The sequence below is a fragment of the Ramlibacter sp. AN1133 genome (genome assembly GCF_037890035.1).
Classification (GTDB): domain Bacteria; phylum Pseudomonadota; class Gammaproteobacteria; order Burkholderiales; family Burkholderiaceae_C; genus Ramlibacter.
Genome location: NZ_JBBKTQ010000003.1, coordinates 283,014 through 337,934, shown reverse-complemented (window position 1 = coordinate 337,934; position 54,921 = coordinate 283,014). Strand labels below are relative to the sequence as shown.

Sequence of the window (54,921 nt, the reverse complement as noted above, 5' to 3'; positions counted from 1 at the left end):
GACTTCCTGATGTTCTCGCCGCAGGTGTACTGGCGGCTGGTGGCGCGCCACAACGCCGCCTGGTGGCCGGCGCAGGGGCCGGCGCTCGCCGTCGTGCTGGCCCTGCCGCTGCTGCTGCGCGCCGGCAGCGACGCACGCCGCATCACCCTGGTCATCGTCGCGATGGGGTGGGCGTGGGTGGGCTGGGCCTTCCACTGGCGCCTCTATTCCGAGATCTTCCTGGCGGCGCCATGGGTCGCGCTCGCCTGCGCGCTGGAGGCCCTGCTGCTGCTGGGCGCGGCGGGCATCCCGCTGCGCTCCGGCGCTGCGCCGGCGCCGGGCGTGCCGTGCTGGCTGCTGCTCGCCGCCGCCCTGCTCTATCCGCTGCTGGCGCCGCTCACGGGCCATCCCTGGGCCGAGGCGGAAGTGGCCGGCTTCATGCCGGAGCCGACGGCGCTGGCCACGCTGGGCGTGCTGGCCGGCCTGCGCGGCTGGCCGAAGTGGAGCCGCTGGCTGCCCGCCGTGCCGGCGCTCGCGTCGCTGCTGCTCGGGGCGGCGACCCGCTGGCTGGTCGCGCAGTGAGCGCGCTCAGTACTGCACGCTGTAGCGGTAGCCGCGGAACTTGAGCACCGCGGACTTGGCGCGGATCTGCTCCACGACCACGCCGGGCGCCGCCTCGGCGCCTTCGGCGATCACCTGGCCGCCGACGACGAGCATGCGCTGCGCCGGGTTGTCCGAATACACGCCGCCGGAGACCTGCAGCTTGGGCAGTTCGCGCTGCACGTCGGGGGGAAGCTCGGAAGTGGCCAGCACGCGGTCGGCCGGGGCGGGGGCGGCAGGGGCCGTGATCGCCGGGGCCGCCGCTGCCGCGGGGGCAGGCGCAGCCGCCGGGACTGGCGGCGCGGCAGGGGCCCGCACCGGCGCCGGCGCAGCAGCGGCGTTCGCCATGGGCGTGCCCGGCGCGCTTCGGGCCGTCGGTGCGGGGGCCTTCACGACCGGCCGCTCGGGGGCCCGCTCGGGCACGGGCAGCAGGGGCGGCGGCGCGGGCGGGCTCACCTCGGCGGCCGCGGGCGGCAGTTGCGGCGGCGGGGACAACGCCACGGTCTTGGGCACCGGTGCGTTCGGCGGCGGCATGCCGAGATCCAGCGAGACGCGGGGCGACGGGCGCAGCAGCAGCGCCACCGCCACCACCACGACCAGCGCGGCCACGGCCGCCACGACCCACAGCGGCATGCGGCGCGCCGTCTCCGCCGGCAGGGGCACGGGGTGGGCATGGATGCCGCGGCCGGGGTCGCGCTCGCGTTCGGCGTCGGCACGGCGCAGGGCATCGAGGATGTACGACATGCGCTCGGTTCTTCCTCAGGGTTCGGTGCGCAGGCGGGGTTCGTCCACGCCGCTCGCCCGGTTCAGTTGCATGTAGGTCAGCGGGCCGGGCCGGCCGTCCGCCGGCAGGCCCTGCGCGAGCTGGAAGGAGCGCACGTCTGCCTTGAAAGCGGCGTCCATCACCGCGGGCCGCGTCGGCGCGGACGCTCCGCGCGCCGCCGCGAGGCGGCTGGCGACCCAGTCGATGGGCGTTCCGCCCTGGCCCTCGCGCAGCCGCTCGCCGTAGCCGGCGGGCGTGCGCCACAAGGTGCCGAACTCGCCGTGCCAGCGCTGCGCCAGCGCGGCGAGGGTCACCGTCTGTTCGGTGCCCGCGGCGCGCAAGGTGGCGGTGCGGTCCGTGAGGCCGGCGAGGATCGCATAGGAGGGCTGGCCGCTGTCGCTGTCCAGCGTGACGATGCCGGGACGACCGAGCTGGCGGATCAGCGCCAGGCTCATCGTGCGGGCGAAGCACTGCACCCCGCGGCGCGCCAGTGCGGCGCAGGCGTCGGCCTCCTCCACCGGCAGCTGCCAGGCCTGCGCCAGCTCGCGCCAAGCCTGCTGCTCGTCGCGCAGCAGCGTCGGGGGCACCGTCGTCGCGGGCGTGGGCGCCGCGACCGGTGCGGGCGCGGGCATCGCAACCGGTGCGGTCGTCGCCACCCACACCGGCTGCGCCGGGGGATTCGACAGCGGCGCGGGTTCCTGGACCGCGGCGGGCGCGCTCGTGAGCGTGGCCGGCTTCACCGGCCCCGCCGGCTCCTCGGTGACGCGCGTGACCGCGGCCAGCAGCCCGGCACCCGCGGCGAGCCCCAGCACGCCGGCCAGCGCCGCGCGGGGCCAGGCGCGCACCGGCGCTGCGGTGCGCGGGAACACTTCCGCCGCGGCTTCGCCCACGATGCGGCGCGTGACCTGGCCCTGCCCGTTGGCATAGGCGCCCAGCAGGGCGCGGTCGCACAGCAGGTTGATGCGGCGCGGCACGCCGCCCGTGGCGCGATGCACGCTGCGCAGCGCCGACGGGTCGAAGGGCAGCGGGCGCTGCAGGCCGCACATCTCGAGCCGATGCCGCACGTACTGGGCGCTTTCCGGCTCGCTCAGCGCGCGCAGGTGGTAGCGCGCGATCACGCGCTGCGCGAGCTGTTCCAGCTCCGGCCGCGCCAGCATCTCGCGCAGCTCCGGCTGGCCGATCAGGATGATCTGCAGCAGCTTGCGCTCGCTGGTCTCCAGGTTGGTCAGCAGCCGCAGCTGCTCCAGCACCTCGGGCGCGAGGTTCTGCGCCTCGTCGATGACCAGCACGTTGTTGCGGCCGCCGGCGTGGGCCTGCAGCAGGAAGGCGTTGAGCGGATCGAGGTAGTCCTTGACGGTGGCGGCGCGCTGCGCCGGCGGCGTGACCGCCACGCCGAACTCGTGGCAGACCGTCTCCAGCAGTTCGATGACGGTCAGCTTGGGGTTGAAGATGTAGGCGAGGTTGACGTGCGGCGGCACCTGCTCCAGGAAGGAGCGGCACACCGTGGTCTTGCCGGTGCCGATCTCGCCCGTCAGCAGCACGAAGCCGCCGCCGCCCTGCACGCCATACAGCAGGTGCGCCAGGGCTTCCCGGTGCTGTTCGCTCATGAACAGCAGGCGCGGATCCGGCGCGATGGAGAACGGCTCCTGCTTCAGCCCGAAATACGCCGCATACATGTGCCTAGGATAACTCGGCCATGTAACAGCGTCGCCCGGGGCAACCCCCGGCGACTGATGTGGATCAGGCGGCGAGCGCCACCGCGCCCCGGCGCACGCGCCGCACGCTGACGGCGCTGGCGATCATCAGCACCTGCAGCAGGGCGAGCACCAGCCAGACGCTCACGAAGGCCCGGCGGTCGATCAGCGACGCGAACACCAGCGGCGCGATGGCCTGGCCGACGTCGAGCCCGGAGTAGACGATGCCGAACACCCGGCCGCTGGCGTTCTCGGGCGTGGAGCGCTTGACCAGCAGGTCGCGCGAGGGGCCCGAGATGCCGGTGGCGAAGCCCATGGCGCCGAACAGCACCGGCACCGCCGCGGCCGGCACGGCGAGCGTTCCGACCGCCAGCGCGACCAGGGCCGCCGCGCCGCAACCGGCGGCCACCACGCGCTCGCAGCGGGCCGGATCGGAGGCGAGGAAGCCGCCGAGGAACACGCCGCCCGCGCTGCACACCATGTAGGTCGTCACGCAAGCGGCCGCGAGCGCCAGCGGGATGTCGTGCAGGTGGCGCGCCGCTTCCGGCGCGTAAGCCTGCACGCCCGTCAGCACGCCGGCGTAGACGAAGAAGAAGCTGAAGCACATCCAGACCGCCGGGATGCGCAGGAAGCCGAAGCTGCCCTCCGCCCTGGCGCCCGCGGCAGGCCGCGGCGCGGGCGGCAGCTCCAGCACCTCGCGGTTGAGCCACAGCACCAGCAGCACGCCCAGCGCCACGCAAGCGCCGGCGGCCAGCGCCACGCGCCAGTGGAAGGCCATCGCCAGCGGCACGACGACCGCGGGCGCGAGTGCCCAGCCCAGGCTGCCGGTGATGCCGTGCACGCTGTACGCATGCCCGAGCCGCGGCGGGCTCACCCGGCGATTGATCAGGGTGTAGTCGGCCGGGTGGAACACGCCGTTGCCCATGCCGGCCAGCACCACGCAGGCGGCCATGCAGGCGTAGTTGGGCGAGGCCGCGAAGCCGAAGGCGCCGAGCGCCACCAGCCCCAGGCCGCCGAACAGGATGGGCCGCGGCCCGTAGCGGTCGACCAGGAAACCGGAGGCCGCCTGCACGCCGCAGGAGACGCAGAAGAAGATCGTCATCAGGAAGGCGAGCTCGGTGTAGCTGACCGCGAACGCATCCTTGAGCCACGGGAACAGCGGCGGCAGCAGCAGTTGGCTGAAGTGGCTCACCATGTGCGCCAGGCCCACCAGGCCGATCACGCCGGCGTCGCGGGACAGGGGACGTGCGGGTGCGGCGGGCGCGGCGGACGTGCTCATGCCGCGAATGGTAGCGGTTGTCGTCCGGTTGACACTCGCGCGCGGCGCGGCGCATCATTTCCAGCCCCTGTGGAGGAACGACCATGTCACTGCGCATCAACGACATCGCCCCCGATTTCCGCGCCGAGACGACGCAAGGGCCCATCCAGTTCCACCAGTGGATCGGCGACAGCTGGGCGATCCTGTTCTCGCATCCGAAGGACTTCACCCCCGTGTGCACGACCGAGCTGGGATACCTGGCCCGCATCGAGCCCGAATTCCGCAAGAGGAACGTGAAGCTGGTCGGCCTGAGCGTCGACCCGGTGGACAGCCACAGCCGCTGGCTGGGCGACATCGAGGAGACGCAGGGCGCCAAGGTGAACTACCCGATCATCGGCGACGCCGACCTGCAGGTCTCCAAGCTGTACAACATGCTGCCCGCGGAGGAGCCCGGCACGTCCGAGGGCCGCACCGCGGCGACCAACCAGACGGTGCGTTCCGTCTTCGTCATCGGCCCGGACAAGAAGGTCAAGCTGATGATGACCTACCCCATGACGACGGGCCGCAACTTCGACGAGATCCTGCGCGCCATCGACTCGATGCAGCTCACCTCGAAGTTCCGCGTGGCCACGCCCGCCAACTGGAAGCAGGGCGAGGACGTGATCATCGCCGGCTCGGTGAGCGACGAGGAGGCGAAGAAGCTGTACCCGCAGGGGTGGAAGGCGATCAGGCCCTACCTGCGCGTCGTGCCGCAGCCGAAGTAGGCACGCCGGGCCCGTCAGCCCAGCCCCTGTTCCGCCATGGCGGCGGTCCAGGCCGTGCCATCGGCAAAGCCGATCAGCTCGATCTTGTTGAACGGCGTGCCGTCGAACCAGTCCTGCACGGTCACCTGGGGCGCCTCGGAGCCTTCCTGCACCGACAGCACGAGGTCGTTGCCCACCCGCAGGCGCAGCACCATGTCGGGCGTGATGCCCTCGCCGAAGAACAGCTTGTCCTGGAAGGTCTCGTCGGTGGGGTTGAACAGGAAGTAGTCGGTCGTGCCGGGCTGCGTGCGGACGTCGTCGACGATCCGGTCGTTGCCTTCGGCGAGGTTGTAGTAGTAGGTGTCGCCGCGATAGCTGCCCACCAGCGTGTCGTTGCCGGCCCCGCCGGCAAGGTGCACGTCCCAGACGCCGCCGTCGTTGCGGGCCTCCAGCCTGTCCCACCCGGCCCCGCCTTCCAGACGCGCGCCTGCCGCTGTGGCGACCAACGTGTCGTTATATTGCGAGCCCGTCACCGTCCCCGAGCCGGTGGCGAAGATGCCGTTGCTCCATTGCTCCGCCTGGAAGTCCATGTCCGAGGCGAGCCAGGCGCTGCCGTCGGCGAACTCGAAGCGCTCGATCTTGCGCAGGAAGGTGTCGTCGGCGAACCAGTTCCGGATCCGGATCGAGCCGTCCTCGACGCCCTCGTTGCGCGCGTTGGCGATGTACAGGACCATGTCCGAGCCCTCGCGCCAGGGACGGACGTCGAAGCGGGAGATGCCCGCCCCGAACACGACCTTGTCCTGGTAGCTCTGCGCATTCGGGTTCGCCATGAAGAAATCGGCTACGCCTTGCCCGAGCACGCTCACGTCGTCGACGACGGTGTCGTGACCGTCGCCGGGGTCGTACAGGTAGGTGTCACCGCCGTAGCTGCCGGCCAGCGTGTCGTCGCCGCGGCCGCCGGCGAGGCTGAGGGCGAAGATGCCGCCGTCGACCGTCGCCTGCAGCAGGTCGTTGCCCGCGCCGCCTTCCAGCCGGGTGCCGTATCCGGTCGCCGTGAGGGTGTCGTCGTACTGCGATCCCTCGACCGCGCCGGAGCCGCCCGCCACGCGACCGGAACTCGGCTGGCCCAGCATGCGATCCATGTCCGAGGCGAGCCACGCCGTCCCGTCGGCGAACTCGACGCCCTCGATCTTGCGGAACATGCCCTGGCCGTACCAGCCCTGGACCGTGATGGAGCCCTGGTCGCCGCGCACGTGGATCACCATGTCGTCGAACCTGCGCTCGAGGGTGATGTCGGAGGGGGCGATGCCCGCTTCGAACACCAGCTTGTCCTGGTAGGTGTCGGTGCCGGGATGCGCCTCGAAGAAGGCCGCCACGTCCGGACCCATGTCGCGAACGTCGTCGGAGATGCGGTCGTGGCCGTCGCCGGCGGCGAAACGGTAGACATCGCGCGCATAGCTGCCGTACAGCACGTCGTCGCCCCCGCCGCCGACGAATGTGAGGTCGAAAACGCCGCCGTCCACGGCCGCCTCCAGCGTGTCGTTGCCGGCGCCGCCTTCCAGCCGCGCGCCGTAGCCGGTGGCGGCCAGGCTGTCGTCGTACTGCGAGCCCGAGAGAGTGCCCGCACCGATGACCTCGACGCCGAAGCTCAACACCCCGAGACGGTGGTCGACGTCCGAGGCGAGCCAGCTCGTATCGGCAAAGTCGATGTGTTCGATCTTGGTGAAGATCGAGGAGAACCAGCCGCCGACCGTCACCGAACCGCCGTCGCGCACGTGCAGCACGAGATCCTGCCCGACCTGCTCGGGCGTCACGTCCGCCGATGCGATGCCGCCGCCGAACACCAGACGGTCCTGGTAGGACTCGGCGTCCGGATGCGCCTGGAAGTACAGCACGACGCCCCCGCCCAGGTCGCCCACGCTGTCGTGGATGACGTCCTGTCCGTCGCCCGGCGCGTACAGGTAGGTGTCGCCGCCGTAGCTGCCATGCAGGACATCGTTGCCCGCGCCGCCGTCCAGCACTAGGCCGAACACGCTGCCGTCCAGCCGGGCGCCGAGGTGGTCGTCGCCGAGGCCGCCGCGCAGCACGGTCCCATGGTCGAGGGCCGTGAGCGTGTCGTCGTACTGCGAGCCGGTCACCGTGCCCGCGCCCATCCACTGCATTCCCGGGCTCGCCTGCCCCAGCTGGCGATCGATGTCGCCGGCCAGCCAGGTCGTTCCGTCGCTGAAGACGAAGCTCTCGATCTTGTCGAACATCGTGCCGTCGTACCACCCCACGATGCGCAGGCCGTCGGTGCCGCCGGCGATGTCCAGCAACAGGTCGTCGCCGGCGCGCTGCGCCGAGACATCCTGCGGGGTGAGGCCGGCGCCGAATTCGACGCGGTCCTGGTAGCTCGCGGCGAACGGGAGGGCAGCGAAGAAGTCCGCGGCCGACGTCCCGCCGCGGCGGACGTCGTCGCGGATCTCGTCGTGGCCGTCGCCGCGGTCGAAGCGGTACACGTCGCCGGCATAGCTGCCGAACAGGCGGTCGTCGCCCGCGCCGCCGTGGAAGGAGATGCCGAAGATGCTGCCATCGAGCAGGACGCCGAGGTCGTCATCGCCGGCCTGGCCATCGAGGACCGTCCCGAACGCGGTGGCGTAGAGCCGGTCCGCGAGGTCGGTGCCTTGCAGCAGTCCCGAGCCCTGCGCGTTGGAACCCTCGGGAAGGAAGGCACTGCCGCTTGCAGCGGAATCCCCGTCGCCTATCGCCTCCAGCTGGTCGCGGTACACGCTGACGGTGCGCTCCGCGCCGACGAAGCGGATCTCCTGGTACGCCCAGTCCGCCGCGAAGAAATCGAAGTACTGCACCACGACGATGCTGTCGGCCGTGGCATAGGTCAGGCGCAGCATGTTTCCCTCGCGCGTGAAGGCAACGCTGGCCAGGTCCGCGCCGATCGTTTGCGGAAAGCTCATGGAACTCTTCTCCCTTTCCGCCCTCCCGAGGCGGTACTGCGTCGGCGCATGCTAGGTGCCGCCGGCGCGCCGCGCGTTCCGTCGCACCGCCACGCGTTGTAGGCCGAAGCCCCTGCCAGGAGTTTCTTCTTAACCCGATCGAGGGAGCCGCCCTCGCCTCGCCCGCGCAGGCTCTACACTCGCGCGGATGGCCACCATCCGAAGCGCCGGCCTGCTGATGTTCCGACGCCGCGCCAGCGCGGTGGAGGTGCTGCTCGCGCACCCGGGCGGGCCGTTCTGGGTGCGCCGCGACGAGGCCTCCTGGACCCTGCCCAAGGGGGAGATCGGCCCGGACGAGGATCCGCTGGCCGCCGCGCGGCGCGAGTTCCTGGAGGAAACGGGCTTCGCGAGCACGCCGCCCTTCCTGCCGCTCGGCGAGCTGCGCCAGAAGAGCGGCAAGCGCATCACGGCCTGGGCCTTCGAAGGCGATGCGGATCCCGCCCTCCTGGTGAGCAACCTGTTCGAGATGGAGTGGCCGCCGCGCTCCGGCCGGATGCAGTCCTTTCCGGAAGTCGACCGCGTGCGCTGGTTCGACCCCGACGAGGCCCGGCACAAGCTCATCGCGGGGCAGGCCCCCTTCGTCGACACCCTGCTGCGCACGCTGGGCGTGGAACGCGGCGCCGGCGAGCTGCCCGCGGCGCCGGCCTGAGCAGGCTCAGGCGCCGGGGGGCCGGGACTCAGGCCGCCGCGAAGGCCGGCTCGCGCGCGGCCACGGCATGGGCCGCGACCAGGTCCGAGTCCACCAGCGCGTCGTCCTCTTCCTCCTCGACGATGGGCTGCTGCCGGCTGGCATGGTCCCACGCGGCGCGCATGGCCTGCATCGCCTCGTCCAGGCTCAGGCGCGAATCGCCCTTGATGCGGAGCCAGTTGGCGCACAGGGACTTGTCGGCGTCGTCGAAGCGGCCGCCGTACTGGGCGAAGCCGATGTAGCCCACGCAATAAGCCGGCGCGTAGTCGTCGTAGCAGCAATCGGCGCGGTAGTACGGCTCGGCCCAGTAGGCCTGCTGCCAGTACGCGTCCTCGCGGTCGGGATCGACGCGGCCGTCGATGCGAATCGCCGGCTCGTCTGCTTGTTCTTTCCAGTCGTCCTGAATGATGGCGGTCATGGCCCTCTCCGTGGTTTGTGCTGCTGGAAGGAATGATCGCGAAGGGGCCTGCCCGGCAGCGTAGGACAGGCGCTTCGCGCTGCTGTCGGAACGCGTACCCGCATGGTGCAGGCCGCGCCCCCGGCGCCCCGCGCGACGGCAGCCCTCGCGCTGAGGCTGCGCGCGCCGCAAGGCCAGTCGCGGGCTGGCCGCGGAACAGGTGGAACCGTGTCGCTTGCGCGCTTTGCACGCGCCGCGCCAGCGCCGATACTCGTCGGCTCATCGGAGGCACGCATGGAAATCAGGGACAAGGTGGTGGTGGTCACGGGCGGCGCCAGCGGGATCGGTGCCGGGCTGGCGGAGCGCTTCGCGCGCGAGGGCGCCCGCGGCGTCGTGGTGGCCGACGTGAACCTCGAACGGGCGCAGGGGGTGGCGCGCGGCATCGGCGCGGCGGCGGTGGCGGCGCGCTGCGACGTGAGCCGCGAGGCCGAGATCCAGGAACTGGTGCGCTTCACGCGCGAGCGCTTCGGCCGCGTCGACGTCTACTGCTCCAACGCCGGCATCCTGGGGCGCATCGGCGGCATCGAGCTGGAAGACGCGCTGTGGGAGAAGATGTGGCAGGTGCACGGCATGGCGCACGTGTGGGCCGCGCGCGCCGTGGTCCCGGAGATGGTCGAGCGCGGCGAAGGCTATTTCCTGGTCACCGCATCGGCGGCCGGGCTCCTGAACATCGTCGAGACGCCGGCCTATGGCGTGACCAAGCACGCCGCGGTGGCCGTCGCCGAGTGGCTGCGCATCGCCTACGGCCGCAAGGGCGTGCGCGTGTCGTGCCTGTGCCCGCAGTCCGTGCAGACGGACATGACGCGCGACGGCACCGGCTCCGCGGCCGTCAACGGCGTGCTCACGCCGGAGCAGGTGGCGGACGTCGTGGTGCAGACGATGCGCGACGAGCGCTTCCTCGCCCTGCCCCACCCGGAAGTCGCGAAGTACTTCCTGGCCAAGGCGCAGGACTACGACCGCTGGCTGGGCGGCATGCAGAAGCTGTACGCCCAGCACATGGAACGGTCCTAGCGTCCGAGCAGGCCAGCGAGACCGGTGACGATCAGGTACAGCGCGATGATGTAGTTCAGCAGCTTGGGCATCACCAGGATCAGGATGCCGGCGATCAGCGCTGCCACGGGGCCGAGGTGTTGGATGTATTGCATCTGGGGGCTCCACGGAGGGGGGAGCCGCAGTATCCGCCGGCCCGCCGCGGCCGTGGGCCGGCCGGCTTGACTCAACGCAAGCCCCTACCGGCAGCGGGTTCCCAGAATCGGCCCATGGCGAAGATATTCCCGATCCGGCCCGCGCACCCGGAGCGCACCTGCTGGGGCTGCGATCGTTATTGCGCGGCCGACCAGATGATCTGCGGCAACGGCACCGAGCGCACCCAGCACCCCATCGAGACCTTCGGCGAAGGCTGGGAGCACGAGGGCCTCGACCCCCTGCGCCCCCTCGACGAAGCGAAGGTGGCCTGAGTCCTCAGGCGAAGGTGGCCTGAGCCCTCAGGCGACGGCCCACTCGGGCCGCTCGTCGCGCTCGCTGTCGATCACCACCAGGTAGCGGCCGGCGAAGGGCAACGCCTCGCCGGTGGGCGTCACGCCCTCCTTGCGGCCGTCGTCGAGCACTCCGAACTGGTCCAGGAAGGCGACCAGCCCCGGCGGCAGCAGGATGCAGCCGTCGGATTGAACCTGCCCCAGCAGCGCGCCGGTGCGCCCGGTGGCGGCACGCGCCTGCAGCCGCAGGTCGGCGAAGCCGCGCGCGCTGGTGCGCGTGCGCTGGCGGCCGAAGTCGTACACCCGCGAGGTGAGCCGGCGGCCGTATTCGACCTGCGCCTGCGCGAACACGCCCTGCGGCGTCTGCACGCAGCCGGCCTGCTCCGGATTGCCGGTGGAAGCGGGCGAAGCGCCGATCAGTTCGTAGCGCCCGGGCAGCAGCCGCCAGAACAGGAAGGCCGTCTGCACCGCGGGGCAGGCGTCGACCACCAGCATGTACTGCGGGCCGGTCAGCGGCTCGCGAAAGCCGGCCAGTTCGTTCTCCGCCAGGCCGCCGTAGATCAGCACCTCGTTGGCGGGGACCTTCAGCTGCCGGTCCACCAGCGCCGTGTAGCGGCGGGCCAGGTCGCGCGGCGTGCACACGCCCTCGGCCAGCGCGCCCAGCGGCGCGAGCGCCGCGGTGGCGCAGAGCAGGAGGCTGCGCCTGCGGATGCCGGGGGAGGAAGGACGCTGCGACATGCGGTCCATTCTGTGGACCGCGCCCCGGTGCCGTCTTGCGCTGCATCAATCCTGACCTTGCGCTGCATCAAGGACGGCGCGCGCCGCTAATCGAGCAGGCGATGCTTGAGCGCGTAGTAGGTCAGGTCGCTGTTCGAGCGCGCTTCGAGCTTGCGCATCAGGCGCGCGCGGTAGGTGCTGACCGTCTTCGCGCTGAGCGACAGGTCCGCCGCCACCTGCCCCGCGCTGCAGCCCTGCGCCAGCTTCAGGAACACCTGCAGTTCGCGCGCCGACAGCTGTTCGTGCAGGCCGCCCGGCGAAGGCGTGATGACCTGCGTGGCGAGCAGTTCCGCCACCGCCGGCGTGATGTAGCGCGAGCCCTGCGAGACGCGGCGGATCGCGGAGACGATCTCGGCCGGCTCGCAGGCCTTGTTCAGGTAGCCGCTGGCGCCGTTGCGGATCAGGGGCACGGCGTACTGGTGCTCGGGATAGCCGGAGAGGATCAGCACCGCGACGTGCTCCGCCTTCGCCCGGATCATGGTCAGCGCGTCGATGCCGCTCTGCCCCGGCATGTCCAGGTCCAGCAGCAGGACGTCCACGGCCTGCGTGCGCACGAGGTCGATCGCCTCGCGCCCCGAGCAGGCCTCGGCCACCACGCGGATGCCCTCCTGCTCGTCGAGGTAGCAGCGCAGCGCGCTGCGGGTGATGGGATGGTCGTCGGCGATGCCGACGCGCACCGTGCGCACGACCAGCGGCACCGTGGCCGGAGCCCCGGTGTGCCCTGGTTCGCCGAAGCGGTGCTGCTTCACGCGTGCTGCCTCCCGGGCCTGCTGGCCCATGAGGCAATTAGGTTACCGCGGCCGTGGCGGTCAAGTAGTCATGTTCCTACCGAAATGTAGGCCTTCTTTGGATTCCTGACCCTGCCCGCTGCAGGGGAAGGGCGCGACGGCTATTTCGGATCGACGTCGGTCACATCCGCCAGCCGCGCGCGCGGGCCGGCCGCCGCGTCGGAACGCGGCGTGCGGCTGGCGGGGCGGGCCGGGGCGCGGCGCATCATTTCCTCGAAGGCGCCGCGCGGGCCCATGCGCATCACGAAAGGCGTGACGGGCCGGCCGGTGAGCCTGGCCCAGGCGGCGCGCAGCAGCCAGAACGCCAGCAGCACCGTCAGCACCACCGCGATCGAGGCGGCGGCGACGAGGCCGGCGCCGAGGATGACGATGCGAACGAGGAGGCCGAACAGGAATTGCACGGGGAGATTCTGCCGCAGGACGGGCAGGGCCTGCACGAGGCCCTGCGCCGACCCATGCTCAGGCCGCCTGTGCCTGCCGCGGCGCAGCCGGCGTTTCGCCGAAGTGGAACACGCCCGGTTCGCGCACCGGGTCCACCTCCACCGGGATGGTGGACTTGGGCGGGAAGCGCCCTTCCAGGATCAGCTTGGACAGCGGGTTCTCGATGCGCTGCTGGATCGCCCGCTTGAGGGGCCGGGCCCCGAACACGGGGTCGAAGCCCACCTTGGCGAGTTCCTCCAGCGCCGCCGGCGAAACCTGCAGGTGCAGGTCCATCTTCGCCAGGCGCTGTTCCAGCACGCGCAGCTGGATCCTCGCGATCCGGCCGATGTGCTCGGCGCTCAGGGCATGGAACACCACCGTCTCGTCGATGCGGTTCAGGAACTCGGGGCGGAAGTGGTTCTTCAGCTCGTCCCACACCGCTTCCTTCACCTCCTCGTACGGCTTGCCCACCATGTGCTGGATCATGTGCGAGCCGATGTTGGAGGTCATCACGATCACCGTGTTCTTGAAGTCCACGGTGCGGCCCTGTCCATCCGTGAGGCGCCCGTCGTCGAGCACCTGCAGCAGCACGTTGAACACGTCGTGGTGCGCCTTCTCGATCTCGTCGAACAGGATCACGCTGTACGGCTTGCGGCGCACCGCTTCGGTCAGGTAGCCGCCCTCCTCGTAGCCGACGTAGCCGGGCGGCGCGCCGATCAGGCGGGCCACGGAGTGCTTCTCCATGAACTCGCTCATGTCGATGCGGATCAGGTGCTCCTCGCTGTCGAACAGGAAGTACGCCAGCGCCTTGCACAGCTCGGTCTTGCCCACGCCCGTCGGGCCGAGGAACAGGAAGGAGCCGGTGGGCCGGTTGGGGTCCGACAGGCCCGAGCGCGAACGCCGGATGGCATTGGCCACCGCGCCGATCGCCTCGTCCTGGCCGACCACGCGCTCGTGCAGCTTGCCTTCCATCAGCAGCAGCTTCTCGCGCTCGCCCTGCATCAGTTTCGACACCGGGATGCCGGTGGCGCGCGCGACGACTTCGGCGATCTCCTCCGCGCCCACCTGGGTACGCAGGAGCTTGGGCTTGCCGCTCTTGCTCTTGGAGGTCTCCGCGGCCTGCGCTTCCTTGAGCTGCTTTTCCAGCGCCGGCAGCTTGCCGTACTGCAGTTCCGCGACCTTGTTGAAGTCGCCCTTGCGGGTGAACTCCTCGATCTGGAACTTCAGCTTGTCGATCTCCTCGCGGACATCCGCGCTGCCCTGCGCGCCGGCCTTCTCGGCCTTCCAGACTTCCTCGAGATCCGAGATTTCCTTGCCCAGGCGCGCGATCTCTTCCTCGATCAGCGCGAAGCGCTTCTGCGAGGCCTCGTCCTTTTCCTTGCGCACGGCCTCGCGCTCGATCTGCAGCTGGATCATGCGGCGGTCCAGCCGGTCGATCGCTTCCGGCTTGGAGTCGATCTCGATCTTGATCTTGGAGGCGGCCTCGTCGATCAGGTCGATGGCCTTGTCCGGCAGGAAGCGGTCGGTGATGTAGCGGTGCGAGAGTTCCGCCGCGGCCACGATCGCCGGGTCGGTGATGTCCACCTTGTGGTGCAGCTCGTACTTCTCCTGCAGGCCGCGCAGGATGGCGATGGTGGCCTCCACGGTCGGCTCGCCCACCAGGATCTTCTGGAAGCGGCGCTCCAGCGCGGCGTCCTTCTCGATGTACTTGCGGTATTCGTCCAGCGTGGTGGCGCCCACGCAGTGCAGCTCGCCGCGCGCGAGCGCCGGCTTGAGCATGTTGCCGGCGTCCATGGCGCCTTCGGCCTTGCCGGCGCCCACCATGGTGTGCAGTTCGTCGATGAAGACGATGGTCTGGCCCTCGTCCTTGGCCAGTTCCTGCAGCACGTTCTTCAGGCGTTCCTCGAACTCGCCGCGGTACTTGGCACCGGCGAGCAGCGCCGCCATGTCGAGCGACAGCACGCGCTTGTTCTTCAGCGTCTCCGGCACTTCGCCGGCCACGATGCGCTGCGCCAGGCCTTCGACGATGGCCGTCTTGCCGACGCCGGGCTCGCCGATCAGCACCGGGTTGTTCTTGGTGCGCCGCTGCAGCACCTGGATCGCGCGGCGGATTTCCTCGTCGCGCCCGATCACCGGGTCGAGCTTGCCCATGCGGGCGCGCTCGGTGAGGTCGAGGGTGTACTTCTTCAGCGCCTCGCGCTGGCCTTCGGATTCGGCGGAATTCACGTTCTGTCCTCCCCGCACCGCCTCCACCGCGGCTTCCAGCGACTTGCGCACGAGCCCGTTCTCGCGCGCGATGCGGCCGATGTCCTGCTTGGTCTCGGCCACGGCCAGCAGGAAGTTCTCGCTGGCGATGAACTGGTCGTTGCGCTTGAGGGCCTCCTTCTCGGCGCCCTGCAGCAGCACCGCGAGGTCGCGGCCGACCTGGATCTGCTCCTGGCCCTGCACCTGCGGCAGCTTGTGCATCGCGCCCTCGGCGCCCGCGAGCAGGCCCGGCACGTTGACGCCGGCGCGCTGCAGCAGCGAGCGCGGCCCGTCCTCCTGCCGCAGCATCGCCACGAGCAGGTGGGCCGGCTCGATGTAGGAATGGTCGTTGGCCAGCGCGAGGCTTTGCGCGTCCGCGAGGGCTTCCTGGAATTTGGTCGTGAGTTTGTCGAGTCGCATTGAAATGCTCCGTTACACGCCAGATAAGCTTGACCGGGGTCTTTTCAAGTGCGGACTCTAGGCCTCTGTGCGCCCGACAGGGTGACTAGAATCAACTTCATGCAGATCCACCAGATGTCGGTCACCTACCTGCCGGAGCAGGACCGCATCCTCATGCGCGTCAACACCACCGAGGGCGAGGAGATGCGCATGTGGCTCACCCGCCGGCTGATGGTGGGCCTGTGGCCGCTGCTGTCGAAGCTGCTCACCGAGCACCTCCTGAAGCTGGAGTCCGCCGGGGCTTCACTTGCGGGCGCGAATCCGGAACTCAAGAAGATGCTGGCGGAGTTCAGGAAGGAAGAGTTCCTGCAGCACGCCGACTTCGACACGCCCTACCAGGAAGGGCAGCCGCGCCATCCCCTCGGCGAGGAGCCGCTGCTGGTGACCGACGTCGATGCCACGCCGCTGGCCAACGGGCCGCTGCGCCTGAACTTCAACGAGCGCCCGCCCAATGGCGCGAGCAAGCCGCGCAGCTTCCAGATGGAGATGCAGCCCAAGCTGATGCAGGGCCTGATGCACCTGCTGGACCAGGCGCTGCTGCAGTCGCAGTGGCGCGAGGCGTTCCATCCCGTGGTGGCGGCGGAGCCGCCGGCGGACGACGGCGACGGGACGCGGCCGCGGTACTTGAACTAGCAGGACCTGAACCAGCCGGGCGGCCGAATTCGCAGGCTGGCGGTGACGCGCGAAGCGCCGGAACCCCAGCGCTTGCGCGCACCGCTGGGGTTTCGCTGTCGCTCCACCGCCAGCCTACGGGAGACCGCCGGCCCGCTGACGCGCCCTACTCGTTCTTGTCCAGCGCGAAGCCGGCGACGCGCTTGTAATCGTCCGAGATCCGCCTGAATTCCTGCACCGAGATCAGGTCGTCGATCTTCCCCGGGAACGGCTTGCCGCCACTGAGTTCGTCGGCCTTCATGATGATGAAGTCCGGCGGCACCGTGCGGTTGGTCTCCACCACCTTCGCCGTGGCCGGCAGGCGCACCGCCTCGTAGTCCCGCAGCAGCGCCACCGGGTTCCCGCCGCGGGCCAGCAGGTCCGCCAGGGTGCGCGCATCGATCAGCGCCTGCGCGCTGCCGTTGGAGCCGCGCGGGTACATGGGGTGCGCCGCGTCGCCCAGCAGCGTCACGCGGTTGAAGCTCCAGCGCGGCACCGGGTCCTTGTCGACCATCGGGTACTCGAGGATCTCGCGCGCATGCAGCAGCAGGCCGGGCACGTCGAGCCAGTCGAAGTTCCAGTCCTGGAAGAAGGGCAGGAAGTCCTCGAAGCGGCCCGGCCGGTTCCAGTCGTTCATGCCCATCTCGGCCTGGCGGATCTCCGCCACCCAGTTGACCAGCTGGCTGCCGTGCCCGTCGATGTTGTCGACGATCGGGTAGATCACCAGCTTGCCGGTGTCGATGGAGCCGATGCGCAGGTAGCTCTTGCCGGTGAGGATCGGCTTGTGCACCGTGACGCCGCGCCAGGTATTGATCCCGGCGAAGGCCACCTTCTCCTCGGGGTAGAACTGGCGCCGCACGGCGGAATTGACGCCGTCGCAGGCGATCACGACGTCCGCCTGCACCGCCGGCTGCGGGTTGCCGCGCACGCCCTGGAAGGACAGCGTGACCTGCTGCGCGTCCTGCTGCACGCCCGTGCAGCGGTGGTCCAGGTGGATGCGCGCGTCGCCCAGGCGTTCGCGCGCGGCCTGGTACATCACGCCGTGCAGCTTGCCGCGGTGCATCCCCAGCTCGGGCACGGAGTAGCCGGCATGGCGGCCGCGCGGCTCGCGGTAGATGAACTGGCCCCAGCGGTTGAAGAACACGCTTTCCAGGTTCTCGATGCCCAGCGGCTCCAGCTTGCCCTGCAGGCCCAGCGCCGCGAGCTCGCGCATCGCGTGCGGCAGCAGCGTGATCCCGACACCGAGTTCCTTCACCTCCGGCGCGGCCTCGTACACGTCGCATGCGACGCCGCGCTGCTGCAGGCCGAGCGCGAGCGCGAGGCCGCCGATGCCGCCCCCGACGATCGCGATGCGCATCATTCGGCCTTGATGTGCGCCGTGTTCACCACGCCGGCCCAGCGGTCGGCATCGCGCACCACCAGGCGGCGGAATTCCTCGGGCGAACTCCACGCCGGGTCCATGCCCTGCGTCTGGAAGCTCGTGCGGACCTCGGGCGTGGCCAGGATGTCCTTCAGCTCGCGATTGAGCTTCGCGACCTGATCGGCCGGCGTGCCGGGCGGCGCGAAGATGCCGTACCACATGTCGACGTTGACGTTGCCGGCCTTCGCCTCGGCGAGCGTCGGCACGTCGGGCAGCAGGGGATGGCGCCGCTCGCTGCCGATGCCCAGCGCGACCAGCTTGCCGGACTTCACGTGCGGCAGCGCCACGTGGATCGGCAGGAACATCGCGTCCACCTGCCCGCCCAGCAGGTCCGTCACCGCCTGCGAGGTGCCGCGGTAGGGGATGTGCGTGAGGAACACGCCGGCGGTCTGCTTGAACAGCTCCATCGACATGTGGTGGGGCGTGCCCACGCCGGGGCTGGCGTAGTTCAGGCGGCCGGGACGCGACCTGGCGGCGGCGACCAGGTCGCGTGCGGTGTGGAAGCCGGTGGACGGCGGCGTCACGAGGATCAGCTGGCCCCAGCTGGTGAGGGACACGGGCACGAGGTCCTTCACCGGATCGAACGGCAGGTGCGTGTAGAGGCTGCGGTTCATCACCAGCGTGTTCACGCTCACCAGCAGCGTGTTGCCGTCCGCCGGCGCGCGCACCACGGCCTCGGTGCCGATGTTGCCGGAGGCGCCGGTGCGGTTCTCCACCACGACCGGGCGGCCCAGCCGCTGCGACAGGCGCGGCCCGACCGTGCGGGCGACGATGTCGATGCCGGTGCCGGCGGTGAACGGGACGATCAGCTTGAGCGGCACGCCGGTCGAGGCGGCGGGGGACTGCGGCGCCTGGGCGAACGCCTGCACGCCCGCGAGGGCGACAGCGGCCAGGACTGTTCGGAAAAGGGTCTTCATTGCGTTTCGGGCTTGCAAGTTGGCATGCTAACGATTATCGGTGGCGTTCCCGGACCGTCACAATCGTCGCATACCCGAGAAGGTGAAACAAGCAGTGTCCTCCCCGTCCAAGACCCCGCCGCCACTGGCCCGGCTGTACGCGCGCCCCGGCTTCCTGCTGCGACGCGCGCACCAGATCTCCGCCGCCGTGTTCGAGGATGCCTGCCGCGGCCTGGAGCTCACCCCGGCGCAGTTCGGCGTGCTGACGGTGCTGCAGGCGCACCCCGGGCTCGGGCAGTCCAGCCTCGCCCGGGCCCTGGGTTTCGACAAGGTCACGGTGCTGCGGGTGCTGCGCGGCCTGCAGGCGCGCGGGCTGGTGAGCCGCGTGCCGGCCGAGGACAACCGCCGCAACGTGTCGGTCACGCTCACCCACGACGGCGCCGAGCTCCTGCAGCGGGCGCAGAAGCCGGCGGAGAAGGCCTATCGCCGCCTGATGGCGCCCCTGAACCGCGAGCAGCAGGAGCAGTTGCTCGAACTGCTGCAGTTGCTCACGGGCGAACTGGAGGACGAGGCCCGCGCCGCCTTCGTGCCGCCGCCAGCCCCGCGTCAGGCCGCGTAAGCGCGACCGTTTATCCTTGGCGGATGATCCCGCCGACGCCCCGCCCGACGCCCCGCTTTTCCTCCGTGCGCCGCCTCCTGCTGGCCGGCCTGTTCACCCTCGCGACCGGCGCCGTGCAGGCGCAGGGCCCCAGCTCCGTGCGCATCCTGGTGGGGTTTCCGCCCGGCGGCGGCACCGATGCCATCGCGCGCGCGCTGGCCGAGAAGCTGAAGGACCAGCTCGGCGTGCCGGTGGTGGTGGACAACCGCGCCGGCGCCGGCGGCCAGATCGCCGCCCAGGCGCTCAAGGCCGCGCCGCCGGACGGCAGCACCTTCTTCCTGAGCCACGACCACTCGATCTCCATCCTGCCGCTGGTCACGAAGAATGCGGGCTTCGATCCGGCGGTCGATTTCGTGCCCGTCGCGGGCTTCGCCACCTTCGCGAACGCCCTGGCCCTGTCCGGCGGGACGCCGGCGAAGTCGCTGCCCGAGTACGTGCGCTTCGTGCAGCAGCAGGGCGGCAAGGACAGCATCGGCATCCCCGCGCCGTCCTCGATCCCCGAGTTCCTGGTCGGCATGGTCGGCAGCAGGTACAAGCTGGACCTGCAGGCCGCGCCCTACCGCGGCAGCGCGCCGATGATGGCCGACATGCTGGGCAACCAGATCAGGGCCGGCGTGGCCTCGATCCCCGACTTCATCGAGAACCACAAGGCGGGCAAGCTGCGCATCGTGGCGGTGATCGGCGACAAGCGCCAGGCGATCCTGCCGGACGTGCCGACCTTCAAGGAACTGGGCATCGCCGGCCTGGAGGAACTGCCCTACTACGGCCTGTTCGCGCCCGCCGGCACGCCGCACGAGGTGCTCGACCGCTTCAACCTGGCCCTGGCCAAGGTCCTCTCCATGCCCGACGTGCGCGAGCACCTCGCCGCGATGGGCCTGACGGTGGGCTACCAGCCGCAGGCCCTCTTCGCCAACCGCGTGAAGGGCTACACGCAGACGTGGGAGAAGATCATCAAGGCGAGCGGGTTCCAGGCGAAGTAGGAACGCCGGACAGCCGGACAGCCGGACGCAGAGGACGCAAAGGGTACGCAGAGAGCGCAAAAGGACATCCATCTGAAGATGTCTTCTTTCTGCGTCCTCTGCGTACCCTTTGCGTCCTCTGCGTCCGGCAATCTGTCTTCAGGTATTCCTGCTCGCGATGCCCCAGCGCTCGAGCGCGGCATCGTCGGCCACCCGCGCGTCGACCCAGCGTTCGCCTTCGGCGGTGGTTTCCTTCTTCCAGAAGGGCGCCTGCGTCTTGAGGTAGTCCATCAGGAATTCGCAGGCCTGGAAGCTCTGGCCGCGGTGCGCCGAGGTGACCACGACCAGCACGATCTGGTCCTGCACCTGCAACGGGCCCACGCGGTGGATCACGCGCGCGGCGCGGATGTCGAAGCGGCGGAAGGCCTCGTCGATCATCTGCTCGATCGCCTTCTCCGTCATGCCCGGATAGTGCTCCAGCTCCATCGCGCTGACGCTCGCGCCTTCGCTGCGGTCCCGCACCGTGCCGATGAAGCTGCAGACGGCCCCCACGCCGCGGTCGTCGCGGCGCAGCGACGCGATCTCGGCGGCGACGTCGAAGTCCCCGGTCTGGATGGAAACGCGTGCCGCCATCGCCGGCCTCAGCCGCCCGTCACGGGGGGGAAGAACGCGACCTCGCTGCCCTCGCGCAGGACGGCGGCGTCGTCGCTCATCACCTGGTCCAGCGCCATGCGCACCGCCTTGCCGCGCGCCAGCACGGACGCATAGGGCTCGCCGCGGGCAACCAGTTCGTCGCGCAGCGCGCCCAGGGTCTCGCTGCGCGTCTGCACCGACTCGCTGCCCTGCCCCACGGCTTCGCGGATCGAGGCGAAATACTTGATGCGCAGGTTCATGCCAGCAGCTCCGCCAGCGGCAGGAAGCGCACCGGGTCGCCCTTCGCGATGGTCGTGCCGGCCGGCACGTCGATCAGGCCGTCCGCCCACACCGTGGAGGTCAGCACGCCGGAGCTCTGGTTGGCGAACAGCTCCAGCCGGCCCTGCGCATTGCGCCGCGCGCGCAGGAACTCGCGGCGCTTGTCCGGCCGCGGCCAGTCGAAATGCGCCGGCAGCTGCACGGCGACGGGCGTGACCTGCGTCGCGCCCTGCAGCTTCAGCAGGAAGGGGCGCACCAGCAGCAGGAAGGTGACGAAACTCGAGACCGGGTTGCCCGGCAGGCCGATGAAGTGACAGAAGCCCTCCCCCGCCTGGCGGGGGAGGGTCGGGGAGGGGGTGCCAACATCCTGCGCATCGCGACGGGACGATTGCACGGCAATCGTCCCGTACGCGAACGGCTTGCCCGGCTTCATCGCGATCTGCCACAGGTCCAGCGAGCCGAGCTGCTGCACGGCGGGCTTGATGTGGTCCTCCTCGCCGACGGACACGCCGCCGCTGGTGAGGATCACGTCGTTGTCGCGCGAGGCCTCGCGCAGCGCCTGCAGGGTCGCCTCGCGCTGGTCCGGCACGATGCCCAGGTCGCGCACCTCGCAGCCCAGGCGCAGCAGCAGGCTGCGCAGGAAGAAGCGGTTGGAGTTGTAGATGGCCCCGGGCTTCATCGCCTCGGGCGCGACCTGCCCCGGCATCACCAGCTCGTCGCCGGTGGAGAACAGCGCCACGCGTGGTCGCCGCGCGACCTGCAGGCGCTCGCGCCCGATGCTCGCGGCCAGGCCCTGGGCGGCGGGGCCCAGGCGCTCGCCGCGCGCCAGCACGGTGCTGCCGCGGGTGATGTCCTCGCCGCTGCGGCGGATCCACTGGCCGGCATCGGGCACGCGCAGGATGCGCACGCGGCCGTCCTCCAGCGCCTGCGTGTCTTCCTGCATCACGATCGCATCCGCGCCTTCGGGCACCGGTGCGCCGGTGAAGATGCGCGCGATCGTCCCGGGCTGCAGCGGCTGCGGGGCGGCGCCGGCGGGGATGCGCTGGCTGACCGGCAGCGGCACGCCCTCGTCGGCGATCTCGCCGCGGCGCACGGCATAGCCGTCCATGGAGCTGTTGTCCTGCGGCGGCACCTGCAGCGCCGAGACCAGGTCCTCGGCGAGCACGCGGCCGTCGGCGTCGAAGGTCGCGACGGTTTCGCTGCCGGCGAGCGGCTGCGCCTGCGCCAGCAGGGCGGCCAGCGCGTCATCCAGGGGGCGCAGCGCAGGACGGGGTGCATTCACGCGTATCGCTCCGGGTCGTAGTCGAACCTGTCGCCATTGTCGACCAGCCACTGCGCGACCGCATCAGGGTCATTCAGGTCCAGCACCGGCCGCAGGGTCGCCTGCGGCAGCTGCTGCGGTGAATCGGTGGCGATCGCCACGATGAAGTCGTCGTCCGGGTAGCGTGCCGGCTTGCCGGCATCGGCGCGCCAGACCTCGATCTTGAGCAGGTTGCTTTCCTTGAAGCCCTCCACCACCACCCAGTCGACGCCGTCCCACAGCTCGGCGAGCAGCTGGTGCACCGTGAGCCGGGCGGGCTGTTCGAACTCGCGCATCAGCGCCAGCCGCAGGTCCGAGGCGACCACCACCTCGAAGGCGCCCGCTTCGCGGTGCCGGTAGGTGTCCTTGCCCGGGTGGTCGATGTCGAAGTTGTGGTGGGCGTGCTTCACCACGGACACGCGCAGCCCGCGCAGCTTGAGCGCCGGGATGAGCTGCTCCACGAGGTGGGTCTTGCCCGCGCCGGAATAGCCGGCGAAGCCGATGACCTTCATGCCGGCCCTCCGCGAAGCGAAGAGCCAGGGAACCGGTAGGAGCTCATGGGCAGTGCGCCGCGATGAATTGCTTGACGCGCCCGGCATCGGCCGGCAGCACGCTCACGCGGCGCGGCAGGTCCTCGATGCCGGCGAACTTCGCGGGACGATCGGGCTCGCGGCCCAGGGCCTCCACGATGGTCGCGGCGAACTTGATCGGCAGCGCCGTCTCCAGCACGATCATCGGCGTGCCGGCCTGCACGTACTCGCGCGCGACCTTCAGGCCGTCGGCGGTATGGGTGTCGATCATGGTGCCGAAGCGCCGGTAGGTGTCGCGGATGGTGGCCACGCGGTCCGCGTGCGTGCTGCGGCCGGAGACGAAGCCGTAGCGCTCGCGCGCGACCAGCGCTTCGTGCGACAGGTCGAAGCGGCCCTTGGCGGGCAGCTCCTCGCCGAACAGGTAGCGGACCTTCGCGCCGTCGCGTGCGAGCAGGTCGAACACGAAGCGTTCGAAGTTGCTGGCCTTGGAGATGTCCATCGAGGGGCTGGAGGTCTCGTACGTGTCCTGGCTGCCGCGCACGCGGTAGATGCCGGTGCGGAAGAACTCATCGAGCACGTCGTTCTCGTTGGTGGCCAGCACGAGCTTGTCGATCGGCAGGCCCATCATGCGCGCGACGTGGCCGGCGCAGATGTTGCCGAAGTTGCCTGAGGGCACGGCGAAGCTGACCTTCCGGCCCTCGGAGGGCGTGGCCTGGAAGTACCCCGCGAAGTAGTACACCACCTGCGCCACCAGCCGCGCCCAGTTGATCGAGTTGACCGTGCCGATGCGGTACCTGCGCTTGAACTCCAGGTCGTTCGAGACCGCCTTGACGATGTCCTGGCAGTCGTCGAACACGCCGTCGACGGCGAGGTTGTGGATGTTGGCGTCCTGCAGGCTGAACATCTGCGCCTGCTGGAAGGGGCTCATGCGGCCGTTGGGCGAGGTCATGAAGACCCGCACGCCCTTCTTGCCGCGCATCGCGTATTCCGCCGCGCTGCCGGTGTCGCCCGAAGTCGCGCCCAGGATGTTCAGTTCTTCGCCGCGGCGCGCCAGTTCGTACTCGAACAGGTTGCCCAGGAGCTGCATCGCCATGTCCTTGAAGGCGAGCGTCGGGCCGTTGGACAGCGCCTGAAGGTAGACGCCCTCTTCCAGCTGCTTCAGCGGCACGATCTCGCGCGAGCCGAACACTTCCTCCGTGTACGTCCTGCGGCAGATGGCCCGCAGGTCATCCGCCGGAATGTCGTCGATGTAGAGCGACAGGATCTGGAAGGCGAGCTCCGCGTACGGCAGGCCGCGCCACCGCGCGAGCGTGGCCGCATCGACCTGCGGATAGCGCTCCGGCAGGTACAGCCCGCCATCGGGCGCGAGGCCCTCGAGCAGGATCTCGCAGAAGTGCTTGCGGTCCGGGTGGCCGCGGGTGGACAGATACAGCATCGCTTGCGCCTTCAGGCCAGTTCTTCCTTGCGGATCCGCACGATAGGCGCGAGCACCGTCGCCAGGCCCTGCATCGCCGCGAGCACCTCGTTCATCGTGCCTTCGCGCACGCTGTGCGTCAGCAGGATCAGGTCGGTGTGCGTGGAGCCGGCCCCGCCCACGGCGGCGGCTTCGCGCTGCAGCATCGCGTCGATGCTGATGCCGGCATTGGCCAGCAGGCCCGCCACCTTGGCCAGCACGCCGGCCTGGTCGGCCACCCGCAGGCGCAGGTAGTAGCTCGTGACGACCTCGCTCATGGGCAGGATCGGCTCGTCGCTCATCTGGTCCGGCTGGAAGGCCAGGTGCGGCACGCGGTGCGCGGCGTCCACCGTGTGCAGGCGCGTGACGTCCACCAGGTCGGCGATCACGGCGCTGGCCGTCGGCTCGCTGCCCGCGCCCTTGCCGTAGTACAGCGTGGTACCCACGGCATCGCCCTGCACCACCACCGCGTTCATCGCGCCTTCCACGTTGGCGATCAGGCGCTTGGCGGGCACCAGGGTGGGATGCACGCGCAGCTCGATGCCCTTGTCGGTGCGCTTGGTGATCCCCAGCAGCTTGATGCGGTAGCCCAGGTGCTCGGCGTACTCGATGTCGTGCGAGGACAGCCTGGTGATGCCCTCGACGTACGCCTTGTCGAACTGCACCGGCACGCCGAAGGCGATGGCGCTCATGATCGTCGCCTTGTGCGCCGCATCCACGCCCTCGATGTCGAAGGTGGGATCGGCCTCGGCGTAGCCCAGGCGCTGGGCCTCCTTGAGCACCACCTCGAAGTCCAGGCCCTTGTCCCGCATCTCCGACAGGATGAAGTTGGTGGTGCCGTTGATGATCCCGGCGATCCACTGGATGGTATTGGCGGTCAGGCCCTCGCGCAGCGCCTTGATGATCGGGATGCCTCCGGCCACGGCCGCCTCGAAGGCCACCATCACGCCCTTGGCGTGGGCGGCGGCGAAGATCTCGGTGCCGTGCACCGCCAGCAGCGCCTTGTTGGCGGTGACGACGTGCTTGCCGGCCGCGATGGCTTCCATCATCAGCTGGCGCGCGATGCCGTAGCCTCCGATCAGTTCGACGACGATGTCGATGTCCGGGTTGGCGATGATCTCGCGCGCATCCTTCACCACCTTGGCGGCGCCCCCGGTGACGGCCTCCGCCCGCGCGGCGTCGAGGTCCGCCACCATGGTGATCTCGATGCGCCGGCCGGCGCGGCGCTGGATCTCCTCCTGGTTGCGGCGCAAGACGTTGAACACGCCGCTGCCCACGGTGCCTATGCCCAGCAGGCCGACTTGGATCGGTTTCACTATCTCTTTTCCTCTATGGTCCTCTTGGCCGCCGGCGGCACCACCTCGCTCACCAGCGTGGGGAGCATCCAGGGGCCGCCCGCGGCCACCAGCCGGCACATGCCGGTGGTGGCTTCCTCCGTGTGGACGAAGCGCGCCCCGTCCCACACCCAATGCTCCATCGCGAAGCAGTCGCCGAGCCCGCGGCCCTTCTGCATCGACAGGATGCGGCTGCGCTCCGGCTCGAATTCCGTCCCGTTGTACGTCACGGCGACGGCGCGGTACGGCGGCTTGTCGTTGGCCACCCAGAAGCCGTAGCCGAAGTTGTACGCCGCCAGCCAGCAGCGCGCCGACACCAGCACGCGGTGCGCATCGAGCCGCCATGCCCTGGGTGCCTCGCTCGGCTCCTTCAGGTCGGGGCAGTCGTCCGGGGCCTTGCGCAGGCTGCGCAGCACCGCGATGGCCAGCGCCTCGCGCGGCGCGGCGCCCGAGATCGCGGCCGTCCGCACGACGGGCCTGGCCACGGGCGGCAGCACGCCCTGCTCGCCGTTGCCGCCCTTGCGCACCAGCGCGCCGGTGGTGCCCAGGCGCCCCTGCACGTCGTCCATGCGCAGCAGCACGGCGGCGGCGCCGTCGCTGGACAGGCGCCAGCGCTCCCGCTGCGCCACGAAGGCGATGTCGTCGCTGCGCAGCAGGCCCTGCAGCAGGGCCGCGACCTGCGTGGCGTTGAGCGTGCCGGTGCCGTCGTCGGCCTTCAGCGCGATCGCGCCGAAGGAACGGCCGCCGATCGTGACTTCGACCTGCGCCGGCATCGCCGTCGCCTTGCTGTCGTCGTAGGTGCCGATGGCCACCTGCGCGCTCAGCGGCCGCGCCGGCCCGGCTTCGCGCGTGAGCAGCACCGACACCGCCGGCGGCGCCTCGTCGGGCTGGTAGCCGGCGGCGCGGCAGGTGCGCGTGTTGTCGCAGGCCAGCTCCCAGTCCTTGTGCGAGAACTGCACGCCCGCGCACGCGCCCCCCGCCGCCAGCGCAGCGAAGACGGCGAGCATGCGCAGGGCGAGGCGGGCAGCCATGGGAGGGGCGCAGGTCAGGCGCTGTGGCGCCGGCGGTACTGGTCGAGGAAGCGGGCGATGCGGCCCACGGCCTCGCGCAGGTCGTCCTCGTGCGGCAGGAACACGATGCGGAAGTGGTCCGGCTGCGGCCAGTTGAAGCCCGTGCCCTGCACCAGCATCACGCGCGTTTCCTGCAGCAGTTCGAGGAAGAACTGGCGGTCGTCCTGGATCGGGTACATCTTCGGGTCCAGCCGCGGGAACATGTACAGCGCCGCCTGCGGCTTGGCGCAGGTGACGCCGGGGATCGCGGTGATCAGCTCGTAGGCGAGGTCGCGCTGGCGCCGCAGCCGCCCGCCGGGGCCGACCAGCTCGTTGATGCTCTGGTAGCCGCCCAGCGCCGTCTGGATCGCCCACTGTCCGGGCACGTTGGCGCACAGGCGCATGTTCGAGAGCATGGTCAGGCCCTCGATGTAGTCGGCGGCGGCCTTCTTGTCGCCCGAGACGACCAGCCAGCCCGCGCGGTAACCGCACGAGCGGTAGCTCTTGGACAGCGAGTTGAAGGTGAGCGTGAGCACGTCCTCGGACAGGCTGGCGATCGCCGTGTGCCTGGCGCCCTCGTACAGCACCTTGTCGTAGACCTCGTCGGCCAGGATCACCAGGCCGTGCTCGCGCGCGATCGCCACGATTTCCCGCAGCAGCTCGTCGGAATACAGCGCGCCGGTGGGGTTGTTCGGGTTGATCACCACGATGCCCTTGGTGGCGGACGTGATCTTGCGGCGGATGTCGGCCGGATCCGGCATCCAGCCATTGTTCTCGTCGCACATGTAGTGCACGGGCGTGCCGCCCGCGAGCGCCGTGCAGGCGGTCCACAGGGGGTAGTCCGGCGAGGGAATGAGCAGTTCGTCGCCCTCGTTCAGCAGCGCGTTGGTGGCGATCGCGATCAGTTCGCTGGCGCCGTTGCCCAGGTACACGTCGTCGAGCGTCACGCCCTTGATGCCCTGCTGCTGCGTGTAGTGCATCACCGCCTTGCGCGCGGCGAAGATGCCCTTGCTGTCCGAGTAGCCCGCCGAATTCGGCAGGTTGCGGATCATGTCCTGCTGGATTTCCTCGGGGGCGTCGAAGCCGAACGGGGCGAGGTTGCCGATGTTCAGCTTGATGATCTTGTGGCCCTCTTCCTCCAGCTGGCGGGCGGCATCCATGATCGGACCCCGGATGTCGTACAGCACGTTGGCGAGCTTGGCGGATTTCTGGACGGTCTTCAATGGCCCTCCCGAGGGCGGTGGCACGAGGTGAAACCTATAATTTGAACATATTCCGCCGGAGCTCCCTCCCGAGCAAGCCCGGCACCCTCACCCACCCGCACCTTGAAGCTCCAGCCCGATCGCTCCGACGCCCAGACCATCAGCGGCTACGGCCCCGGGTGGGTGGGCGTGGGAACGGAAAAGATCACCCACAGCGTCGTCATCGGCTCGCGCGGCGAGCGCCTGCCCTGGGCCGGGCGCTACGAAGACCTGGGGCCGGCCGATTTCGAGGTGCTCGCCGGCCTGAAGGTCGAAGTGGTGATCTTCGGCAGCGGAGCGCGCATCCGCTTTCCCAAGCCCGCGTGGCTGGCGCCGCTGGCCCAGGCGCGCATCGGCATCGAGACCATGGACACGGCGGCGGCCTGCCGCACCTACAACATCCTGGCGCAGGAGGGCCGCGAGGTGGCCGTCGCCCTGCTGCTCGAGCCGGCGGCCTGATCCAGCCCGCCTGACCCCGCGCCTGCGGGGCCTACCGTTTCACGGTAAAATCTGCGCTTGCGGTGGGCCTGCGCGAAGCCCGCCGTCCGCGCGCAAGACTGTCACACCAGAACCACACACCTATGGCGATCGTTGTCAACAAACCCCTACCAGAATTCGAGGCGAACGCCACGGGCGGCACCAAGGTGACGAACACGTCGCACGTGGGCCAGATCGTGGTGCTGTATTTCTACCCGAAGGACAACACCCCGGGCTGCACCACGGAAGCCATGCAGTTCCGTGACAAATACAAGGATTTCGTCAAGGCGGGGGCCACGGTGTTCGGCGTTTCGCGCGACAACATGAAGTCGCACGACGAGTTCAAGTCCAAGCTGGAACTCCCGTTCGAGCTGATCGCGGACACCGAGGAAAAGATGTGCCACATGTTCGGCGTGGTGAAGAACAAGATCATGTACGGCAAGAAGGTCAAGGGCATCGAGCGCAGCACCTTCCTGGTGGGCGCCGACGGCATCCTCAAGCAGGAATGGCGCGGCCTGAAGGTGCCCGGCCACGTCGACGAGGTCCTCAAGGCCGTCAAGCTGCTCAAGAAGGCTGCCTGAGCCGTCCGGTCCTGCTTCACGGTCGAGCTTGACGTACCGGCGCAACAGGGCGCCCGCTGACATTGTTGCGCCACGGCCGATGTGCATAATGAATTCATGCCGTTGACCCGGACGCGACGCGTCATCATCGACAGAAGCGAAGAAGCCGCCCGGCCTGCCTGGCGGCTTTTTTGTTGTCCTCCTACCTCATCAGGAAGCCGTACTCCTTATGCCCTTGCCTCCCGCACCGACCAAGCGCGCCGCCATGCTCCCGCCGGAAGCCTTCGACGCTCCGGCCCGTTCCTCGCACAAGGCGGTGCGAAAAACGGAGGCGCCCGCGGCGGATGAGGCCCTGGTCGACGAGCGGCCGCAGGCGCACGACGACTTCGACCCGCGCAGCTTCGGCGGCGGCGACCTGCAGGACGAATACGGCGAGGTCGATACCGAGACCGTCGTCGAGGAGCCCGTGCCGGCCGTCCGAGGCAAGAAGAAGGAAGCAGCGGCCCCCGCGCCGCTGCCCAAGAAGAAGAAGGCCAGCGGGCCCAAGAAGATGTTCGTGCTGGACACCAACGTCCTGATGCACGACCCGATGAGCCTGTTCCGCTTCGACGAGCACGACATCTTCCTGCCCATGGTGGTGCTGGAGGAGCTCGACGGCCACAAGAAGGGCACGACCGAAGTGGCCCGCAACGCGCGCCAGGCGAGCCGCTCGCTCGACGCGCTGGCCGGCACCCAGGGGGCCGACATCGCCCACGGCCTGCGGCTGGACACCACCGGCCACAAGGAGGCCGGCGGCTGCCTGTTCTTCCAGACCATGCCGCTGTCGCCGTCCGGCCTGCCCATGGGGCTGCCCCCCGGCAAGGCGGACAACCAGATCCTGAGCGTGGTGCAGGCCCTGCAGGAAAAGCACGTACCCATGCAGGTCGTGCTGGTGTCCAAGGACATCAACATGCGCGTGAAGGCGCGCGCGCTGGGCCTGGTCACCGAGGACTACAAGAACGACAAGACGCTGGACGACCTGGACCTGATGTACTCGGGTTCGCTCGCCCTGCCCCCGGACTTCTGGGCCAAGCACGGCAAGACGGTGGAGAGCTGGCAGCAGGGGGTGCATACCTTCTACCGCATCAGCGGGCCGATCGTGCCGGCGCTGTTCATCAACCAGTTCGTCTACTTCGAGGCGCCCGGCGAGCCGAGCCTCTATGCCCGCGTGATCGAGATCCGCGGCAAGACGGCGGTGCTCAAGACGCTGAAGGACTACGGCCACCTGAAGAACGCGGTGTGGGGCGTGACCACGCGCAACCGCGAGCAGAACTTCGCGATGAACCTGCTGATGGACCCGGAGGTGGACTTCGTCACCCTCACCGGCACGGCCGGCACCGGCAAGACGCTGATGGCGCTGGCCGCCGGCCTGACGCAGGTGCTGGACGAACGCCGCTACACCGAGATCATCATGACCCGCGCCACGGTGAGCGTGGGCGAGGACATCGGCTTCCTCCCCGGCACCGAGGAGGAGAAGATGGGGCCCTGGATGGGCGCGCTGGACGACAACCTCGAAGTCCTGGGCAAGACCGATGGCGGCGCCGGCGAATGGGGTCGCGCGGCGACCAACGAGCTGATCCGCTCGAAGATCAAGATCAAGAGCATGAACTTCATGCGCGGCCGCACCTTCCTGAACAAGTACGTGATCATCGACGAGGCGCAGAACCTCACGCCCAAGCAGATGAAGACGCTCATCACGCGCGCGGGGCCGGGCTCGAAGATCATCTGCATGGGCAACCTGGCGCAGATCGACACGCCCTACCTGACCGAGGGCTCGTCGGGGCTGACCTTCGCGGTGGACAAGTTCAAGGGCTGGCCGCACAGCGGGCACATCACGCTGGCGCGCGGGGAGCGGTCGCGGCTGGCGGATTTCGCTTCGGAAGTGCTGTAGCCGCCGTCACCCCCGCGCCGGCGGGGGTGAGGTTCAATGAAGCGTCCGTCGTGCGTTCAGCGCCGCGCCATCGACCGCGACGTCGGGAACGGATGCGACGGCTGCGAATCCTGCTTGCGGGTCGCCTGCGCCTCGCACGGCGGGCAGTTGCTGATCCCACGCCCGAACGGCGTGTAGCGCAGCACCTTGGCCAGGCCCTGCCGGCCGCTGGCCGCCCGCGCCACCATCGCGCTCGCGCCCAGGCCCCCCGCCGCCCGCACCGCCCAATACCGGTGCTTGCGCGTGAACTGCCACAGCGCGATCCCCAGCGCCAGCACCAGCCAGTGTTCGCCGGGGAAGCCGGGGCGCGCCTCGTCGGCGGCCTTGATCTTCTCGAGCGGGGAGGCGTCTTCCCGCATCTCGGCGGGCAACTGCTCCACCGTCATCGGCGGGCTGGCCTCGGCCAGGGTGGGCGTCAGGTCGACCTGTTCCATGCGCGTCTCCGGAGGTTCTCTGGAGCAGAGCATCGCGCCGCGCGAGGCCGCGGCGCGTAGGAAAGCGGCGCGCGCCGATGGACTAGAAATCCTCGCTGCCGCTCGCCAGGTTCTCGAACTTGGTCAGCTGCTTGAGGAAGGCCAGCTTCACGGTGCCCGTGGGGCCGTTGCGCTGCTTGCTGATGATCACTTCCGAGACGCCAGGCTCCTTGGAGTCCTTGTTGTAGTAGTCGTCGCGGTAGATGAACATGATCACGTCGGCGTCCTGCTCGATGGCGCCGGACTCGCGCAGGTCCGACATCATCGGCCGCTTGTCGGTGCGCGACTCCACGCCGCGCGAGAGCTGCGAAAGCGCGATCAGCGGGCAGCCGAGCTCCTTGGCCAGCATCTTCAGGCCGCGCGAGATCTCGCCCACCGCCGTGGCGCGGTTCTCGTCGCTCATGCTGGTGGACGTGCTCATGAGCTGCAGGTAGTCGACCACGATCAGGCCCAGCTTGCCGCCGCACTGGCGGGCCAGCCGGCGGGCGTTGGCGCGCAGCTCGCTCACGGTGAGGCCCGGCGTCTCGTCGATGTGCAGCTGGATGTTGCGCAGCTTCTCGATCGCCTCCGTCAGGCGCGGCCACTCGTCGTCGGTGAGCTTGCCGGTGCGCAGGTGGGTCTGGTCGATGCGGCCGATCGAACCCACGATACGCACGGCGAGCTGCGCCGCGCCCATTTCCATGGAGAACACCGCCACCGGCAAGCCCTCGTTGAGCGCGACGTGCTCCGCGATGTTGATCGCCAGCGAGGTCTTGCCCATGGAGGGACGCGCGGCCAGGATGATCAGGTCGCCGGCCTGCATGCCCGAGGTCATGCGGTCGAAGTCGTAGAAGCCGGTCGGCACGCCCGTGATGTCGTTCGGGTTGTCCGCCATCTCCTGCACGCGGTCCATCAGCTGCACGACCAGGCTCTTCATGTCGTGGAAGCCCTGCTTGGAGCGCGAGCCTTCTTCGCCGATGTGGAAGATCTTCTGCTCGGCCTCGTCGAGGATCTTCTCCACCGGCTTGCCCTGCGGGTTGAAGGCGGCGGTGGCGATCTCGTCGCTGGCGGTCACCAGCTTGCGCAGGATGGAGCGCTCGCGCACGATCTCCGCGTAGCGGCGGATGTTGGCCGCGCTGGGGACGTACTGCGCCAGCGAGTTCAGGTAGGGCAGCCCGCCGATCTCCTCGGCCTTGCCCAGGCCCTGCAGCTGCTCGTAGACGGTGATGACGTCGGCCGGCTTGTTGCCGTTGATCAGCCCGCCGATGGACGTGAAGATCAGCTTGTGCTCGTAGCGGTAGAAATCGCTCTCTGTCAGCAGGTCGCCGACGCGGTCCCAGGCGCTGTTGTCGATCAGCAGGCCCCCGAGGACGCTCGATTCCGCCTCGATGGAATGGGGCGGAATGCGCAGCTGCGCCACCTGCCGGTCGCGCTCGCGCGGGAAGTCGTCTTCGACGGGACTCAGAACAGCGGACATCAATCACCTTCTCCTCGTGCGATTGTCCCGCCGCAGCTGTAAACATGTCCAGTGATAACGCTGGGGGCTTGCTGTGGACAACGTGCTGGAAGCTGTGCACCGAAGGAAAGCCGGACAGCCGAACAGCCGGACGCAGAGGACGCGAAGGGTACGCAGAGGACGCAAAGAATACCTTTTCAAAATTGGCTGTTCTTTTGCGTCCTCTGCGTACCCTTTGCGTCCTCTGCGTCCGGAATTTCGGTTTTCCTTCAAAAAAAAGCCGCCCGAAGGCGGCCTTGACGCGCGATGCGGAAAGAGGCTTACGCCGTCTCGCCGTACACCGTCACGTTGATGTCCACCACCACGTCCGTGTGCAGCGCCACGGAGACGTTGCTGTCGCCGACGGTCTTGATGGGGCCGTTGGGCATGCGCACTTGCGCCTTCGCCACCGGGAAACCCATCTTGGTGAGTTCCTCGGCGATGTCGAAGTTGGTGACCGAGCCGAACAGGCGGCCGTCGACGCCGGCCTTCTGGGTCAGCTTGACGGTCTGGCCGGCCAGCTTCTCGCCGGTCGCTTGCGCTTCCGTCAGCTTGGCGGCGGCCTGCTTTTCCAGTTCGGCGCGCTTGGCCTCGAATTCGGCCTTGTTGGCGTCGGTGGCGCGGCGGGCGCGGCCCTGCGGGATCAGGAAGTTACGGGCGTAGCCGTCCTTCACCTTGACGATCTCGCCCAGGTTGCCGAGGTTGACGACTTTGTCGAGCAGGATGACTTGCATGGCGTCTTGTCCTCAGATGCGGTGCTGGTCGGAGTACGGCAGCATCGCCAGGAAGCGCGCGCGCTTGATGGCGGTGTTGAGCTGGCGCTGGTAGATCGCGCGGGTGCCCGTCAGGCGCGCCGGGATGATCTTGCCGTTTTCGGAGATGAAGTCGCGCAGGGTGTCGATGTCCTTGTAGTCGATCTCCTCGACGCCGGCGACGGTGAAGCGGCAGAAGCGCTTGCGCTTGAACAGCAGCGACTGGGTGTTGCGCTTCGGACGCTTGTCCTTGTTGAACTTCTTGAACGTGGCCATGGATGGCTCCTTAACTCAAATCGGGTCTGGCTGGAATGACTGGATGTGCAGCACCGGGTGCTTGCCGCCGCGCAACGCGGCGAGAAAGCCCGTGAACCGGAATCCGCTGCCGATCGCCTGCCGTGCAAGCGTCTCGGCGTCGGTCCCGAACGCCACCGCGCGGACCTGCACCTTCACCTGCCTCGTCGTCCCGGCCTCCAGGGCTTCGGACTCGTGTTCGAGCAGCAGGTCGAGGGCGGGCAATCCGGCGGGGGTGTAGCGCAGGGCTTTCGCCTCCGCGATACGCGCGCTCAGGATCGTCTGGTTCACTCCCGGCGAGTCGCCGCCGTGATTACGACTGGAACTCCGCCTGCTGGGCCTTGCGGGCTTCCTCGCGCTCCACGGTCTTCATCATGGAGGACGGGCCCGTATCGGCCTTCTTCTTCACCACGGTCAGGTGGCGCAGCACGGCGTCGTTGAAGCGGAAGGCGTGCTCGAGCTCGCTCATCACGGCCTGGTCGGCCTCGATGTTGATGCACAGGAAGTGCGCCTTGGCGAGCTTGTTGATCTGGTAGGCCAGCTGGCGGCGGCCCCAGTCTTCCACACGATGCACCTTGCCGTTGCCGGCGGTGATCATGCCCTTGTAGCGCTCCAGCATGGCCGGAACCTGTTCGCTCTGGTCCGGATGGATCAGCAGCACGATTTCATAGTGACGCATAGAACTCCTTGCGGATGAAAGCCGCCTCCGGATGGCTGGACCGGAGGTCACGGCTCCGGTACCGGGGTGCGGCAAGGGGAAAAGCCTGCGATTATAGCCCGGGCGCGGTGCGGGCTGCTCGACCGGGATGCCGGGCGGGGCTCAGCGCATCCGCAGGGCGGCTTCCAGCCGTGCGAACTTCACGGGGCCGACGGCCTCGCGCAGGCGCGGGGCCAGCGCGTCGAGTTCGGCGATGGTGCCGGCGGCCTCCACGGCCAGGGCGAGCTCGATGTCCTTGCGCTCCAGCTGGGCCGCCAGCTCGGTGGCGATGCCGTAGGCGCGCACGTACTGGTCCCAGCCCGCCATGCTGGAATCGGTGAAATCCCCGCCCGGGGGCCGCGCCGGCCGGGCGGGCATGAGTTGCTCCCTGACGAGGCCCAGTTCCACCAGCCGGTCGATGTCCGCCCGGGTGATGCCGCCCGCGGAGGTGGCGGCCAGCACGTCCTCGACGCTGCGCTGGCCGTCGATCAGGATCAGGGCCGCACGCTGGCGCTGCGACAGGCCGCTGCGCCGGTCCTTGAGGACCTGCACTCCTGCGTCTGTCTTGGTCATGGTCATCCGAGCTCCTGCATGCCCCGACAGAAAAGCCCGCGCGCGGCGGGCTTTTCCGGGGCAGCGCGACTGAAGGTTAATCGCGGGCGTAGATATCCACGTCCTTGGTTTCCCGGATGAACAGCATGCCGACGATGAACGTCATGGCAGCGATGATCACCGGGTACCACAGGCCGTAGAAGATATCACCGGTGGCCGCGACCATGGCGAAGGCCGTGGTGGGCAGCAGGCCCCCGAACCAGCCGTTGCCGATGTGGTAGGGCAGGCTCATGGACGTGTAGCGGATGCGCGTCGGGAACAGCTCGACGAGCATGGCCGCGATCGGGCCGTACACCATCGTCACCAGGATCACGAGGAACACCAGGATGGCCAGCACCATGCCCGTGTTCATCTTGTCCTTGGCCGCCGGGGCGGTCAGGCCGGCTGCCTTGGCGGTGTCGCCGACCGACTTCTTGAACTCGGCCAGGGACTTGGCGGACTCGGCGGAGAAGCCGTGGCGCTCGGCGTTCAGCGTGAGAGCGGGCGCCGTCATCACCTTGCCGCCCATGGTGATCGTGGCGGGCGAGCCCGCGGGGCCGGCGACGTTCTCGTACGGGATGTACGACTGCGTCAGCGCGCGCTTGGCGACGTCGCACGAGGTGTTGAAGTCGATCTCGCGCGCGATCGGGCTGCCCTGGAACGAGCACTGCTTCGGGTCGGCCGTCACCGTGACCTTGGTGGCCTGCTGCGCGGCGACCAGGGCGGGGTTGGCGGCCTTGAGCAGCATCGGGAACACCGCGAAGTAGGTCGCCGCGGCGATCAGGCAGCCGGCCATGATGATCGGCTTGCGGCCGATCTTGTCCGACAGCGCGCCGAAGACGATGAAGAACGGCGTGCCGATCAGCAGCGAGGCGGCGATCAGCAGGTTGGCCGTGGTGACGTCCACCTTGGCGATCGTGGTCAGGAAGAACAGCGCGTAGAACTGGCCCGTGTACCAGACGACGGCCTGGCCGGCGGTGAGGCCCAGGAGCGCCAGGATCACGATCTTCAGGTTGGGCCAGCGGCCGAAGGATTCGGTCAGCGGCGCCTTGGAGGTCTTGCCCTCCGACTTCATCTTCTGGAAGGCGGGCGATTCATTCAGGCTCAGCCGGATCCACACCGAAACGGCCAGCAGCACGATCGAGACCAGGAACGGAATGCGCCAGCCCCACTCGGCCCACGCCTTCGGGTCCATGCCTTCGCGCACGCCCAGGATCACCAGCAGCGACATGAACAGGCCCAGCGTCGCCGTGGTCTGGATCCACGAGGTGTACGCACCGCGCTTGCCGTGCGGCGCATGCTCCGCCACGTAGGTCGCGGCACCGCCGTACTCGCCGCCGAGCGCCAGGCCCTGCAGCAGGCGCAGCGCGATCAGGATCACCGGGGCGGCGATGCCGATCGACTTGTAGCTCGGGAGCAGGCCGACGATGAAGGTCGACGCACCCATGATCAGGATGGTGACCAGGAAGGTGTACTTGCGGCCGATCATGTCGCCCAGGCGGCCGAACACGATGGCGCCGAACGGGCGCACCAGGAAGCCGGCGGCGAAGGCGAGCAGCGCGAAGATGTACGCCGACGTCGGGTCCAGGCCGGAGAAGAACTGCGCGCCGATGATGGCGGCCAGCGAGCCGTACAGGTAGAAGTCGTACCACTCGAACACCGTGCCGAGCGACGAGGCGAAGATGACCTTCTTTTCCTCGCGGGTCATCGGCGCGCTGGCGGCACTCGATGCAAGCGTGCCGGCAGAAGCTGTAGCCATGTTGTCTCCTTCTTGGTTGAAGCCGCGAGTGTTCGAAGACGGTCTGACGCCGAACTGACGCGCGCCGCAGCGAAGCGTCCGGACATTCCCTAGGCCGGGCGCGTCGCCGCCCTGGCCTCAGGCGCGCGCCACCCAGCGATGGCGTGCGGCCAGCCGCTCGACATCGCGCCAGCTGGCGCACTCGGTGGCCATGCGCGGCCAGATGCGCAGCAGCAGTTCGCATTCGGCCAGGGTGTCGGCGATCGCCTGGTGCCGCGCCGCGCAATGGATGTGGAAGCAGCCGAGCCACTCGTCGAGCGAGCGTGCCCGCAGCTGCGGGTGGGTGACGGCGCACAGGTGCTCGATGTCGAGCCAGCGGTTCGGCAGCGCCGCCCCCAGCGCCGCGCGTGCATGGCGGCCGATCAGCGCCCGGTCGAACGCGGCGTGGAAGGCCAGCAGCGGCGAGTGGCCGGCGAAGCGCGCGAACGACTGCAGCGCCTCGGGCGCCGGCACGCCCTGCTGCTGCCGCTGCACCCCGATGCCGTGCAGCAGGATGTTCTGGCGCGGGCTGGGCGCGTCCTGGCGCACCACGACTTCGAAGCTGTCGGCGATGCGCACGGCGAGCGAGCGCGCGCGCCAGTCCGCGTGCACGGCGATGGCAGCGATGGCCAGCAGGCGGTCGCGCGCCGCGTCCAGGCCGCTGGTCTCCACGTCCACCACCAGCCATCGATCCTCGGCGACGGCGGGGCGATGCCAGGACCACAGGGGCATCGCGCCTCAGCGGTCGTAGTCCAGGCGCAGCCGCTGCTGCAGCTGGCGCGCGACGCGGAACGATTCCTTCAGGATGCGCCGGTCGATGTCGTTGAGGTCGGCGACCGTCACGCGGTTGCCGGCCGCGCCCGCGGCCTCGAGCTGGCCGCGCAGCCGCAGCATCTGCAGGAACTCGAAGCTGCCCACCCAGGCCTCGTATTCCGCGGGCGGTGCGCCCAGCGCCGCGCCGGCGGCCTCCAGCCGCTGCCGCGTGCCGGTGGCGGCGACGCCTTGCGCGAGCGCATAGATGCGCGCCGCATCGACGAAGAGCGCGGTCCCCTGCAGCTTGAGGTCCAGCGTGCCGCGCTCGTCGGTGTCCAGGCCGCCGTGCCAGTTCAGCGGCGCCGCATGCGACAGCGCGTTGAGCGCGAGTTGCTTGAGGAAACGCGGCGTCACGCGCGCCTGGGCCAGTACCTCCTCGCGCAGCCCCTCGGCCAGTCCCGCGTTGCCCGCGAGCGGCCGCAGGTCGAAGAAGATGCTGGCCTGCAGCAGGTCCTCCGGCGCACCCTGCTCGATCCAGCGGGCGAAGCGCTGCCGCCATTGGGAGCGGCTCAGGCAGCAGGCTGCCTCGCCGGCCATGACGCCGCCGCGGCACAAGGGGTAGCCGCAGCGCTCCAGCGCGAGGTTCACGGCACGGCCGAAGGCGAGCGCGGCCTGGCGCTGCGCGTCGTCGCTGTCGTCGCCCAGGACGATCGCGTTGTCCTGGTCGGTGGCCACCGTCTGTTCGCCCCGGCCCTCCGAGCCCAGCGCCACCCAGCACAGGCTGTCCAGCGCGATCCCGCGCGCCTGCGCCTCGATCTCCAGCAGCCGCTGCGTGAGCACGTCGTTGAGGTGGCTCACCAGCGCCGTGAGCTGGCGCGCCTGCACGCCCTGGCTCACCAGGTTGCGCGCCAGGCGCCGGATGTCCTGCGCCACCAGGACCAGCGAGGGCACGTCCGCGGCCCCGCGGATGGCCGAACTCACCTGCTTGAGCGACAGCCGCTGCAGGGCGAACAGGTCGCGCTCGGAGACCAGCCCCACGAGCGTGCCTTCGCGCGTGACCGGCAGGTGCCGGATGCCCTGCCGCGACATCAGCAGCGCGGCGTCCTGCGCAGTGTGCGCCACGCTCAGCGCATGCACCGGCTGCACCATCACCGCGCCGATCGGCGTATCGAGCGGGACCTGGGCCAGCGTCACGCGGCCGATCACGTCGTGGCGCGTGAGGATGCCCTGCACCGCTCCGGCCGCGTCGGTCACCAGCATGGAGCCGATGCGCCGGTCTTGCATCCGGGCCAGCGCCTCGCGCAGCGGCGTGCCGCGGTCGCAGGTCACCGGGGCGCGCGTGAGCAGCTGGCCCAGCGGCGTCTCCAGGGATTGCTCGGCCACGGTCTGCGAGGCGTAGGCGATCTGGAGCGCGCGCCGGGACAGGTCGACGAAGCGCTGGATCCGGCGGCTGATGAAGTCCGCGAAGACCGGGCTGGTCGCCGCCAGCTCGTTCATGGCCGGCCGCGGCAGCACCAGCACGAAGGTGTCGGCCACGGCGGAATAGGTGGCCGTGACGGCACGGCGCGCCATCGCCGCACTGAGCGGGAACAGGTCCCCGGCTTCATATTCGAAGGCGCCGCCGGACAGCTCCGCCATCCCGCGCACGCCAGACACCGCCCCCTGCCGGATGAAGAAGATTTCCTTCACCTCGCCGCTGGTCGGCTGGATCAAGATTTCGCCCGGCGCGTAATAACGTTGCTCCGAGCTGGCCAGGAAGAAGTCCACGGCCTGGGGCGTCATCTGGGCGAACGGCGGATGGCGCACCAGGTCGGCCCGGAGCGCGGCCAGCAGCCCCGGGGCGGGCGTGGCCGCGCTCGCGGGCGGGGTGCCGGGCGGACGACTGCTGTCGGGCATGCGGCAATTTACACCGCGTGCGCTGCGCGCGCCATGCACGATCAACGACGAAGCGAAGCATGAGAGGACTCCGATGAACTTCAATCTCGCGGACACGGTCAGGCGCGTGGGCTTCCGCAAGTGGTACGAGCGCCAGCTCCTGTCCAGCCACGCGCACATGGTGCTGGCCTTCCTCAGCGTGATCGCACTGGTCGCGAGCATGGAGGCGTTCCGCACCTCGCAAGGCGAACTGCAGCAAGCGAACGTGATGTACGTGCTGGTGTCCGCCGTCATCGGTGCCTGGGCGCTGCGCCGCTACCTGTTCCTGCTGATGCGGGCGGAGCACACCGCCAACCAGGCCAGCTGCCCCGACTGCGGCGACTACGGCCGCTTCGAGGTGGTGCGGCAGCGGGTGGGCGTGCAGGAGATGGACGTGTGCTGCCGCAAGTGCTCGCGGATCTGGCTGATCTGCGCGGGCCAGTAGGCGGGCCGAAAAAAAGGGTTCTTCGCCGATTCGCGGGGAAGCCAGGAGAAGAAGAGCGCGATGGCCACGCAGGGTCGCCCGTTGCCTCCGACCCGGACCAGGGCGTGGCTGTCCGGCTCAGCGACATCAAGGAGGAGGCGCGGGCGCGGCGCCGGCACGGGCAACGGTACGCACCCGCGCCGGGGGACAGTCGCCGAGACGGACAGCCACGGGCTGGTCCGGCAAGAGTGCCGCGACGTCCACCGAGCACGGCTCCCCAGCGTTTGCCAGTCGCAGATCAGCCCATCTCGACGACCTCGATGCGCCACTCCTTGGGTCCTCCCGGAAATCGGCGAAGAACCAAAAAAAAGCCCCGGGGCGGCCCCCGGGGCTTGCATGTGCAGGCGCCGTGATCAGGCCGCGCGCGCCGCCGCCCCCCGCAACTCGGGGTAGCGCACGTGCTCCACCAGCTCCTGGGTCTTCTGGTCCGGCGCCGGCGTGATCAGGCTGACCAGCAGGATCACCGCGAAGCCGACCGGCACGCCGAACACCCCGGCGGAGATCGGCTGGATCCCGAACCAGATGTGGTCCGCGATCGGCGAGGTCACGCCGAAGACGCCGCGCAGCCAGGGCTGGGTGGTGACCATGTAGTAGAAGGTGACGCCCAGCCCGGCAGCCATCCCCAGCGAGGCGGCGATGCCGGTGGCGCGCTTCCAGAAGATCCCCAGCACCAGTGCCGGGAAGAAAGCCGCCGCGGCGAACGAGAAGGCCGCCGAAACGAGGAACAGGATGTCGGCCGGTTTCTGCGATGCGACGGCGGCGGCCGCCAGTGCCACGACCAGCAGCAGCACCTTGGACAGCATCACGCGGCGCGCGGTAGGCGCATTCGGGTCGATCATCTTGTAGTACAGGTCGTGCGACAGCGCGTTAGCGATCGTCAGCAGCAGGCCGTCGGCGGTGGACAGCGCCGCGGCCAGGCCGCCGGCGGCCACCAGGCCCGAAATCACGTAGGGCAGGCCGCCGATCGCGGGGGTGGCCAGCACGACGATGTCGCCGCCGATCTTCAGCTCTCCCAGCTGCAGGATGCCGTCCTTGTTGAGGTCCACCACCGACAGCAGGGCGGGGTCGACCTTGTTCCAGGCCGAGATCCAGAACGGCAGCTTGTCGAAGGAGCTGCCCACCACGGTGCTGAAGATCTCGTATTTCACCAGCACCGCGAGTGCCGGCGCCGTGAAGTACAGCAGGAAGATGAAGAACAGCGACCAGGTGACCGAGCTGCGCGCCTCCTTCACGCTGGGGGTGGTGTAGTAGCGCATGAGGATGTGCGGCAGGGCCGCCGTCCCCACCATCAGGCAGAAGATCAGCGCCAGGAAGTTGCGCCGGGCGACGTCGTAGGTTTCCCTGGCCTTGGTGTCGCCATTCGGGTCGCCGGCGAAGATCGCACCGTGCCGCGGCATGCCCGCCAGCGGCTTGTCGCGCGCCTCGGCCGCCGCCTTGGCGGCCGTCCAGCCCTTGACGGCAGCGGCTTCGTCCCTGGGCAGGCTGCTCAGCTCCTTCTCGGCCGCCAGGAGCTGCGGGGACGGCGCGTTGCCGGCCTTCAGGTCCGCCACCTTCTTCTCGGCGGCGGCGCGGTCGGCGGCGAGCGCGTTGCGCGGGTCCTTGATCTTGGCGTCGAGCGCCCTGGCCTGATCGGCCGAAACCTTGCGCACCTCCAGCTCCTTCGGGTCGGCGATCAGCCGCCCCTCCAGCGCCGTCACCTTCTCGAGCTGGTAGCCGTACACCAGTTGCGGGATCGGCACGCTGGTCTGCTTCACCGACAACCACACCACCGGGATCATGTAGGCCAGGATCAGGATGATGTACTGGGCCACCTGCGTCCACGTCACCGCGCGCATGCCGCCGAGGAAGGAGCACACCAGGATGCCGCCGAGGCCCAGGAAGATCCCGATCTCGAAGGCGACGCCGGTCAGCCGCGTGGTGATGATGCCCACGCCGTAGATCTGCGCCACGACGTACGTGAACGAGCAGAGGATCGCCGCGATGATGCCGATGAAGCGCGGCAGGTTGCCGCCGTAGCGCTCGCCCAGGAAGTCCGGGATGGTGAACTGCCCGAACTTGCGCAGGTAGGGCGCGAGGAACAGCGCCACCAGGCAATAGCCCCCGGTCCATCCCATGATGAACGCCAGGCCGCTGTAGCCGGTGAGGTACAGCGTGCCGGCCATGCCGATGAACGAGGCCGCCGACATCCAGTCGGCGCCGGTGGCCATGCCGTTGTAGACGGCGGGCACGCGGCGGCCGGCCACGTAGTATTCGGCGGCGTCCGTGGTCCGGCTCATGATGCCGATGCCGGCATACAGGCCGATGGTGGCCAGCAGGAAGATGAAGCCGATCCAGTCGCGGTTCAGGCCCATCTGCTCCAGCACGCCGAGCACGAGCACGAAGGCGATGAAGCCCCCGGTGTAGAAGCCGTAGACCTTGTTCAGCTGCTTGCGGAATGCCTGCCGCCCGGAGGCCGCGCCGCTATCGGGTGCGAGAGTGGCCATGGCTCATTCCTCCTCGGCGACGCCGTATTGCTGGTCCAGCCGGTTCATGTAGCGCGCGTAGTACCAGATGATCGCCACGTAGATCACCAGCGCCCCTTGCGCGCCCATCCAGAAGCTGAAGGGCCAGCCGAAGAACTTGAAGTTCAGGTCGCGGGCGAAATAGCCCACGACGAACGTCACGACGAACCAGATTGCCAGCAGGATCCCGGTGATCCGGAGATTCTTCTGCCAGTACTCCCGATGGCTTGCGGTCATCTGCATGCGTGTCTCCTTGTTGGACGTTTGCCCTCTCGTCCTCGCACCTTGCCAAATGCGGCCCGCACGCGGCTCGCGCCGCGGCATGCAACCGGGCCGTGCGGTCGGCGGCCGCTAGCCGGCGTGCGGAACGGTCAGGCCCGTCTCGCGCTCCAGCTGGGCGGCCACCTTCGGCTCGAACCGGTGGAGGTGGCGGATGATCTTCCGCGCCTCCTCCGGCTGCTGCCGGTCCACATGGACCCGCGCCAGCTGGTACCAGCCGTACGGGCTCATGGGTTGCAATTGCGTGTTGCGCTGGAGGGCGGCAGCGGCCTCGTCGAGGCGGCCGAGCCGGATCAGCACCTGCCCGAGGCCGTACCAGGCCCGATCGAGCCGGGGAGACAGCTCGGTCGCGCGCCGGAAGGACGCCTCGGCGTGCGTGTATTCGCCCGCTTCTTCCAGCAGGAACCCGTGGTTGAACCAGTGGTGGGCGTTGGCCGGATCCACCTGCAGCAGCCGCTCCAGGACGGCCAGCGCGCCCGTGCGGTCACCCAGCTGCGCCAGCAGTTGCGCGCGGCTGGCCAGGCCATAGACGTCGTCCGGGAACTCCGCCAGCAGCCGGTCGAACAGCGCCAGCGCGCGCGACCGGCGCCCCAGCACCAGCCAGCCGATGGCGCGCCACTTGAAGCCGAGGAAACGCAGGCGGCGCATCACTTGCACAGGTGCACCCCGATGCGCACGCAGATGTCGATCTTGGTGACGGTGGCCACCACCCAGACGAAGAACAGGAGCAGGAAGGCAACCAGCGGCAGGTGCTGGTCGAGGACGACGCGGGGAGACAGCAGGCGGGCTCCGCGGATCAGGGGACGGGTGAGGACCTGGAACAGCTGGTAGAACGGGTTCTGTCCGCGTGTGCGGCCGGCCAGAATCCACAGCACTCCCTGACCGAGCAGGGAGAGCAAGGCGATTTCCGCCAGCGTCTTCACGATTTCCACCAGCAGCAGCACGTCGTCTCCTTGCGCTTGCCAGATGAGCGATGGTTCGCACCACCCCTTACTGATTCCTTACACATGCGCGCGGCGCGGCCTAGGGTATGCCCACCCCCTGGGCGGCCGCGCGTTCGGCGGGCCGCGGCCGCAGCAGGCTGACGGTCACGGTCACGAGCACCCCCACCGCCACGCCGAACACCCCCGAGGCGACCGGCAGGATGCCGAACCAGAGCGTGGGTTCGCCGGCCAGCCCGATGGCGGCGCGGATCGCCACCCCCTTGGCGACCATGTAGTAAGCGGCGACGCCGAAGCCCGCGAGGATGCCGCTCACCGCGCCGGCCCGCGTCGCCCCCCGCCAGAAGATGCCCAGCACCATCGCCGGCACCAGCGCCGAGGCCGCCAGCGAGAACGAGGCCGACACCAGCGGCAGGATGTCCGCCGGCTTCAGGCTGGCCACCATCGCGGCCAGCAGCGCCGCGCCCATGAGAGCGAACTTGGACAGGATCACCCGCTGCTCCCCGCTGGTGTGGCGGCCCAGGTCCTGGCTGTAGAGGTCGCGCACCAGCGCGTTGCTGATGGTGAGCAGCAGGCCATCGGCGGTGGAGAGCGCCGCGGCCAGGCCGCCCGCGGCGACCAGCCCGGAGATGACGTACGGCAGCCCGCCGATCTCCGGCGTGGCCAGCATGATGATGTCGGCGCCCACGCGGATCTCGCCGAACTGCACGCGGCCGTCGCCGTTGATGTCGCTGACCGAGACCAGCGCGGGATCCACCCTCGCCCACTGCACGATCCACGGCGGCAGCGCGTCGAAGCTGCTGCCCACCAGCCCCTGCATCACCTCGAATTTCACGAGCACGGCCAGCGCCGGCACGCTCAGGTACAGCAGGCCGACGAAGAACAGCGCCCAGGCCACCGAGGTCCGCGTCTGCGCCACGCTGGGCGCCGTGTAGAAGCGGGTCAGCAGGTGCGGCATGCCGGCCGTGCCCACCACCAGGCAGAAGACGAGCGCGAGGAAGTTCGCGCGCGATTCGCCGAACGCCTGCCTCGCCTCGGGCGAGCCGTTCGGGTCGCCGGCGAACGCCTTGCCGTGCGGCGGCAAGCCGCCCAGGTCCTCGGCGCGTTCCAGCGCCTCGCGCAGCGCGCGCGTCCATTGCTCGCGCGCGCCCGCCGGATCCTTCGGCAGGGCCGCCAGTTCGCGGTTGGCGGCCACGATGCGGGCCGAATCGGCATCGTCGCGCTTGAGCCGCCGGATCCGCTCGCGCGCGGCGTCGCGCTCGGCGGCGAGGGCATGCTCGACGTCGGCCAGCTTGGCGCGGTATTCGGCCGCGCGGTTGAGGAACTCCTGCTGCACCGCCTTTTCGGCCGCCGAAGCGAGCAGCCCGCGTTCCAGGTGCTCGATCTTCTCCAGCTGCTCGCCGTAAACGAAGGGCGCCAGCGGGTTGCCGAGCTGCTTGTACGCCAGCCACGATACCGGGATGAGGAACGCCAGCAGCAGCACCACGTACTGCGCCACCTGGGTCCAGGTGATGGCGCGCATGCCCCCCAGGAAGGAGCACAGCAGCACGCCGCCGAACCCGAGCAGGATGCCGATCTCGAAATGCACGCCGGTCAGCCGCGAGGCGATCAGGCCGATGCCATAGATCTGCGCCACCACGTAGGTGAAGGAGATGATCACCGCCGCCAGCGCGGCCAGGCGCCGCGGCCAGGCGCCGCCGTAGCGCACGTCGAAGTAATCGGGCACCGTGTAGAGGTTCAGTCGCCGCAGGTAGGGTGCGATCAGCAGGGCGACCAGGCAGAAGCCGCCGGTCCATCCGACCACATAGGCGAGGCCGCCCGGGTGGCCCGGGCTGCCACCGAAGCCCTGCAGGTAGAGCCCGCCGGCCAGGCTGATGAAGGAGGCGGCACTCATCCAGTCGGCCGCCGCCGCCATGCCGTTGAACATCGGCGGGATCCGGCGGCCGGCGACGTAGTACTCCTCCGGGTCGGTGGTGCGGCTGCCGATGCCGATCACCGCGTACATCATCACGGTGGAGAACATGAAGATGGGGCCCAGCCAGAACCGCGACAGGCCCTGCCGCTCCGCCCAGGCGAGCAGCACCAGGAACAACAGGAAGCCGGCCACGTAACCCGCGAGCAGGCGGTGCAGGCGCCGCTGGTAGGCGGCGCCACGGGTCCCCGTGTCATCCATGGATGGCGATGATCGCACCGCGGCAGCCCCGCAGCGTAGGTGTTTCCGCCCAGCGCCGGGCGGCTGCCGCGCCGCCGCTGCCTGCCTACTGGGCCAGCTTCTGCCAGGTGGCGATCACGCTGTCCGGGTTCAGCGAGATCGAGGTGATGCCTTCCTGCACCAGCCACTGGGCGAAGTCCGGGTGGTCGCTGGGACCCTGGCCGCAGATGCCCACGTACTTGCCCTGCTTCACGCAGGCCTGGATGGCGCGCGAAAGCAGCGCCTTGACGGCGGGGTCGCGCTCGTCGAAGTCCGCCGCCAGAAGCTCGAGGCCGGAGTCGCGGTCCAGGCCCAGCGTGAGCTGGGTCAGGTCGTTCGAGCCGATCGAGAAGCCGTCGAAGTACGCGAGGAACTCGTCCGCCAGGATGGCGTTGCTCGGGATCTCGCACATCATGATCAGCTTGAGGTCGTCCTTGCCGCGCTGCAGGCCCTGTGCCGCCAGCAGCTTGGTGACGCGATCGGCCTGGCCCAGGGTGCGCACGAAGGGCACCATCACCTGCACGTTGGTCAGGCCCATCTCGCCGCGCACCCGCACCAGCGCCTCGCACTCCATGGCGAAGGCCTCGCGGAACTCCGCGCTGATGTAGCGCGCGGCGCCGCGGAAGCCCAGCATCGGGTTCTCTTCCTCCGGCTCGTAGCGGCTGCCGCCAATGAGCTTGCGGTACTCGTTGGACTTGAAGTCCGACAGGCGCACGATCACCGGCTTGGGCCAGAAGGCCGCGGCGATGGTGGCGATGCCTTCGGCCACCTTGTCGACGTAGAAGGCCCGCGGCGAGGCGTGGCCGCGGGCCACGGACTCCACCGCCTTCTTCAGGTCGGCATCGACGTTGGGGTAGTCGAGGATCGCCTTCGGGTGCACCCCGATGTTGTTGTTGATGATGAATTCCAGCCGCGCCAGGCCCACGCCCTCGTTGGGCAGCTGCGCGAAGTCGAAGGCGAGCTGCGGGTTGCCCACGTTCATCGTGATCTTGGTCCTGATCGGCGGCATCTCGCCGCGCTGCACCTCGGTGATCTCGGTTTCCAGCAGGCCGTCGTAGATGAAGCCGGTGTCGCCCTCGGCGCAGCTCACGGTCACCAGCGTGCCGTCCTTGAGCGTCTCGGTCGCCGTGCCGCAGCCGACCACGGCGGGGATGCCCAGCTCGCGCGCGATGATGGCGGCGTGGCAGGTACGGCCGCCGCGGTTGGTGACGATGGCGCTGGCGCGCTTCATCACCGGCTCCCAGTTGGGGTCGGTCATGTCGGTGACGAGCACGTCGCCGGGCTGCACGCGGTCCATTTCCGCGGTGCTGTGCACCAGCCGCACGGGGCCGGTGCCGACCTTCTGGCCGATCGCGCGGCCCTCGGCCAGCACGCTGCCCTTGCTCTTCAACTTGTAGCGCATCTCCGCCTTGCCCTCGGACTGGCTCTTCACCGTCTCGGGCCGGGCCTGCAGGATGTACAGCTTGCCGTCGGTGCCGTCCTTGCCCCACTCGATGTCCATCGGGCGGCCGTAGTGCTCCTCGATGACGAGGGCGTAGCGCGCCAGTTCCTGCACGTCGGCGTCGGTGAGCGAGTAGCGGTTGCGCTGCTCCAGCGGCACGTCCACCGTCTGGACCAGCCGGCCACCCTGCGCCTTCCCGGCGTCGCCGGCGAAGATCATCTGGATCAGCTTGGAGCCCAGGTTGCGGCGGATCACGGCCTGCTTGCCGGCGCGCAGCATCGGCTTGTGGACGTAGAACTCGTCGGGGTTCACGGCGCCCTGCACCACCGTCTCGCCCAGGCCGTAGCTGGAGGTGATGAAGACCACGTCCTTGAAGCCCGACTCGGTGTCGATCGTGAACATCACGCCGGCGGCGCCGAGGTCGGAGCGCACCATGCGCTGCACGCCGGCGGACAGCGCCACGTCGGAGTGGGCGAAGCCCTTGTGCACGCGGTAGCTGATCGCGCGGTCGTTGTAGAGGGAAGCGAACACCTCGCGCATCTTGTGCAGCACGCCCTCGATGCCCACCACGTTCAGGAAGGTTTCCTGCTGGCCCGCGAAGGAGGCATCGGGCAGGTCTTCGGCGGTGGCCGAGGAGCGCACGGCGAAGCTGGCGTTCGGGTTGCCCGCCGACAGCTTCTCGAACTCGGCGCGGATCCCGCGTTCCAGCTCCGGCGGGAAGGGCTGCGCCTCCAGCCAGCCGCGGATCTCCGCGCCGGCGGCGGCGAGCGCGCGCACGTCCTCCGTATCGAGCGTGGCCAGGCGCTGCTGGATGCGCTGCGCCAGGCCGCCGTGCTTGAGGAACTCGCGGAAGGCGTGCGCCGTCGTGGCGAACCCGGTCGGGACGCGCACGCCGTGCGGCAGCTGGGAGATCATTTCGCCGAGGCTGGCGTTCTTGCCGCCTACAACCTCGACATCGGACATTCTCAGGTTCTCAAACGGAACGACCAGGGCGGTCGCGTCGAAACGAGCAGACATGGTGGAAAGACTCCGGAAGTTGAAAGCTGCTCCGCGCGTGCGCGCGTGGCGTCCATCAGCCCCGCCGATGGGCTTTGTGCTTGTTCGAATGGGCGACGGCGGGTCATGGGCGCGCTGGAATTCGGATAATGCGGGCCATTGTAGGCGGGGCCGGCTGTTCCGGGCCGCTTCCCGTTGAGGCACTTCATGGCATCCCTGCACACGCGCACCGTTTTCTTCGTTTCCGACGGCACCGGCATCACGGCGGAGACCTTCGGCAACGCCATCCTGGCGCAGTTCGAGTTCAAGCCCCGGCACGTGCGGCTGCCGTTCATCGACTCCGTCGACAAGGCGCACCAGGTGGTGCGGCAGGTGAACCACACGGCGGACATCGAGGGCCGCCGCCCGATCGTCTTCACCACCCTCGTCAACGTCGACGTGCTGCAGGCGATCGAGGAAGGCTGCAAGGCCATGGTGCTGGACATGTTCGGCACCTTCGTGCGGCCGCTGGAGATCGAGCTCGCCATGAAGTCCAGCCACCGGGTGGGGCGCTTTTCCGACGTGAGCAAGAGCAAGGAGTACCACGACCGGATCGAGGCGATCAACTTCAGCCTGGTGCACGACGACGGCCAGTCCAACCGCGACCTGGAACAAGCCGACGTGATCCTGGTGGGCGTGAGCCGCAGCGGCAAGACGCCGACTTCGCTGTACCTGGCCATGCAGCACGGGCTGAAGGCGGCCAACTATCCGCTGATCCCCGAGGATTTCGACCGCAGGCAGCTGCCCGGGGCGCTGGCGCCCCACCGCAAGAAGATCTTCGGGCTGACCATCCAGCCGGAGCGCCTGAGCGAGATCCGCAACGAGCGCCGCCCCAACTCGCGCTACGCGTCGCTGGAGAGCTGCCGCCACGAGGTGGCCGAGGCCGAGGCGATGATGCGGCGCGAGGGCATCCGCTGGCTCTCGACGACCACCAAGTCGATCGAGGAGATCGCCACGACGATCCTGCAGGAGATCCGGCCCGAGCGGCTGGAGTACTGACGTCCTCCCGGGTCGCACCCCCGTGCGGCCATAGCCGGCACCTAAGAGCGCGATGGACCCTTTCAATGGGAAAGGGTCCCGCGCGGCCCTATCATTCATAGGCGCGCTTCATGAAAGCGGCCTAACCGATAGAGGAAAACAAATGTCGCTGATCAACACCGAAATCCCGGCCTTCTCCGCCACCGCGTACCACAACGGCAAGTTCGTGCCGGTGACCGAGCAGGACTTCAAGGGCAAGTGGTCCGTGGTCGTGTTCTACCCGGCCGACTTCACCTTCGTGTGCCCGACCGAGCTGGGCGACCTGGCCGACCACTACGCCGAGTTCCAGAAGCTGGGCGCCGAGGTCTACGGCGTGTCCACGGACACCCACTTCACCCACAAGGCCTGGCACGACACCTCGGACACGATCCGCAAGGTGCAGTACCCCCTCGTCGGCGACCCGAGCCACCAGCTGGCCCGCTTCTTCCAGGTGCTGATCACCGAGGGCGAGGACACCGGCCTGGCGCTGCGCGGCACCTTCGTGATCGATCCGGAAGGCCGCATCAAGACCATCGAGGTGCACGACAACGGCATCGGCCGCGACGCCACGGAAACGCTGCGCCGCCTGAAGGCCGCCCAGTACGTGGCCTCGCACCCGGGTGAAGTCTGCCCCGCCAAGTGGAGCGAAGGCGCCGAGACGCTGAAGCCGTCGCTGGATCTGGTCGGAAAGATCTAAGGCGCCAGCCGTCATTCGCTCGCCGTGCAGCGGCGAGCCCGCAAGCCCTGGATCCCCGCCTGCGCGGGGATGACGGGGTGTGGCCCGGTACGCCGGGCCTTTTCATTCCAGAACCCGAAAGGAATCCGCATGCTCGACGCCAACCTCAAGGCCCAGCTCGCCGCCTACCTCGAACGCATGACGCAGCCGGTGGAGATCGTCGCCTCGCTCGACGACACGAAGGCTTCGGCGGACATGCGGGCGCTGCTGAAGGACATCGCCGATGCATCGCCGCGCGTCACCGTCACCGAAACGCAGGGCGGCCCGCAGCGCACGCCCTCGTTCCAGATCACGCGAGCGGGCCAGGACACCGGCGTGCGCTTCGCCGGCCTGCCCATGGGCCACGAATTCACCTCGCTCGTGCTGGCGCTGCTGCAGGTCGGCGGCTATCCGCCCAAGGTGGACGAGGCGGTGCTGCAACAGGTCCGCGCGCTGCCGGGCGAGCTGGAATTCGAGATCTACGTTTCGCTCTCGTGCCACAACTGCCCGGACGTCGTGCAGGCCCTGAACCTGATGGCGGTGCAGAACCCGCGCATCCGCACGACCATGATCGACGGCGCGCTGTTCCAGGACGAAGTGACCCAGCGCCGCGTGATGGCCGTGCCCACCGTGTTCCTGAACGGCACCGAGTTCGGCCAGGGCCGCATGACGCTCGAGGAGATCCTCGGCAAGATCGACACCGCCGGCGCAGCCAAGCAGGCGCAGGCCCTGTCGGCCAAGGACCCGTACGACGTGCTGATCGTCGGCGGCGGCCCGGCCGGCGCTGCCGCCGCGGTCTACGCCGCGCGCAAGGGCATCCGCACCGGCATCGCCTCCGAGCGCTTCGGCGGCCAGGTGCTGGACACCCTGGGCATCGAGAACTTCGTCTCCGTGAAGGAGACCGAAGGCCCCAAGTTCGCGCTGGCGCTGGAGGAACACGTGCGCCACTACGACGTCGACATCGTCAACCTGCAGCGCGCCAAGGCGCTGCGGCCCAACGGCAGCGGCATCGAGGTCGAACTCGAAAGCGGCGCGACCCTCAAGGGCCGGACCGTGATCCTGTCCACCGGCGCGCGCTGGCGCACGCTCAACGTGCCGGGCGAGCAGGAGTACCGCAACAAGGGCGTGACCTTCTGCCCCCACTGCGACGGCCCGCTGTTCAAGGGCAAGCCGGTGGCGGTGATCGGCGGCGGCAACTCCGGCGTGGAAGCGGCGATCGACCTCGCCGGGATCGTGCAGCACGTGACGCTGCTCGAGTTCGGCCCCGAGCTGCGCGCCGACGCGGTGCTGCAGCGCAAGCTCAAGTCGCTGCCCAACGTGAACGTGATCCTGAACGCGCAGACGACCGAAGTCGTGGGCGACGGCCAGCAGGTCGAAGCGCTGGCCTACCAGGACCGCGCCTCAGGCGAGCGCAAGCGCGTGCCGGTGCAAGGCGTGTTCGTGCAGATCGGCCTGGTGCCCAACACGGAATGGCTCAAGGGCACGCTGGAGCTGGCCAGGTCCGGCGAGATCGTGGTGGACGCCCGCGGCCAGACCTCGCTGCCCGGCGTGTTCGCCGCCGGCGACTGCACCACCGTGCCCTTCAAGCAGATCATCATCGCCGCCGGTGACGGCGCCAAGGCGGCGCTGGGGGCCTTCGACCACCTGATCCGCTCGTGACGCCACGCGCCGGAGCCTGTCGCCCATCGCCCGGGCGCTTGCTCCGGCGCGTTCTTGCGCCACAATGGCCGCCACAAAAGCAAAGCGAGCACCCGAACCATGCAAGGCGATCCGCAAGTCATCCACCATCTCCAGGCCCAACTGAAGAACGAGCTGACGGCCACCAACCAGTATTTCCTGCACTACCGGATCCTCAAGCACTGGGGCTTCGACCGGCTGGCGAAGAAGGAATACGAGGAGTCGATCGGGGAGATGAAGCACGCCGACAAGCTGATGGAGCGCATCCTGATGCTCGATGCGCTGCCCAACCTGCAGGACCTGGGCAAGCTGATGGTCGGCGAGGACGTGCCGGAGATCCTCAACTGCGACCTGACCATGGAGCGCGGCGCGCAGGCCGCCGTCAAGGCCGGCATCGCGCACTGCGAAAGCGTGCGCGACTACGTCTCGCGCGAAATCCTGGAGGACATCCTGGTCGACACCGAGGAGCACATCGACTGGCTCGAGACCCAGATCGACCTGCTGAACAAGCTCGGCCTGCAGAACTACCTGCAGTCCGCGATGGGCGAACTGCCCACCTGAGGCACAGGCGGCTTAGCGCGGGGCGGCGACGCCTGCTGCCGCGCGCTGACCGTGCCGGTCCTTCCAGAACGCGCCCACCAGCCAGATCGAGGGCAGCGCCACCATCGCCAGCGAGATCAGCTGGGCGATCCGGCCTTCCGCCAGGTCTTCGGTCGCCCGGTGCCACCACGCGTTGTCGATGCCGGGCACCAGCCCTGCCTCGGTGAACTCGTGGAAGCCGGTGATCGCGAGCTGCACCGAGAACACCACCATGAACACGGCGGTGACCTGGAAGAAGCGGGACAGGTTCACCTTGCTGCCGTGCCGCGTCCACAGCCAGGCGATCCACGCGGCCAGCGCGAAGCCGATCGCGCCGCCCCAGGCCATGTTCGCGAGATCGCCGTTGACGGCCAGCGACGCGATCATGGTGGCGGTCTCCACGCCCTCGCGGCCGACCATGAAGACCGCGAACGCGAACACGCCCCACCAGCCGGCGGAGCCCGAGCGTTCGGTGGCGGCGCCCAGGTGCGTGTCGATGTGCCGCTTCATCTGCTTGCCCATGCGCATCATGTGCACCGTGCAGCTGCCGACGGCGACGGCGGCCACCCAGGCCATCGCGCCCTCCCAGGCCGGGGACATGGCGCCGACGCGCGACAGCAACAGCCCGAGCACGGCAGATCCGGCCAGCGCGGTGACGACGCCGGCGCGAATGGCGCCGACCAGCGCCTCGCGGCCGGTGCGACGCAGGTAGAGCGCGGCAATCGCCACGATCAGCAGGGCTTCGAGGCCTTCACGGAAGGCGATCAGGAGGGTCTGGAGCATGGCGGGGAGAGGTTCAGGCGCCGAAGACTTCAGCGGGGGCGCAGGTTGTAACCAATTCTTATACCAGCGCCACGGCCGCGCTGTAAATCCGGTCTAGCGCCATCACTTCACTTGCGCTAGCGCAAATGCCTCCGGGTCGAACGCTTGCAAATGCGAAGGATTCGCATTTATACTGGACCCAGTTTCAAAGCCACCGAGTCCTGGAAGTCATCATGATCGTCTGTGTCTGCCGCCGAGTTTCCGACCGCGAGATCGCCCGCCATGCGCGCGCCGGCATGAGCTTCGACGACATCCAGTTCGAGCTCGGCGTGGCGACGCAGTGCGGCCAGTGCGAAAGCTGCGCCCGCGAGGTGCATGCCCAGTGCGCCTGCAGCGGCGGCGTCGCGGCGCTGCACTGCGAATCCGGTACCGTGAAGGAAAACGCCGAATGGCCGCAGTCGTCCTCGGTGGCGGCCTGATCCTCGCCGTTGCCGGCGCGTGGTGGGTTTTCACCCGCTGACGCGCCCCCCATCCGACCCGACAATGCTCTCCGTCCCGCAGAGCCAGAGCGCAGCCATGCCCGTGTCCCGCAACGCGCTGATCGCCGGCAGCGTCGTGCTGCTGCACGTCGGTGCGCTCTGGGCACTGCAAAGCGGGCTGCTGCGCCGCGTGGTCGAAACCGTCGTGCCGGTGGAGATCCTCGCGGCCGACGTGCCCCCGCCACCGCCGCCGGCGCGCGTCGAGCCGCCGCGCCCGCCGGAGCCCCGGCCGGTCGTGCCGCAGCCCCGGACCATCGTCCGCAAGAGCATGCCCACGCCGGCGCCCGCACCGCAGCCGGTCGCCGCGCCGCAGGCACCGCCCTCGCCTACCGCCGTGACCGGCACCACGGAACCGCAGCCGGCGCCGCCGCCAGTGAGCACGCCCGTGGCCGCGGCACCGGTGGCGGCCCCCGCGCCCGTTGCCCCCGCCAAGGTCGAACTGCCGGTCAGCGACGCCGACTACCTGCAGAATCCTGCTCCCGAATATCCGCGCATGAGCCGCCGCCTGCGCGAGTCCGGGCTGGTCGTGGTCCGGGTGCTGATCGGCACCGACGGCCGACCGCGCACGGCCCAGGTCGCCCAGAGCAGCGGCTTTCCGCGTCTCGACGAGGCGTCCGTGGAGACGGCGCTGGCCTGGCGCTACGTGCCGGGCAAGCGCGGCGGGGTGCCCGAGGAAATGTGGGCGAGCGTGCCGATCCGCTGGCGCCTCGACAACGACGGAGAGAAGAAACCATGAACCCCGACTTCGGCCTCGTGCACCTCTGGGGCCAGGGCGACCTCGTCACCCGCGCGGTGGCCATCCTGCTGCTGGGCATGTCGCTCGCCTCCTGGATGGTGATCGTCATGAAGGCGCTCGACCTGCGCCGCCACGCGAGCCAGGCGCGCCAGATCGAGAGCTTCTGGCACGCGGCCGATTTCGCCGACGGCCTCAGCAAGCTGGGCACCGATCCCGCCAACCCTTTCCGTGCGCTGGCGCTGGAGGGCCGCGAGGCCGCCGCGCACCACCATTCGCAGCAGCAGCTGCACGATTCGCTCGACGCGAGCGAATGGCTCACGCGCACGCTGCGCAACTCGATCGACGAATCCACCGCGCGCCTGCAAGGCGGCCTGGCGGTGCTCGCCTCGGTCGGTTCCACCGCGCCCTTCGTGGGCCTGTTCGGCACCGTCTGGGGCATCTACCACGCGCTGCTGTCCATCAGCGCGGCGGGCCAGGCGACCATCGACAAGGTGGCCGGCCCGATCGGTGAAGCGCTCGTCATGACGGCGCTGGGCCTCGCCGTGGCCATCCCCG

General features: G+C 69.4%; 56 protein-coding genes (2 of these 56 running past the window's edge). 19 read left to right on the top strand and 37 right to left on the bottom strand.

Annotation, left to right across the window (positions count from 1 at the left end; genetic code table 11):
- Positions 1-561 carry the 3' portion of a DUF6064 family protein gene (locus WG923_RS06220; protein WP_340350064.1) on the top strand. The gene continues 30 nt to the left of window position 1, outside the view, so 561 of the gene's 591 nt are visible here — the last part of the coding sequence; the start codon falls outside the window, past its left edge; the stop codon is at positions 559-561.
- Positions 562-567: 6 nt separating this feature from the next.
- Here the strand turns inward: WG923_RS06220 and WG923_RS06215 are convergent, their stop codons facing one another.
- The 3 genes from WG923_RS06215 to WG923_RS06205 form a co-directional block, all read right to left on the bottom strand.
- The gene (locus WG923_RS06215) at positions 568-1,323 is read right to left on the bottom strand and encodes a general secretion pathway protein GspB (protein ID WP_340350063.1); all 756 of its coding nucleotides are present in this window, start codon (positions 1,321-1,323) and stop codon (positions 568-570) included.
- A gap of 15 nt (positions 1,324-1,338) precedes the next feature.
- Entirely contained in the window at positions 1,339-3,018 is a 1,680-nt protein-coding gene (locus WG923_RS06210) for an ExeA family protein (protein WP_340350062.1), read from the bottom strand.
- A 64-nt stretch (positions 3,019-3,082) separates the two neighbouring features.
- Positions 3,083-4,315: an MFS transporter gene (locus WG923_RS06205; protein WP_340350061.1), complete on the bottom strand. Its 1,233-nt coding sequence runs from the start codon at positions 4,313-4,315 to the stop codon at positions 3,083-3,085.
- Positions 4,316-4,398: 83 nt separating this feature from the next.
- On the opposite strand from WG923_RS06205, the gene WG923_RS06200 reads away from it, so the two are divergent.
- Positions 4,399-5,058 (top strand): peroxiredoxin, encoded by a 660-nt coding sequence (locus tag WG923_RS06200; RefSeq protein WP_340350060.1) that lies wholly within the window; start codon positions 4,399-4,401, stop codon positions 5,056-5,058.
- A gap of 14 nt (positions 5,059-5,072) precedes the next feature.
- Here WG923_RS06200 and WG923_RS06195 read toward each other — a convergent pair whose 3' ends face one another.
- On the bottom strand, positions 5,073-7,988 hold the full coding sequence (locus tag WG923_RS06195) for a calcium-binding protein (protein WP_340350059.1): 2,916 nt from the start codon (positions 7,986-7,988) through the stop codon (positions 5,073-5,075).
- A 187-nt stretch (positions 7,989-8,175) separates the two neighbouring features.
- Here WG923_RS06195 and WG923_RS06190 point away from each other — a divergent pair, with 187 nt between their 5' ends.
- Entirely contained in the window at positions 8,176-8,676 is a 501-nt protein-coding gene (locus WG923_RS06190; RefSeq protein WP_340350058.1) for an NUDIX domain-containing protein, read from the top strand.
- Between the two features lie 28 nt (positions 8,677-8,704).
- Here the strand turns inward: WG923_RS06190 and WG923_RS06185 are convergent, their stop codons facing one another.
- Positions 8,705-9,133, bottom strand: a complete 429-nt coding sequence (locus WG923_RS06185; protein ID WP_340350057.1) for a hypothetical protein — start codon at positions 9,131-9,133, stop codon at positions 8,705-8,707.
- A gap of 273 nt (positions 9,134-9,406) precedes the next feature.
- Between WG923_RS06185 and WG923_RS06180 the strand changes: the two genes are divergently transcribed.
- Entirely contained in the window at positions 9,407-10,183 is a 777-nt protein-coding gene (locus WG923_RS06180) for an SDR family oxidoreductase (protein ID WP_340350056.1), read from the top strand.
- Here the strand turns inward: WG923_RS06180 and WG923_RS06175 are convergent.
- Entirely contained in the window at positions 10,180-10,317 is a 138-nt protein-coding gene (locus tag WG923_RS06175) for a DUF3096 domain-containing protein (RefSeq protein WP_340350055.1), read from the bottom strand. The genes WG923_RS06180 and WG923_RS06175 overlap by 4 nt on opposite strands.
- A gap of 114 nt (positions 10,318-10,431) precedes the next feature.
- Here WG923_RS06175 and WG923_RS06170 point away from each other — a divergent pair, with 114 nt between their 5' ends.
- Entirely contained in the window at positions 10,432-10,629 is a 198-nt protein-coding gene (locus WG923_RS06170) for a DUF3079 domain-containing protein (protein ID WP_340350054.1), read from the top strand.
- 27 nt (positions 10,630-10,656) lie between these two features.
- Here WG923_RS06170 and WG923_RS06165 read toward each other — a convergent pair whose 3' ends face one another.
- The 4 genes from WG923_RS06165 to clpB form a co-directional block, all read right to left on the bottom strand.
- Entirely contained in the window at positions 10,657-11,385 is a 729-nt protein-coding gene (locus WG923_RS06165) for a hypothetical protein (RefSeq protein WP_340350053.1), read from the bottom strand.
- Positions 11,386-11,471: 86 nt separating this feature from the next.
- Positions 11,472-12,101: a response regulator transcription factor gene (locus WG923_RS06160; protein ID WP_340350090.1), complete on the bottom strand. Its 630-nt coding sequence runs from the start codon at positions 12,099-12,101 to the stop codon at positions 11,472-11,474.
- A 212-nt stretch (positions 12,102-12,313) separates the two neighbouring features.
- The gene (locus WG923_RS06155) at positions 12,314-12,613 is read right to left on the bottom strand and encodes a hypothetical protein (protein WP_340350052.1); all 300 of its coding nucleotides are present in this window, start codon (positions 12,611-12,613) and stop codon (positions 12,314-12,316) included.
- A gap of 58 nt (positions 12,614-12,671) precedes the next feature.
- On the bottom strand, positions 12,672-15,296 hold the full coding sequence (clpB, locus tag WG923_RS06150) for an ATP-dependent chaperone ClpB (protein WP_340350051.1): 2,625 nt from the start codon (positions 15,294-15,296) through the stop codon (positions 12,672-12,674).
- A 99-nt stretch (positions 15,297-15,395) separates the two neighbouring features.
- Between clpB and WG923_RS06145 the strand changes: the two genes are divergently transcribed.
- Positions 15,396-15,968: a hypothetical protein gene (locus tag WG923_RS06145; RefSeq protein WP_340350050.1), complete on the top strand. Its 573-nt coding sequence runs from the start codon at positions 15,396-15,398 to the stop codon at positions 15,966-15,968.
- Positions 15,969-16,113: 145 nt separating this feature from the next.
- Here WG923_RS06145 and WG923_RS06140 read toward each other — a convergent pair whose 3' ends face one another.
- Positions 16,114-17,343: a flavin-dependent oxidoreductase gene (locus WG923_RS06140; RefSeq protein ID WP_340350089.1), complete on the bottom strand. Its 1,230-nt coding sequence runs from the start codon at positions 17,341-17,343 to the stop codon at positions 16,114-16,116.
- Positions 17,343-18,323 (bottom strand): Bug family tripartite tricarboxylate transporter substrate binding protein, encoded by a 981-nt coding sequence (locus WG923_RS06135; RefSeq protein WP_340350049.1) that lies wholly within the window; start codon positions 18,321-18,323, stop codon positions 17,343-17,345. Before WG923_RS06135 ends, WG923_RS06140 begins: the two co-directional genes overlap by 1 nt.
- A 94-nt stretch (positions 18,324-18,417) precedes the next feature.
- On the opposite strand from WG923_RS06135, the gene WG923_RS06130 reads away from it, so the two are divergent.
- Together WG923_RS06130 and WG923_RS06125 are read left to right on the top strand one after the other, a co-directional pair.
- On the top strand, positions 18,418-18,921 hold the full coding sequence (locus WG923_RS06130) for a MarR family winged helix-turn-helix transcriptional regulator (RefSeq protein ID WP_340350048.1): 504 nt from the start codon (positions 18,418-18,420) through the stop codon (positions 18,919-18,921).
- A gap of 23 nt (positions 18,922-18,944) precedes the next feature.
- Complete coding sequence (locus tag WG923_RS06125) at positions 18,945-19,940, top strand: Bug family tripartite tricarboxylate transporter substrate binding protein (RefSeq protein WP_340350047.1); 996 nt, start codon at positions 18,945-18,947, stop codon at positions 19,938-19,940.
- Between the two features lie 138 nt (positions 19,941-20,078).
- On the opposite strand, the gene WG923_RS06120 is transcribed toward WG923_RS06125, so the two are convergent.
- Genes WG923_RS06120 through WG923_RS06085 form a run of 8 tightly spaced genes read right to left on the bottom strand, consistent with a single transcriptional unit; the run spans position 20,079 to position 27,720 of the window.
- Positions 20,079-20,552, bottom strand: a complete 474-nt coding sequence (locus WG923_RS06120) for a molybdenum cofactor biosynthesis protein MoaE (RefSeq protein WP_340350046.1) — start codon at positions 20,550-20,552, stop codon at positions 20,079-20,081.
- An 8-nt stretch (positions 20,553-20,560) separates the two neighbouring features.
- Positions 20,561-20,812 (bottom strand): molybdopterin converting factor subunit 1, encoded by a 252-nt coding sequence (gene moaD / locus WG923_RS06115; protein WP_340350045.1) that lies wholly within the window; start codon positions 20,810-20,812, stop codon positions 20,561-20,563.
- Positions 20,809-22,113: a molybdopterin molybdotransferase MoeA gene (locus WG923_RS06110; protein ID WP_340350044.1), complete on the bottom strand. Its 1,305-nt coding sequence runs from the start codon at positions 22,111-22,113 to the stop codon at positions 20,809-20,811. Before WG923_RS06110 ends, moaD begins: the two co-directional genes overlap by 4 nt.
- The gene (mobB, locus tag WG923_RS06105; protein ID WP_340350043.1) at positions 22,110-22,643 is read right to left on the bottom strand and encodes a molybdopterin-guanine dinucleotide biosynthesis protein B; all 534 of its coding nucleotides are present in this window, start codon (positions 22,641-22,643) and stop codon (positions 22,110-22,112) included. Before mobB ends, WG923_RS06110 begins: the two co-directional genes overlap by 4 nt.
- 43 nt (positions 22,644-22,686) lie before the next feature.
- Positions 22,687-24,096 (bottom strand): threonine synthase, encoded by a 1,410-nt coding sequence (gene thrC / locus WG923_RS06100; protein ID WP_340350042.1) that lies wholly within the window; start codon positions 24,094-24,096, stop codon positions 22,687-22,689.
- Positions 24,097-24,107: 11 nt separating this feature from the next.
- Entirely contained in the window at positions 24,108-25,430 is a 1,323-nt protein-coding gene (locus tag WG923_RS06095) for a homoserine dehydrogenase (RefSeq protein ID WP_340350041.1), read from the bottom strand.
- Positions 25,430-26,479 (bottom strand): DUF1176 domain-containing protein, encoded by a 1,050-nt coding sequence (locus tag WG923_RS06090; RefSeq protein WP_340350040.1) that lies wholly within the window; start codon positions 26,477-26,479, stop codon positions 25,430-25,432. The genes WG923_RS06095 and WG923_RS06090 overlap by 1 nt, the downstream gene beginning before the upstream one ends.
- Positions 26,480-26,493: 14 nt before the next feature.
- Entirely contained in the window at positions 26,494-27,720 is a 1,227-nt protein-coding gene (locus WG923_RS06085; protein ID WP_340350039.1) for a pyridoxal phosphate-dependent aminotransferase, read from the bottom strand.
- 102 nt (positions 27,721-27,822) lie between these two features.
- Here WG923_RS06085 and WG923_RS06080 point away from each other — a divergent pair, with 102 nt between their 5' ends.
- The 3 genes from WG923_RS06080 (at position 27,823) to WG923_RS06070 (ending at position 30,705) form a co-directional block, all read left to right on the top strand.
- The gene (locus WG923_RS06080) at positions 27,823-28,197 is read left to right on the top strand and encodes an Mth938-like domain-containing protein (protein ID WP_340350038.1); all 375 of its coding nucleotides are present in this window, start codon (positions 27,823-27,825) and stop codon (positions 28,195-28,197) included.
- 122 nt (positions 28,198-28,319) lie between these two features.
- Complete coding sequence (locus tag WG923_RS06075; RefSeq protein ID WP_340350037.1) at positions 28,320-28,796, top strand: peroxiredoxin; 477 nt, start codon at positions 28,320-28,322, stop codon at positions 28,794-28,796.
- A gap of 208 nt (positions 28,797-29,004) precedes the next feature.
- Positions 29,005-30,705, top strand: a complete 1,701-nt coding sequence (locus WG923_RS06070; RefSeq protein ID WP_340350036.1) for a PhoH family protein — start codon at positions 29,005-29,007, stop codon at positions 30,703-30,705.
- 56 nt (positions 30,706-30,761) lie between these two features.
- On the opposite strand, the gene WG923_RS06065 is transcribed toward WG923_RS06070, so the two are convergent.
- The 10 genes from WG923_RS06065 to WG923_RS06020 form a co-directional block, all read right to left on the bottom strand.
- Positions 30,762-31,178, bottom strand: a complete 417-nt coding sequence (locus WG923_RS06065) for a hypothetical protein (RefSeq protein ID WP_340350035.1) — start codon at positions 31,176-31,178, stop codon at positions 30,762-30,764.
- Positions 31,179-31,260: 82 nt separating this feature from the next.
- Positions 31,261-32,673: a replicative DNA helicase gene (dnaB, locus tag WG923_RS06060; protein ID WP_340350034.1), complete on the bottom strand. Its 1,413-nt coding sequence runs from the start codon at positions 32,671-32,673 to the stop codon at positions 31,261-31,263.
- A 299-nt stretch (positions 32,674-32,972) separates the two neighbouring features.
- Positions 32,973-33,425, bottom strand: a complete 453-nt coding sequence (gene rplI, locus WG923_RS06055) for a 50S ribosomal protein L9 (protein WP_340350033.1) — start codon at positions 33,423-33,425, stop codon at positions 32,973-32,975.
- Between the two features lie 12 nt (positions 33,426-33,437).
- Positions 33,438-33,719 (bottom strand): 30S ribosomal protein S18, encoded by a 282-nt coding sequence (gene rpsR / locus WG923_RS06050; RefSeq protein ID WP_201692678.1) that lies wholly within the window; start codon positions 33,717-33,719, stop codon positions 33,438-33,440.
- 15 nt (positions 33,720-33,734) lie between these two features.
- Positions 33,735-34,028 (bottom strand): primosomal replication protein N, encoded by a 294-nt coding sequence (gene priB / locus WG923_RS06045; protein WP_340350032.1) that lies wholly within the window; start codon positions 34,026-34,028, stop codon positions 33,735-33,737.
- Positions 34,029-34,050: 22 nt separating this feature from the next.
- Entirely contained in the window at positions 34,051-34,416 is a 366-nt protein-coding gene (rpsF, locus tag WG923_RS06040) for a 30S ribosomal protein S6 (protein WP_171557074.1), read from the bottom strand.
- Positions 34,417-34,557: 141 nt separating this feature from the next.
- Positions 34,558-35,007, bottom strand: coding sequence for a hypothetical protein (locus WG923_RS06035; protein ID WP_340350031.1), 450 nt, complete (start codon positions 35,005-35,007; stop codon positions 34,558-34,560).
- A 76-nt stretch (positions 35,008-35,083) separates the two neighbouring features.
- Complete coding sequence (locus tag WG923_RS06030; protein WP_340350030.1) at positions 35,084-36,784, bottom strand: MFS transporter; 1,701 nt, start codon at positions 36,782-36,784, stop codon at positions 35,084-35,086.
- 117 nt (positions 36,785-36,901) lie between these two features.
- Positions 36,902-37,534 (bottom strand): 3'-5' exonuclease, encoded by a 633-nt coding sequence (locus tag WG923_RS06025; RefSeq protein WP_340350029.1) that lies wholly within the window; start codon positions 37,532-37,534, stop codon positions 36,902-36,904.
- A 6-nt stretch (positions 37,535-37,540) separates the two neighbouring features.
- Entirely contained in the window at positions 37,541-39,451 is a 1,911-nt protein-coding gene (locus WG923_RS06020) for a DUF294 nucleotidyltransferase-like domain-containing protein (RefSeq protein WP_340350028.1), read from the bottom strand.
- A 73-nt stretch (positions 39,452-39,524) separates the two neighbouring features.
- On the opposite strand from WG923_RS06020, the gene WG923_RS06015 reads away from it, so the two are divergent.
- A complete protein-coding gene (locus tag WG923_RS06015) occupies positions 39,525-39,914 on the top strand; it encodes a hypothetical protein (protein WP_340350027.1) in 390 nt (129 codons plus the stop codon).
- 392 nt (positions 39,915-40,306) lie between these two features.
- Here the strand turns inward: WG923_RS06015 and WG923_RS06010 are convergent, their stop codons facing one another.
- The 6 genes from WG923_RS06010 to ppsA all read right to left on the bottom strand — a co-directional run bounded on the left by WG923_RS06010 (position 40,307) and on the right by ppsA (position 48,323).
- Positions 40,307-42,436 carry a sodium:solute symporter family protein gene (locus tag WG923_RS06010; protein ID WP_340350026.1) on the bottom strand — a complete coding sequence of 710 codons (2,130 nt, stop codon included), beginning with the start codon at positions 42,434-42,436 and terminating at the stop codon, positions 40,307-40,309.
- Positions 42,437-42,439: 3 nt separating this feature from the next.
- On the bottom strand, positions 42,440-42,697 hold the full coding sequence (locus WG923_RS06005; protein ID WP_340350025.1) for a DUF4212 domain-containing protein: 258 nt from the start codon (positions 42,695-42,697) through the stop codon (positions 42,440-42,442).
- Positions 42,698-42,805: 108 nt separating this feature from the next.
- Positions 42,806-43,381 (bottom strand): tetratricopeptide repeat protein, encoded by a 576-nt coding sequence (locus tag WG923_RS06000; RefSeq protein ID WP_340350024.1) that lies wholly within the window; start codon positions 43,379-43,381, stop codon positions 42,806-42,808.
- The gene (locus tag WG923_RS05995) at positions 43,381-43,677 is read right to left on the bottom strand and encodes a hypothetical protein (RefSeq protein WP_340350023.1); all 297 of its coding nucleotides are present in this window, start codon (positions 43,675-43,677) and stop codon (positions 43,381-43,383) included. The genes WG923_RS06000 and WG923_RS05995 overlap by 1 nt, the downstream gene beginning before the upstream one ends.
- Before the next feature lie 79 nt (positions 43,678-43,756).
- On the bottom strand, positions 43,757-45,847 hold the full coding sequence (locus WG923_RS05990) for a VC_2705 family sodium/solute symporter (protein ID WP_340350022.1): 2,091 nt from the start codon (positions 45,845-45,847) through the stop codon (positions 43,757-43,759).
- A gap of 85 nt (positions 45,848-45,932) precedes the next feature.
- Positions 45,933-48,323 carry a phosphoenolpyruvate synthase gene (gene ppsA, locus WG923_RS05985; protein ID WP_340350021.1) on the bottom strand — a complete coding sequence of 797 codons (2,391 nt, stop codon included), beginning with the start codon at positions 48,321-48,323 and terminating at the stop codon, positions 45,933-45,935.
- Between the two features lie 195 nt (positions 48,324-48,518).
- Here ppsA and ppsR point away from each other — a divergent pair, with 195 nt between their 5' ends.
- From ppsR to bfr, 4 genes are all read left to right on the top strand, one after another.
- Positions 48,519-49,340: a posphoenolpyruvate synthetase regulatory kinase/phosphorylase PpsR gene (ppsR, locus tag WG923_RS05980; RefSeq protein ID WP_340350088.1), complete on the top strand. Its 822-nt coding sequence runs from the start codon at positions 48,519-48,521 to the stop codon at positions 49,338-49,340.
- A gap of 142 nt (positions 49,341-49,482) precedes the next feature.
- Positions 49,483-50,055, top strand: a complete 573-nt coding sequence (gene ahpC / locus WG923_RS05975; RefSeq protein ID WP_340350020.1) for an alkyl hydroperoxide reductase subunit C — start codon at positions 49,483-49,485, stop codon at positions 50,053-50,055.
- Between the two features lie 129 nt (positions 50,056-50,184).
- The gene (gene ahpF, locus WG923_RS05970; protein ID WP_340350019.1) at positions 50,185-51,732 is read left to right on the top strand and encodes an alkyl hydroperoxide reductase subunit F; all 1,548 of its coding nucleotides are present in this window, start codon (positions 50,185-50,187) and stop codon (positions 51,730-51,732) included.
- Between the two features lie 99 nt (positions 51,733-51,831).
- Entirely contained in the window at positions 51,832-52,311 is a 480-nt protein-coding gene (gene bfr, locus WG923_RS05965; protein ID WP_340350018.1) for a bacterioferritin, read from the top strand.
- Positions 52,312-52,323: 12 nt separating this feature from the next.
- Here bfr and WG923_RS05960 read toward each other — a convergent pair whose 3' ends face one another.
- Positions 52,324-53,112 carry an FTR1 family iron permease gene (locus WG923_RS05960; RefSeq protein ID WP_340350017.1) on the bottom strand — a complete coding sequence of 263 codons (789 nt, stop codon included), beginning with the start codon at positions 53,110-53,112 and terminating at the stop codon, positions 52,324-52,326.
- Between the two features lie 212 nt (positions 53,113-53,324).
- Between WG923_RS05960 and WG923_RS05955 the strand changes: the two genes are divergently transcribed.
- From WG923_RS05955 to WG923_RS05945, 3 genes are all read left to right on the top strand, one after another.
- Positions 53,325-53,570 (top strand): (2Fe-2S)-binding protein, encoded by a 246-nt coding sequence (locus WG923_RS05955; protein ID WP_340350016.1) that lies wholly within the window; start codon positions 53,325-53,327, stop codon positions 53,568-53,570.
- 97 nt (positions 53,571-53,667) lie between these two features.
- On the top strand, positions 53,668-54,366 hold the full coding sequence (locus tag WG923_RS05950) for an energy transducer TonB (RefSeq protein ID WP_340350015.1): 699 nt from the start codon (positions 53,668-53,670) through the stop codon (positions 54,364-54,366).
- Positions 54,363-54,921 carry the 5' portion of a MotA/TolQ/ExbB proton channel family protein gene (locus WG923_RS05945; RefSeq protein ID WP_340350014.1) on the top strand. 155 nt of this gene lie beyond the right edge of the window, so only the first 559 of its 714 coding nucleotides appear in the window; the start codon lies at positions 54,363-54,365; its stop codon lies off the right edge, out of view. The genes WG923_RS05950 and WG923_RS05945 overlap by 4 nt, the downstream gene beginning before the upstream one ends.

Coding starts and splice junctions, on each gene's coding strand:
- WG923_RS06215 (WP_340350063.1), bottom strand. CDS start 1,323: ATGTCGTACATCCTCGATGCCCTGCGCCGTGCCGACGCCGAACGCGAG.
- WG923_RS06210 (WP_340350062.1), bottom strand. CDS start 3,018: ATGTATGCGGCGTATTTCGGGCTGAAGCAGGAGCCGTTCTCCATCGCG.
- WG923_RS06205 (WP_340350061.1), bottom strand. CDS start 4,315: ATGAGCACGTCCGCCGCGCCCGCCGCACCCGCACGTCCCCTGTCCCGC.
- WG923_RS06200 (WP_340350060.1), top strand. CDS start 4,399: ATGTCACTGCGCATCAACGACATCGCCCCCGATTTCCGCGCCGAGACG.
- WG923_RS06195 (WP_340350059.1), bottom strand. CDS start 7,988: ATGAGCTTTCCGCAAACGATCGGCGCGGACCTGGCCAGCGTTGCCTTC.
- WG923_RS06190 (WP_340350058.1), top strand. CDS start 8,176: ATGGCCACCATCCGAAGCGCCGGCCTGCTGATGTTCCGACGCCGCGCC.
- WG923_RS06185 (WP_340350057.1), bottom strand. CDS start 9,133: ATGACCGCCATCATTCAGGACGACTGGAAAGAACAAGCAGACGAGCCG.
- WG923_RS06180 (WP_340350056.1), top strand. CDS start 9,407: ATGGAAATCAGGGACAAGGTGGTGGTGGTCACGGGCGGCGCCAGCGGG.
- WG923_RS06175 (WP_340350055.1), bottom strand. CDS start 10,317: ATGCAATACATCCAACACCTCGGCCCCGTGGCAGCGCTGATCGCCGGC.
- WG923_RS06170 (WP_340350054.1), top strand. CDS start 10,432: ATGGCGAAGATATTCCCGATCCGGCCCGCGCACCCGGAGCGCACCTGC.
- WG923_RS06165 (WP_340350053.1), bottom strand. CDS start 11,385: ATGTCGCAGCGTCCTTCCTCCCCCGGCATCCGCAGGCGCAGCCTCCTG.
- clpB (WP_340350051.1), bottom strand. CDS start 15,296: ATGCGACTCGACAAACTCACGACCAAATTCCAGGAAGCCCTCGCGGAC.
- WG923_RS06145 (WP_340350050.1), top strand. CDS start 15,396: ATGCAGATCCACCAGATGTCGGTCACCTACCTGCCGGAGCAGGACCGC.
- WG923_RS06140 (WP_340350089.1), bottom strand. CDS start 17,343: ATGCGCATCGCGATCGTCGGGGGCGGCATCGGCGGCCTCGCGCTCGCG.
- WG923_RS06135 (WP_340350049.1), bottom strand. CDS start 18,323: ATGAAGACCCTTTTCCGAACAGTCCTGGCCGCTGTCGCCCTCGCGGGC.
- WG923_RS06125 (WP_340350047.1), top strand. CDS start 18,945: ATGATCCCGCCGACGCCCCGCCCGACGCCCCGCTTTTCCTCCGTGCGC.
- WG923_RS06120 (WP_340350046.1), bottom strand. CDS start 20,552: ATGGCGGCACGCGTTTCCATCCAGACCGGGGACTTCGACGTCGCCGCC.
- moaD (WP_340350045.1), bottom strand. CDS start 20,812: ATGAACCTGCGCATCAAGTATTTCGCCTCGATCCGCGAAGCCGTGGGG.
- mobB (WP_340350043.1), bottom strand. CDS start 22,643: ATGAAGGTCATCGGCTTCGCCGGCTATTCCGGCGCGGGCAAGACCCAC.
- thrC (WP_340350042.1), bottom strand. CDS start 24,096: ATGCTGTATCTGTCCACCCGCGGCCACCCGGACCGCAAGCACTTCTGC.
- WG923_RS06090 (WP_340350040.1), bottom strand. CDS start 26,479: ATGGCTGCCCGCCTCGCCCTGCGCATGCTCGCCGTCTTCGCTGCGCTG.
- WG923_RS06075 (WP_340350037.1), top strand. CDS start 28,320: ATGGCGATCGTTGTCAACAAACCCCTACCAGAATTCGAGGCGAACGCC.
- WG923_RS06070 (WP_340350036.1), top strand. CDS start 29,005: ATGCCCTTGCCTCCCGCACCGACCAAGCGCGCCGCCATGCTCCCGCCG.
- WG923_RS06065 (WP_340350035.1), bottom strand. CDS start 31,178: ATGGAACAGGTCGACCTGACGCCCACCCTGGCCGAGGCCAGCCCGCCG.
- dnaB (WP_340350034.1), bottom strand. CDS start 32,673: ATGTCCGCTGTTCTGAGTCCCGTCGAAGACGACTTCCCGCGCGAGCGC.
- rplI (WP_340350033.1), bottom strand. CDS start 33,425: ATGCAAGTCATCCTGCTCGACAAAGTCGTCAACCTCGGCAACCTGGGC.
- rpsR (WP_201692678.1), bottom strand. CDS start 33,719: ATGGCCACGTTCAAGAAGTTCAACAAGGACAAGCGTCCGAAGCGCAAC.
- rpsF (WP_171557074.1), bottom strand. CDS start 34,416: ATGCGTCACTATGAAATCGTGCTGCTGATCCATCCGGACCAGAGCGAA.
- WG923_RS06035 (WP_340350031.1), bottom strand. CDS start 35,007: ATGACCAAGACAGACGCAGGAGTGCAGGTCCTCAAGGACCGGCGCAGC.
- WG923_RS06030 (WP_340350030.1), bottom strand. CDS start 36,784: ATGGCTACAGCTTCTGCCGGCACGCTTGCATCGAGTGCCGCCAGCGCG.
- WG923_RS06025 (WP_340350029.1), bottom strand. CDS start 37,534: ATGCCCCTGTGGTCCTGGCATCGCCCCGCCGTCGCCGAGGATCGATGG.
- WG923_RS06020 (WP_340350028.1), bottom strand. CDS start 39,451: ATGCCCGACAGCAGTCGTCCGCCCGGCACCCCGCCCGCGAGCGCGGCC.
- WG923_RS06015 (WP_340350027.1), top strand. CDS start 39,525: ATGAACTTCAATCTCGCGGACACGGTCAGGCGCGTGGGCTTCCGCAAG.
- WG923_RS06010 (WP_340350026.1), bottom strand. CDS start 42,436: ATGGCCACTCTCGCACCCGATAGCGGCGCGGCCTCCGGGCGGCAGGCA.
- WG923_RS06005 (WP_340350025.1), bottom strand. CDS start 42,697: ATGCAGATGACCGCAAGCCATCGGGAGTACTGGCAGAAGAATCTCCGG.
- WG923_RS06000 (WP_340350024.1), bottom strand. CDS start 43,381: ATGCGCCGCCTGCGTTTCCTCGGCTTCAAGTGGCGCGCCATCGGCTGG.
- WG923_RS05990 (WP_340350022.1), bottom strand. CDS start 45,847: ATGGATGACACGGGGACCCGTGGCGCCGCCTACCAGCGGCGCCTGCAC.
- ppsA (WP_340350021.1), bottom strand. CDS start 48,323: ATGTCTGCTCGTTTCGACGCGACCGCCCTGGTCGTTCCGTTTGAGAAC.
- ahpC (WP_340350020.1), top strand. CDS start 49,483: ATGTCGCTGATCAACACCGAAATCCCGGCCTTCTCCGCCACCGCGTAC.
- ahpF (WP_340350019.1), top strand. CDS start 50,185: ATGCTCGACGCCAACCTCAAGGCCCAGCTCGCCGCCTACCTCGAACGC.
- bfr (WP_340350018.1), top strand. CDS start 51,832: ATGCAAGGCGATCCGCAAGTCATCCACCATCTCCAGGCCCAACTGAAG.
- WG923_RS05960 (WP_340350017.1), bottom strand. CDS start 53,112: ATGCTCCAGACCCTCCTGATCGCCTTCCGTGAAGGCCTCGAAGCCCTG.
- WG923_RS05955 (WP_340350016.1), top strand. CDS start 53,325: ATGATCGTCTGTGTCTGCCGCCGAGTTTCCGACCGCGAGATCGCCCGC.
- WG923_RS05950 (WP_340350015.1), top strand. CDS start 53,668: ATGCCCGTGTCCCGCAACGCGCTGATCGCCGGCAGCGTCGTGCTGCTG.